The organism is Saccharopolyspora hattusasensis (genome assembly GCF_050972075.1).
In the GTDB taxonomy this organism is placed as follows: domain Bacteria; phylum Actinomycetota; class Actinomycetes; order Mycobacteriales; family Pseudonocardiaceae; genus Saccharopolyspora; species Saccharopolyspora hattusasensis.
Window position 1 is genome coordinate 1,203,960 of record NZ_JBPCDC010000001.1, and the last position, 57,671, is coordinate 1,261,630.

Genomic DNA, 57,671 nt, shown 5'->3' on the forward strand with positions numbered 1-57,671 from the left:
GGTGTGCCGACCCGATCCCGCCGCGGACTCCCCCAAACGCCCCGCCTGCCCCACCGGCCCGGCCCCGGCCCGGATGCTCAGCCCGCTACTGCCCTCCGCCAGGACCGTGCCCAACCGCTCCGCCAACTCCCGGGAAAACGCCTCCACCTGGCCCCGATCACCGCGGAGCGCGCGACGCCTGGCCGCGACCAAGGCCATCACATCGTCCACCGACACATCGCCCCGGCCAGCCAGCTTCCGCGGGTCATGCGTGCGCTGCACAGTCAGCCGCACCGCGTCTTTTTCCTCACTGGACAAGCCCAGCTGCCTCGCCCCCTTGATCTCCTCCCGCACATCCGCATCCGACCACTGCCCCACCGGCACTGCGCCCGGCGCTGCCGGAACACCAGCCGAGTCCTCCTCCAGGACGGCCTCCGGAAACGACTCAACGCCGCCATCCGGCGACGCTTCCCGATCAGCCCCACTCTGCTCCGCCGGACCCGCATCCCCCGACACACCCAAATCCGCATTCGCCCGCGCAAGCCACTCACTGAGATCGCTCTCAACCCCGAAAAATCCGACGGAATCCTCCCCGTACTCATCAAGAAACGCAGCGAAATCATCCTCGTCATCCTGTTCCAGGTACGCAAGCAACTCGGTCGCGACGAACTCGTCAAAAGCATCCTCACCCAGCATCACCCCAGCATCCGCGGCGCCTTGGGGCACCCACACCCCATCCACATCCGCCACCGCCCGATCAAGCCACGTATCCGGATCGAGGTCAGCCCACCACGCGTCCCGGCCGTGCTGATCAGCCACAGACCACCCCGATACTCCCTCAGGCCCCACACCCTGCCCGACCACCGGGGCCCCACTACCCACCCCGGTCTCCGTCACCTCCCGGAGCTTCTTCTTCCGCCCCCGCCCCGCCACCTTCGACCTCAGCGCCGCCAGCTCCTTCGCCTGTGCGTCAGTCAGCTGCTCCCACTTCTCCAACTCCGCAACCCGGGCGAGGTCGGCATGGTACGCCTGGGAATACCTCGCTGTAGCTTCCCTCCATTGCTGTTGCTGCTTCTTCACCTTCGCCTCGCGCTCCGCCAACTCCTTCTCTTCCTCCGAACCCAACTCTTCCCCCCTCTCCCGCTTCCCCTTCAAATCCGCAACCCGGGCGAGGTCGGCATGGTACGCCTGGGCCTTCCTCGCTGTAGCTTCCCTCCATTGCTGTTGCTGCTTCTTCACCTTCGCCTCGCGCTCCGCCAACTCCTTCTCTTCCTCCGAATTCAACTTTTCCCCCCTCTCCCGCTTCCCCTTCAAATCCGCAACCCGGGCGAGGTCGGCCTTGTGCGCCTGGGCCTTTCTCGCGTCAGCTTCCCTCCGTTGCTTCACCTTCGCCTCGCGCTCCGCCAACTCCTTCTCTTCCTCCGAATTCAACTTTTCCCCCCTCTCCCGCTTCCCCTTCAAATCCGCAACCCGGGCGAGGTCGGCCTTGTGCGCCTGGGCCTTTCTCGCGTCAGCTTCCCTCCGTTGCTTCACCTTCGCCTCGCGCTCCGCCAACTCCTTCTCTTCCTCCGAATCCAACTCTTCCCCCCTCTCCCGCTTCCCGGTCAACTCCGCAACCCGGGCGAGGTCGGCATGGTACGCCTGGGAATACCTCGCTGTAGCTTCCCTCCATTGCTGTTGCCGCTTCTTCACCTTCGCCTCGCGCTCCGCCAACTCCTCCTTTTCCTTCGAATCCAACTTTCCCTCCCTCTCCCTCTTCCCGGTCAACTCCGCAACCCGGGCGAGGTCGGCCTTGTGCGCCTGGGCCTTCCTCGCGTCAGCTTCCCTCCGCTTCTTCACCTTCGCCTCGCGCTCCGCCAACTCCTTCTCTTCCTTCGAATCCAACTTTTCCCCCCTCTCCCGCTTCCCTGTCAACTCCGCAACCCGGGCGAGGTCGGCTTGGTACGCCTGGTCCTGCCTCGCTACATATTCCCTCCCTTGCTGTTGCCGCTTCTTCACCTTCGGCTCGCGCTCCGCCAACTCCTTCTCTTCCTCCGAATCCAACTCTTCCCCCCCCTTCTGCTTCCCCTTCAAATCCGCAACCCGGGCGCGGTTTTTACTTCTCTTCTGTTCATATCTCGCGTCAGCTTCCCTCCGTTGCTGTTGCCGCTTCTTCACAATCGGCTCGAGCTTCTCCAACTCCTTCTCTTCCTCCGAATCCAACTTTTCCTTCCTATCGCGCTTCCCTGTCAACAACGCAAACCTGGCAGCTTCGTCCCTTGCCTTCTTTCTGGACGTCGCGGCAGCTTCCCTCCGTCTCACCTTCGCCTCGAGCTCCGCGCCCTCGCCGCCTTGATTCCCGGAATCGATCGCAGCAGCAACGGTTGTTTCCGCGTTCCGCCTCTTGGACGCCCGGGAACTCACGCCGGCCGCCCGCCGCGTCCTCTTCGTGCCCTTCGGCTCCCTCTGCTCCGCGGCACCGCTCGCGGGGTCATCCACCGCCGCCGCAGCACCCGACTGTGAAGGCCCACCGCTGGTGTGCCGACCCGACCCCGCCGCGGTCTCCCCCGAACGCCCCGCCTGACCCGCAGTCCCGGCCCCGGCCCGGATGCTCAGCCCGCTACTGCCCTCCGCCAGGACCGTGCCCAGCCGCTCCGCCAACTCCCGGGAAAACGCCTCCACCTGGCGCCAATCACCGCGGAGCGCGCCACTCCTGGCCGCGACCAAGGTCACCACATCGTCCACCGACACGGGATCGGCCGGCGACACGGCAGCGCTCCAGCCAGCCAGCATCCGCGGGTCATGCATGCGCTGCACAATCAACCGCACCGGGTCTTTTTTCTCACTGGACAAGCCCAGCTTCCTCGCCCGCTTGATCTCCTCCAGCACATCCGCATCCGACCACTGCCCCACCGGCACTGCGCCCAGCGCTGTGCCCGGCGCTGCCGGAACACGAACCGAGGCCTCCGCCAGACTGGCCAGGCCCCCACGCCCCCCGTCCGGCACCGCAGCACCGGACCCGGCCACCGGCCCGGCCGAACCATCCACCGCGAACACCGTCCACTGTGGCGTGCCCCCGACCGGCCCCGGCGTCAACGCGACCACACCACGCCCCAGACCCCGCGCCAGCTCCGAGCCCTGCCCCGGCGACACCACCACACCCACACCCGGATCACCTTGCGACACCAACACCACAGGCCCACCCGTAGAACCCGCCACACCCTCCACGAACCCGACCAGCCCACCCCCGGAAACCACCCCCGCCGGCACCGCCACCGGCACCGAGTTCACCGGCAACCCCACAGGCAAAGGCACCCCCCGTACGGGCCAGTACCGATACACCTCCGCAGGTTCGTCGGGCGTAAGTCTGGTCCTGGAATCCGTCAACGCCTCGCCCAGATCAGCCTTACCGGTAAGCCGGGTGCGCGGTTCTTCATCGGTGTCGTAGCTGTCGGTGAGGTGTGCTGGGATGAGTTCCATCCACCCACCAGAGGGACGGAATCGCACGTGCCCGGTTTCATCCGTTTCGTTAACACCGGTGAGCAGACGTCCGTCTTTCGTCTTGTACAAGTCCTGCACCGTCGCCAATACCGGTCCTTCAACTGCCTCGAGCACCGCTGCCAGCAGCGGAGCGGGGGCGCCAGGAATCGCCAGCAAGGTCCACAGATCGTTTCCCCGTCCGACCATGCGCTTTTTGAGTAATCGGGCGGAACTTTCGAAATCGATAACGTCATTCCCGAGGAGAATCCCGTTACCGTCCGGCGCCAACCGGGCCACGACGAGGCTCGCGTACTTGTACAACTGGTATGAGTACGCCTCGGCGACGACCTGCCCCTTCTTAGCACCCGGGCCCGGGAACAGCACCGACTGTTCGGGCAGGCCCACGACCAGCGCCGCGTAGCTCGCATCGTCACCAGTCAACTTCCACGGCCGTGTCCAGGCGAAAAGCTGCACCACCTGCGCCTGCGCGTCCTCGCTCAGCGGCAACAACTCCAGGAACTCCACCAACTTCTCCAGCCAGGCCCCCTCGTCCCTGGTCTGGTCGTCATAACCCAGCAGATCAAGATCAGCCATCCGCCGATCCAGATCCGGGTAGATCGTCGGATCTGTGGCGGCCAGCATGATCGCCGCGCTCAACTCGGCCCGCACCTGCCACAACGCGGGATTCTCGGTCCGCTCACCCGCGTCCCCGGCCCAAAACCGGAACTCGAACCGATCTTCATTGTCCCCAAAGGCCTCAACACGCACCGCCCGGTACTTGTCGTCCGGGTCGTGAACGGGATAGTACGAGTCGGCATTCCGACCATATTCGTCTACTGTGTACGGATCCGGTGGCAGCGGAACCGGCCCTGCATACCCGCCCTCACGCTGCTTCGACCCATCACCGCCTGCCACGTTGCCCAACCGGAAAAGCAACGCCTCGGAGACCTTCACGAGCTGCAACGCACGCACGATCTGCCGGGGGGTCAACGACCAGTCGAAACTGACATTGATGTGCCCCCCTGACTCCGAGCCATCACCGCCCTGCCGCTGTACCGCGCTCAGCAACTTCTCCATACTGGGCCACACAGTGTCCCTACGCAGGATCGGCGATGTCGCCTCCACCTCAAAAGGCTTCGACTCCTTGAGCAACACCCACTTACCCCCGGCCGCGATCACCTTGGCTTCCTTCTTAAAAACCAGCTTCGAGCCGTGGGCGGTCCGCCAATCCACCAGCCCCTCTCGTTCGAGCTCCGCCCCCAAACTGTCGACCCGCGCATCGAAATCATCCTCCGGGAGCTTGAACTCGACCTCGAATCCCAGACGCACATCCTTGCGGGAGCTCACCCCACCCGGCACACCGTCCGGGAAATACCTGATGGGAACACGCCCGTGCGCAATCGCCCGCCTCGCCTCCGCATACACCTCACGCACCTTCGCCCGGCGATCATTGCGCAACCTCCTCTCCACCCTCTGCAAGTCACCCAAGCGCGACTCAACTGTCCGCAAGTCCTCCTGAGTCCAGGCTCCCCGCTGTACGAACTGCTTCACACCTTCGACGTACCGACGCACACCGTACGGATCGAACTCCGGCGGCATCGTCCCCAAATGCCGCTTCATCCGACCCACCAGCTCAGTCAACCTCGCAATCCCAGCCGGCACGACCCGCTCCCGCACCGCCTCCTGCGCCTCAAGCTGCTTCACCGCAGCGTCCAAAGCCGCAACCAGCGCATCGGTATCAATCTCAGTCGGCGCAGCCTGCTCCTGCGGCCCCCTCTGATCCCCAGAACCACCCACCGTGTCATCCACCGGCACCGCAGCACCCGACTGTGAAGTCCCACCGCTGGTGTGCCGACCCGATCCCCATCCCGCCTCGGACTCCCCCCGCCCCGTCTGCCCATTCTCGTCCGAAACGGACGAGGATGCCGCAGCCCGCCCCTCCCGATCAACGCCGCCATCCGACCACGCTTCCCGCCCAGCCCCAGCCGACTCCGATACCCCGCTCAGCACCATTGCATTCTGCTGGCCCTTCTGCCCACTTGCCCCCACACCCGCAATCGGCCCCAAACCATCGAGCTTCTCCTTCTTTTCCGCCAGCCTTCTCTTCGTCTCCTTCAACGGCTCCGCAACATCAGGCAACCCAAGCACCTGCTCCCGCAACCTTTTCAGCATGTCGTTAATCTCGGCACTCTGCGGCAACGCCTCCAAATCCTTGATCTCCTCAATAGCCCTATTCCTTTCCCGGGCTTGTTTCTGCAGATCATTTTTCTTCTTCGTGTACGCTTTTATTTCCCGCCGCAAATCGAGCTCGTCCTGCTCCTCCGGAGTCAGCTCCCCCAACTTCTCCCGATTCTCCAGGTCCGCAACCCGGGCAGCTTCGCCCCTTGCCTTCTTGTAGGACCTCGCGCTAGCTTCGCTCCTTGACCGCTGCCACTTCGCCAATTCCAGCTCACCCTTCGCCAACTCCTTCTCTTCCTCCGAATCCAACTCTTCCCCCCTCGCCCTCTTCCTCTCCCTCTCCGCCTCCAACTTCGCAACCCGGGCCTTGCGTTCCTTGTGCGCCTGGACCTGCTTCGCGCTCTCGTTCCTCCATTGCTGCTGCCGCCTCTCCACCTTCAGCTTGCGCTCCGCCAACTCCTTCTCTTCCTCCGAATCCAACTCTTCCCCCCTCGCCCTCTTCCTCTCCCTCTCCGCCTCCAACTTCGCAACCCGGGCCTTGCGTTCCTTGTGCGCCTGGACCTGCTTCGCGCTCTCGTTCCTCCATTGCTGCTGCCGCCTCTCCACCTTCAGCTTGCGCTCCGCCAACTCCTTCTCTTCCTCCGAATCCAACTCTTCCCCCCTCGCCCTCTTCCTCTCCCTCTCCGCCTCCAACTTCGCAACCTGGGCCATGTTGTCCTTGTACGCCTGGGCCTGCTTCGCGTTACTTGCCTGCTTTCGCTCCTTCCTCTTCGCAATTTGCGCATCCTGTGCTGCCTGATGGGTCGGCGCGGACCCATCGCCCTCGCCGCCTTGATTCCCGGAACCACTCCCAGCAGGGGGTTCTTGCACCTTCCGCCGCTTGGACGCCCCGGCATTCTCCTCAGGCTCCCCTTCCCGCCTCCTCTTTGCGCTCCGGTCGGCTTCAGACCCGACGCCAGGCTTACGCTTGGGACCTGTCACCTCGGTGGGTAGCCCGGATCCCCCGTCCTCGCGCCGCGACCCGGAACCGTCTGCCGGCAACTCCACCTCCTGAGTCCGCACCACATCCAGCACCGGAATCACCCACATCCCGGTCGCAGCCTCGACATCGGCGTCGTCGGCTTCCTTCCTCTTCTGCGGATCCAGCAGAACGACCCGCTCTCCTACATTCACCGCAGAGATCACATGCGCACTACCGTCCTGTCGCGCGTAAATTACCGGCACAGCAACACCCAGCGGACCGCTCGCCACATACTGCTTAACCAAAGCCACACCATCCATCCGCCGGGACCGCCTATCGAACGCCCGCTCCATCCGAGCCGGATCCCGATCACCAAGAGCAGGCGCCACCTCATACTGCCGGTTGAACTTCAGAGAGTTATAGAACGCCACATTCGCCTCTAAGCAATCCTTCCGAGAATGCTCATCACCAGAAAAGTTCGGGTTCACCCCCTTCAGGAACCGATACACAGCCTCCGACACGACCTCGCCCTTCGCACCCGGCGGCAACTCATCCACAACCGGCTCACCAACATCCTGCCCGTCCCACTCCCTGCCAAACAACCCACCCTCCCCGTCGTTATGTTCATTAATGAACGAAGCGAAATCATCGTCCCCCTCCCGAACTCCCGCCCCCACATCGCTCGCGCCCTCCCCGGCTTTCTTGAACTCGGCCAACTCGCTCGCGAAAGACTCGCCATAGGCCTCATTCCACTCTGCGATCTCATCAACCTCCCCCACCTCACTCCGCACCTCCACCCCCCGCTGCCCAACAGCCTCCAGACCCGGAATCTCCCCAGGACCAGGCTTCCCCTCATACTGCATCGACTCCAACGTCGCCTTATTCTCCCTCAGCCTTTTCCTCACTTCCTTCAAGTCGTCCTTAAGACGATTCAGTTCCGCCACCTTCTCAGCCCCCAGCGCATTCTTCCTGCGATATACGTGGTTCTGCAGCGACGATTCCTCCTTGTGGCCCTCCCACACTTTCCGCCACAAAGCAAGCGCGATCTGCTGATTCGAATCCGGATCGGACAATGCCGACAACTTCGCAATCATCACATCAGGCCGCCGACGCTTAGCTTTAATCCTCTCCTTGTTCCTTTGCCGATAAACCTCATCATGTTTCTTTTTTTTATCCCTATTGGTTCGGTCCCAATCCTTTTTGGCTTTCGCCTTCTTTTCCTTATTATTCCGATTCCACTCCGCACGCTTCTCTCTATTGTTCCGTGCATACTTCGCGTCGGCTTCTTTCCTTCCTTTCTTTGTCTGTTTTGGCGGCGTCGGCTCCAAAGTCGCTTGCTCCGCCCCCACCAACTCCACCGCAGTCAGCTCAGCTGGGTCTACTGTCAGATCGGTCGGCGCGGACCCATATCCCCCGCCACCTAGGCTCCCGGAAGCAACCCCAGCAGAAGAACTCTCGCCAGGCTCACTCCGCGGCGTCTTCGCGCGCGTGCTAGCCACCTGCTGCCCGCCGGGATGCTGACGCTTGGGACCTGTCACCTCGGTGGGTAGCCCGGATCCCCCGTCCTCGCGCCGCGACCGGGAACCGTCTGCCGGCAACTCCACCTCCTGAGTCCGCACCACATCCAGCACCGGAATCACCCACATCCCGGTCGCAGCCTCGACATCGGCGGCGTCGGCTTCCTTCCTCTTCTGCGGATCCAGCAGAACGACCCGCTCTCCTAAATTCACCCCAGAGATCACATGCGCGCTATCGTCCTGTCGCGCGTAAATTATCGGCACAGCAACACCCAGCGGACCGCTCGCCACATACTGCTTAACCCAAGCCACACCATCCATCCGCCGGGCCCGCCGATTGAACGCCCGCTCCATCCGAGCCGGATCCCGATCACCAACAGCAGGCGCCACCTCATACTGCAGGTTGAACTTCAGAGAGTTATAGAACGCCACATTCGCCTCTAGGCAATCCCTCCGAGAATGCTCATCACCAGAAAAGTTCGGGTTCACCCCCTTCAGGAACCGATACACAGCCTCCGACACGACCTCGCTCTTCGCACCCCGCGGCAACCCCTCATCCACAACCAGCTCACCAACATCCTGCCCGTCCCACTCCCTGCCAAACAATCCACCCTCCCCGTCGTTATGTTCATTAATGAACGCAGTGAAATCACCGTCCCCCTCCCGAACTCCCGCCCCCACATCGCTCGCGCCCTCTCCGGCCTTCTTGAACTCGGCCAACTCGCTCGCGAAAGACTCGCCATAAGCCTCATTCCACTCTTCGGTCTCAAAGTCCTTAACCTCCCCCACCTCACTCCGCACCTCCACCCCTTGCTGCCCAACAGCCTCCAGACCCGCAATCTCCCCAGGACCAGGCTTCCCCTCATACTGCATCGACTCCAACGTCGCCCTATTTTCCCTCAGCCTTCTCCTCACTTCCTTCAACTCGCCCTTAAGACGATTCAGTTCCGCCACCTTCTCAGCCCCCAGCGCATTCTTCCTGCGATATACCTTGTCCTGCAGCGACGATTCCTTCTTGTGGCCCTCCCGCACTTTCCACCACAAATCAAGCGCGATCTGCTGATTCGAATCCAGATCGGACAACGCCGACAACTTCGCAATCATCACATCAGGCTGCCGACGCTTAGCTTTAATCCTCTCCCTGTTCCTTTGCCGATAATCCGCATTATCTTGCCTTCTTTTATCCTTATTGTCTCGGTTCCAAACCTTGTTGTATTTCGCCTTCTTTCCCTTATTTTCCCGGCGCCACTTCGCACGCCTCTCCTTATTATTCCGTTCATACTTCGCGTCGGCTTCTTTCCTTCCTTTCTTTGTCTGTTTTGGCGGCGTCGGCTCCTCCTGCGGCTCCGAAGTCGCTTGCTCCGCCCCCACCAACTCCACCGCAGTCAGCTCAGCTGGGTCTACTGTCAGATCGGTCGGCGCGGACCCATATCCCCCGCCACCTAAGCTCCCGGAGGCACCCCCAGCAGAAGAACTCTCGCCAGGCTCGTTCCGCGGCCTCTTCGCGCGCGTGCCAGCCACCTGCTGCCCGCCGGGACGCTGACGCTTGGGACCTGTCACCTCGGTGGGCAGCCCAGCCCCCCAGCCCTCGCGCCGTAGCTCGGAACCCGCTGCCGGCAATACCACCGGCGCCTCCGGTTCCACCTCCGGGTCGTTGAGCGCTTGCTCGGAGACCGGAGTCGACGCGGTGCGTCCCGGATCGCCGTCGGTAGGGGAGTCCGTCGCGGTGGGGGCGATCTGGCTTGCCCGGCTTTCATCGGTCCCGGAAGGGCGGCGTCGGATGCTGTCCGGCTCCGGTTCCTCCTGGATCGGTGCCAGCCCCCGTTCGCCCGGCGCGTGCGACGGCCCCGGCCGGGCAGATCTTGCGGGACCATTGTCCGGCGTCCGAACCGTAGCCGTATCCGGTCTCGGGCTCGGTCGCGTCGACCTCCGCCGAGCGGTTTGGAATTCGTGTGCCAAGTTCCGCGACAGCTCGTCGGCCAGCCGCTGGTCATCCTGTGACAGCGGACGCGCCAGGACCGCCGCCATGTCGTGGTGCAACGCCAGGAGGTCATCCGCACGCTGGCCGTCCAGAGCGTTGAAATCGTGGTCCCTGGCAAGGACCGTCTCCGCCCGCCACCGTAACGACTCCTGTTCGAGCGCACTGAGCTTGCCGAAGACCGGCCGCGACCGTTGTGCCTCGCGCCGCAGGTCCTCCCGAGTCCACCCCTGGCCGTTCGGGCTGACCCCGGATTCCGCGGGATCGCGCAGGACCGGGCCCGGCTCGATCCAGATCTCCACCCGCGTCGGTCCTTCGGCGTGCAGGAACTGCGGCGGTGCGGTCAGTCCGACGTCGTTGGCGTTGAAACGGGCGCCGCTGGGGAGGTCACTCTGCGCAAGGGCAAGCTTGCTGTGCAGGTCACGTGTGACGCGGGAGAAATCGTGCCCGGCCTGTGACACGCCATCGGGTCGTCTGTCGAGATTGCCGCGCACGACATAGCGAGCGCGGGGCCGGCGTCCGTCCCTTGTTGCATCGACGGCCTTTTGCGCCACCCGGAACAAGGCGAGGCGGTTCTGCAACTGCGCCCCGGGGCCCTCGCTGATGATCAGGCTCGCGTCGCTTGGAGCACCCGCCAGCGCGGGGTCGGTACGGGCGTGGGCGAGTTGGGTCTCGTAGTGGCGCTTGGCCTGCCACCACTTGTCTTCGGCGTCCCGTGTGCGCGTGTCCGCCTCGTCCGAAGCCTGCTGCGCTGTCAGCCTGCGATACGCGGCAGCCAGCCGCTGCTTGTCATCGGCGCGTTGTTCGGCTTGCGTGGCCTGGGACAGGTGGAAATCCGCGGCGCGTTTCTGGTCGCTCGCGGAGGCCCATTCCTGGTCCCGATCGGCGAATTCCTTCGTCGCGGCCACCAACCCGGCCGGTAGCTCGCCGCCGCGGTCGCTGCGGCGGATCAGGTAACCGGCCCCGAACTTGGCGCTGACGCCGGCTCGCCGCTTTCCGATGCTGTGCTGCGCGGGGGTGGCGAGCAGGAGGAACTCCGCGCCGTGCAGCCAGGTGCTGGTGATGTCCTTCAACGCAGAGTCCGCACTCACGCTGGGTTTCGATTCGCGGTCCGACCCGGAGCCCGTTCGGTGTTCGGTTTCGGATTCGTGTCCGCCGCGGGAGATCAGCGGAATGACCCAGTCACCGCCCTGGCCGAATTCGTGGCGGCCTTCCTCGTAGGTCTTCGCTCCCTCGGGGTGCGACACGCCCCCGGCGTAAAACGGTGCCGCGAACAGGACATGCCCGCTGCCCGAACCCCTCTCGTGCTCCTCCGTCGAACGGATGTTCGCCGAGCCATCCAGTGTGATTCGCCCGCTCGTCGAGGACAGCGCGCCCCGATCCGGAATCTTGAGGTATAGGTCGAGGTTCACGCCCAGCCCGGGCGGCAGGTCGACCGGCACAGTCTTGGGTTCCGGATCTGTCAAGGGGCTCAGCAGCGCCTCCAAGCGGTGCGGGGTGAACCACGCCCGCAAGCTCCGGCGCGCCTGCGCGGTCACCGAGCCCCCGGCGGAGGTGATCGCTTGCTCGGCGGCGGCGATCAGGTCCTCGGCATTCCCGCGGAACTCCACTGCCCGGAACTTGTTGGCCTCAGGCAGAACCTCGGCGTCGTGGTCGGTCTTCCAGCGCTGGATGGCCTCGTCCGTTGCCTGCGATGCCGGCAGATCGGTGATCTCGGCCGCGCCGGACCGCTGGGCCAGGTCCGCGGGCAGGGTGTCCTCGACCGCCGTGCTCACCCCGACGGTGCGAACATCCGGGGCCGCGGCGATGCGTTCCCCGTGACGCTCGATACGCACATCGAAAAGCACCTCCGCGCGGTGCGACGCCAGCGCACCACGCCGGACCGTCTCGGAGCTCAGGTAACTCGGGGTCGCGCTCTGCGCGCGGCTGCGGACCTGCTTCAGCCATTCGGAGATGTGCACGAATCCCAGGCCCAGCCTGCCGAAAGGGGGCCCGTGGTGCGGGATCGAATCACCGCTCGCCGGCCCGGCTCCACCCGGGGACTCGGACCCGTTCACCACGACACCCGGGATCACCGAGGCCATGACTTCGAGGAAGACCGTGGTGACGCTGCGGATCTTGCTTGCGGCGATGGAGGCCACGCTGGCCGTCGCAAGCCCGCCGTGCTTGATCCCTTCCGCCTCCAGTTCACCCAGAAGTTCGGCCCCCACGTGCAGTTCGTAGGTGTGCCCCTTCCAGCGGCCTTCCCACGCCAGCTGTGTGCTCGCTCCCCCGTTCTCGAGATCGCCGAGCTTGGCCTGCACGTCGGACAGGAACTGCTGGGCCGTGCGGTCGTTGCCACCAGGCGTGCCCAGCGCGGAAACCGGCAGCAGCCAGTCGGCCGCGTCGGGACCGAGATCGGGTCGCTGGGAAATCTGCTCGCGCAGCAACGGAATCAGGTCACTCAAGTCCACCGGTTCGGTAACCCCCCGGCTCCAGGACGGGGTGCCCAGCGTGTGCCCGGCGGGAACCTTCGCCTCAGGTTCGCGGGCTCGCGGCGCCTCGGACTCGGCCTGCCTGGATTTGATCTCCTGCAACTGCCGGTCGTCCACCCATACCGTCATCGACGCAGGCAGCGTGAACCGCTCGGCGGAACGAGCCGGCGGCTTCTCCTTGAACACCCCGGACTTGTCGATCTTGCCCACGGTCTTGACCTCGACGCCAACGGTAGGCACGAGGTCCACCGTCACCAGGTGGAGCTCCCGCGGTCCGCCCGTCTCCGACCGGGTGAGGCTGCTGTCCGCCGCACGTCCCCGTTCGCGCCGGACGTTGCCGGGACCCGGGACCCACTCATTGATACCCAAAGTGGACAAGACGCCGGTGTGGTCATCCACCGCGATGATCCCGGGCTCGATGGAGTTCGACCAGAAGAAGGTGCCGGCCGTGCTGCTACCGGTGGCGCGTCCACCCGTCACCGACCGCGTCGGCTGTTCCCAGATCGTGACCGGATTACCGTCACCATCCAGCACCGGCTCGGGGTTTTTCATGACGAGCGAATACTCGACCACAGCACGCTGAGCCCAGCGGCGCTTCTCCGACGACAAGCCGTCCACCCGGAACTTCTTGCTGCCGGCACGCGGAGTCGCACGTACCTCGTTGAGCGAAATCCCGCGATCGATCAGGTTCGCGTTGCCACCGAGTTCCCAGATCCGGTGCCCGGAAAGTTCCCTGAGCTGCCGGTACGCCGAGTCCCGAAGGTGTTTGAGACCATGCACGGACACGACCTGCATACCGTCGAAAACCCGGGACAGGCCCTGCCGCATCGTCTCCTCGTTATAGGACACCTCGGTGGGCTCGACGGGTTTGACCGCCGCGGCGCGCAGCTCCTCCAACTGGGCCTTGAGCTGGTCGGCCTGCCATGCAGGCAGCTCCACGACGATGTCGGTCTCCACCACACCCGGATCCCGGCCCTCCGCCTGGGCCGACCTATCCACAATCGGCAACGGCTCAACCGCCGGCGTGTGCAGCCCCGACCGGCCGATCGTCACACCCTTGACCAGCTGGTTCCATTCCTGCCAGTGCTCCCCGGACGCCGTATACCGCACCCGGTAAGCCAGCCGCTTGCGCGGTTCCTTGCCCACACCGCCGGTGGCAGCCGGCTCCTTGCCCCGAGGGCCACCGAAGGACAACGAAATGTCCTCCCCCACGTGTGAGGACTTGCTCCGCTCGAAACCGAACTTGTGGTAGCTGGTGACAAGGGAGAACTGGCCGGCCAACGCCCCGTAGACGCGGGCCACAAACCCACCCCCGAGCTTCCACGACACGCCCCGGCTCTGCTTGACCGACTGCGATTCCGACATCGTCAACCGGGCATCGGTCTCCTCGACCACATCCATTTCCCGGACGTCGAGCACCTCCGCCGCCACCTTCAGCGACACGTGATAGTCATGTCCCCGACCGCGCTCGACCATCTCCAGCGACGCGGCCTGATCGGTGAGCATGTCCTCGACCACCCGCGGGGACGACAAATGGCTGCCCGCGAGCGAACTTTCGATCTGATGACCCCGCTCCAGCTGCCTGTTCGCCTTGCCCGAAATTCCCTTGACCAGCTTCGGATCATCAAAATCGACGACGAGATCGGTGTCCCGCCAAGCCCAGCCAAGCCCCGGGACGGTAGCCCACCGGTGATGCCCCGGAATGGTATGCGCCGAATCGCGAAGGATCCTGGCCAGCTTCGCGCCCGCACCACTGGATTCCAGCGCGGCGCGGGTGATGTCAGCCACGCGATTCGGGTGCGGCCGGCCGTCCTCCGCCAGGAGACCGGCTGCTCGCGCGAACTCCGACGGCGTCCAGTGAATGTCATCGATGGCATCGGGGAACGTGATCGGGGACCGACCGGGCAAGCGGACCTGCAGGTCGTACACAGTGCGGTAACGAACGATCTGGACCTTGCGGGAAGAACTGTCGCCGACCTTCGACGAATCGAGGAACTCCTGGTCACGGCTGCGGCCGCCACCGACCGCGGCAAAAGGGCCTGCCGCTGCGGAAACCATCCCGACGTCCACCGCCGGCCCCGCGGCCCCCGAAACCTCACCCGCACGCCCCGAACCGTGAACGTTCACCACTGTGGTGCCGTCCTCGAAGACCGACTCCGACGGTGCGTTGTCCATAGTCTCGAGATAAGCGACTTCCCTGGCCACCGCCCGGATCTGCACACCATGGGTGCGGCTGGACAGCACCCGCTTGAACCAGTTTCCCGAACGCAGCACCACATCCAACGAAACCCAGCCCCGACCCGCGGCCGCCGCTTGCTCGCTCACCCGCATGCGCGGCAGAACCCGCCCGATATTGTCCAGGCTCAAAGACTTCCGGAGGGCTTTCCGCGAATCCTTGTCCAGCGACCCAAACTGGGCGGCCACCTGCTCATGGATCGCCGGCGGCTGTCCCGACTTCGTCTTCGTCCGCAAGGGTTTGCCCTGATACCGACCACGAGTCGACTGCCTGACCGTAGGCGGCGCCTCCAGCACCGAGGGAGGCAGCTCACCCGGCATCGGCACAGCACGTGCACGCGTGATCGGCCGCAACCCCGAAGGCACACTCAACTTGGTGGCGACCGGGCCGGCGTCAGGATGATGACGTCCACCGACGATCGTGACAGGACCAGTGCTGTGGCCGTCCTCATCAACCCGGGAAACCCGGAACGTCAACGGCATATACACCTGCCGTGAGCCGGCGTATTCGCTGTCACTGCCCGGGGTCGCGCGCTCCGGCAACGCGATACGCATCGACTGGCTGTGCGTTTCCGCGCGGTTCGTGACCTGGTTCGACGCCAAACCAGTCGGCACATCGACATGGCCCAGAACGAAAAGACCCGGCACAACCGGTATGAAGAACAACTGCTGGAAACGCGGCCGATGACTGAACCCATTCTTCGCGCCCGACACATGATCAGTGGTAAAGGCGGCCGACTGCTCAGTGGCGTCACCCCCCACGACTTCGCTGCCCCGCCAATCGAACTCCGCCTGCACCCGCACCGTCACACCACCGACCTCGAACTCCCTGCCCTCACCAAGCAAGGTGCCGACCTGCTTCCGCGCGGCATACTCCACCTCTTCAATGCCGACCGGATCGGTGCCCTCGGGCACCAATCCCTTCACCGCCTCGATGACCTGATCGGCTCCGAGCGTCTCGGCGATCTGCTGCGCCGTGCCCAACGATTCGCTACGGCGGAGATAGCCAGGAACCCGCAACCGAGAACTGTCCTGGGGCGCATCGACACCGTCAGCCCGCACCTGAACATCCGCCGGTTGGTTTGGCGGTTTGCCGTCGTTGGAGGAATCGCTTGACCGTTCGACCGGAGCCGTTCCATCGGACAGCTCGGTCAGGTTGGTCAGATTGGTCAGATTGGTATCGGTTCGATCCACCAGGCGGCTGATATCAGAACCCGAATCAGAATCCGAGCTGGACGAACCCCCGATCGACCGGGCATCACCGTCAGTGGCGTAACCCTGGATCGGCTCCACACCAGGCCAGGCCTTACGACGACGCGCACCCTTCTCACCAGTGGAGTCAGCATCACCGTCCACAACAGACCCCGTGGAGCGCATCGAACTCTCGAACGACTCGTCCCTGTAGCCCACGCGCGCAAGCCGCTCCAACAACCCTTTCTTTTCGTCGTTAATGAAGCGATCGAATTCGTCGCTGTCCGCTTCATCCCTCTCCGCTTTATCGTCCGCCGCATCCGCCACATACGCGTCGTCAGCGGACGTGCCAGGACTCGGCTCGGCATCCCGCGCAGGGATCGTCGGGTCGCCGACCCGACGGTCCCGTACCTCGCCACCATCGCGGCCAAACGACCGGGCACCATCACCACTGCCAAAGGTGATATCGGCAAACCAGTCGTGGTCGAGCCCCTGGTCGAACGCCTCCACCGACTCCTTACTCCGCAGCCCGAACGTCCCCGCCTCCGAACTACTACCGCCCAGCGACTGGACACCGTCGTCACTAACGAAGTCGCTATCGGCCGGCCCCGAACCGACCCCGTCCTCGGAATCCCGACTCCGGTGCCCGAACGTCCCCGCACCCCCACCACCATCGCTCTCGGTGGCACTCACCACATCCTCGGTGGACGCCGACCGCGGAGCCTCCACGGTCTCCGACCCCGCCTCACCAGCGGGCTTCGACAGCCCATCCCCACCCGGCTCCGGCCCGGCACCCGAACTCACAGCCGCCATCGCTGTCCAAATACGGGCCAACTTTTCCTTCAACTCGGCAACAGACCGGGAGCCTTCACGCGACAACAACAACTGATGGGCAGCCATCACACTCAAGAAATCCTGCGAGGAATTAAAGGGCGGGCCCAACTCCTCAGACGCGGCCGCCAACAAATCGAACATTTCCTCGCTAGACACTGTCGACAACCGCAAGTCGGCCTCATCGCTCAATACCCGCAGTTCATCCCTAGCAGCAGCCTCGCGATCAACAGCGTCATTCATCGCTGTCCAAATACCGGTCAACTGTTCCTTCATCTCGGCAACAGACCGGGAGCCTTCACGCGACAACAACTGATGGGCTGCCATCACACTCAAGAAATCCGAGTCGGGGGAGGAATTAAGTGGCTCGCCCAACTCCTCAGACGCGGCCGCCAACAAATCTAGCATTTCCTCCATAGACACTGTCGACAACTGCGAAGCGGCCTCATCGCTCAATACCCGCAGTTCATCCCTAGCAGCAGCCTCGCGATCAACAGCGTCATTCATCGCTGTCCAAATACCGGTCAACTGTTCCTTCATCTCGGCAACAGACTGGGAGCCTTCACGCGACAACAACAACTGATGGGCGGCCATCACACTCAAGAAATCCTGCGAGGAATTAAGGGGCGGGCCCAACTCCTCATACGCGGCCGCCGACAAATCGAGCATTTCCTCGCTACTAGGCACTGTCGACAACCGCAAGTTGGCCTCATTGCTCAATGCCTCCAGCTCATCCATAGCAGCCTTGCGATCAACAGCGTCAACAACGGCAGCAGACCCACCATCAGACGAAGGCCCAACCCCACCAGACAATTCCGCAGCACGCACCTGCGCGGCCTGCCCCCCCTTCGTAGGCTCGTAAGGCCTCTTCGCACGCCGCTCCTCCTCCCCCGGCTGATCCGCGTCCGACTCCCTCCGCCTCTTCGACGCCTCCGACTCCGCCTGTTGATCCTGCGCCCCCTTCAGCGACTCATTCTGATGGCCCGAATTCCAACCCGCCGCAGCCATCAACTCATGTAGCCACTGCTCGCGCTCCAAGCTGCCCTGGATATCTCCCGGATTACTCAACATGTAATGAGCCAACACATCGCGGAGACCGTCATCACCCCCAAAAACTCCGCGCGCCTGCAGATCAGCGATCACACGGTCTACGCCTACCACCCCGCCTACGTCAACTGACAGGTTTGTGTCGCGCATCGTCTGTAACCCAGCTGTCGCGTTAGCGATCAACTCACTCAGCTTGGCCGCCGCAGACTCCGCTGATCGTTCCGCTGCCTGACCCTCCGGTCGCGGAACCACACTCGCATCACCGTCCACAACAGACCCCGTGGCGGGCATTGAGCTCTCGGACGGCTCCCCGCCTTCGTGCAAAAGCCGAAGCTGATCCCGCCACCCTTGCAGTTCCTCCTCGAAGAAGTGATCGAAATCGAAGTCCTCGCTCTCTGCGTCAGGGCCGTCGATCTGATCAGCCGGTACCTCGCCACCGTCACCACCCAACGGCACCCCATCCCCACCCAGCTCCGCACTCACAGCCGTCGCCGCAATCCTCAGATCACGCAGTTGCTGTAGGAACTTCTGCGCATCCCGTATCCGAACCTCTACCTGACCTGTAGTCGTCAGTAGCCGATGCGCGACCGCATCCCGCAATTCTTGATCATCATCCTGTATTCCCCCGAAGTGGTCGTTGAATTCGGCGAGCAGCACATCATGATCTGGACCGGGCAGAACGGTCAGCGTCGCGAGCCCGCCCGCTGCTGTATTGAAAATGTCCCGCAATTTCCGGCTCGCGTTATCTCGGCGCACCAACCGAACAGCAGCGGCAGCTTCCAGTCCCCAACTACGGACCGTACGTGCAGTCAAATTCGGCTTTATATCCAACCACTGCGTGATCTTTACTTCATATTTGGCCCGCAGGTCATGGTCTGTCTCCGGCTCCGCCAAAATCTCCTGCAGGGAGTCCGCCGAAGCTTTTAAATCGGAGATCAGTTGGGTCCTGACATTATTAATAATTCCCTTACCCCAGCGCGCACTTCTGTTGTACCGACGCCCCAAAGCGAGGTCGGAGTAATTGTTGCGAAGTGCGTCCTCAAATGCCTCTTTTCCCAGCACCCGTTTGACAGCCTTATCGTCCCGCAACCCACTCAGCGCCTTGCCAACCGCCACACGCCGATTATGCATCCGTGTTGCTTCAGATTTGGTTCCAAGCAACGGCCCCATCCCGGCGGAAAGCAAGTTGTCGTTGTCGGCCGTATCCGGGTCCGCACCGCCGCTCAGGTCACCAGCCAGGTAACGGACCAGTTTAAATCGCAACTCCTGCAACTGCTCATCACTCTGCGGGTCCGTCATAAACTGCTGCAACTGCTGATCATCCCGGGGGTTCGTCAGCAACTCGCGTGCCATCACATCCCGGAAGGGCCGCGACTCCTTAAGAGGCCCCAAGACCTGGTTCGCCTGATCATGCAAACGGTCCACGGTACGTTGATCTTCGTCCCGCAACGCCTGAGCGGCCTCCTCGAATTCGTGCTGTATCAAGCTAATCCGGGAAATAACGTCCAGCGCTCGATCATCATCGACCCCACGCACCATCGGGGCAGCGACCTCCGCCGGGTTCCGAGCAGCCCGCCGACTCTCCTCTTCCCGTCTCACCGCCTCGAGTTCGTCGCGAGTCAAACCACTCACCGCCACGCCAAGGTCACCGAGGTCATCGGCCAGGTAACCGACCAATTCCTCGCGCAGTTTCCGGGCATCGTCCGAGTCACCCGGATGCTCACCCAACCGGTGCGCCAGCACAGTCCGGAACCGCGCCGACTCACTCAGCGGCCCCAACACCGCGTCCGCATCTTCCAACAACTGGTCCTTAGCATCACTTCCCACGATCCCGGCCCACTCATCCAACCGTTTCTTGGCCCGCTCGTATCGCTCATCCCAGTAGTCCAACTTCTGTAGTTTTCGACCAAACTCCTTGACGCCCTCGTCATCCCCCGGATGACGCAGGATGTAATGCGCCATCACATCCAGGAGACCGTCACGCACCCCAAGAGCTCCCATGCCCGACTGCTGCTGCTTAACTGCATCGATCAGTTGGTCTACTTGCACCCCCTGCCCCTGCCCGCGCATATCATTCAGCTCAGCCTTCGCGCTGGCGATCAATGCATTTAGCTCTGCGGATGCCGACCGCTCAGTCTCCGCCGTCGCCGCGCCCCTCAGACGACGCAGTCGCTGTAGGAACTCCTGCGCATCCAGTATCCGATCCTCTTCCTGACCTGCCTTCGTCAGCCACCGATGCGCGAGCGCCGTATGCAATTTCTCATCCTGGATTGGCCCGAAGCGATCGTCTACGTCAGCGAACGCGTCGTTCACCGGATCTGGACCGTGCTGAGTTTTCAGCTCCTCTAACTCGCTGTCTGCTCTCTGGAAAATCTCCTGGAGTTTCGGTTTCGCGATATGTTGGCCTAGGTGCCGAACATCAGCGGTAGCTTCCTCTATCTGACGACGGTAAATTCTACCAATAGCCCTTTTATTAGGTCTCAACCATTCCGTGATCTTGTTTTCATATTCACGCCGCAGGTCACCGCTTGCCTCCACATCTTCCAAAATCTTCCGCAGAGAGTTCGCAGCAGCCTCCAAATCAGATTTCAGCTGACTCCTGGCCTCCTTAAGAATTTCAACAGCCCAGTCGCGGCTTTTGTTGTACCGACGTTGGAAATCGAGGTCGGAGTAATCGTTGTGAAGTGCGTCCTCCAGTGCCTCGTTTCGCAGCACCCGTTTGACAGCCTTATCGGTCCGCAAACCACTCAGCGCCTTGCCCACCGCCACACGCCGAGCATACTTCCGAAACCTTTCCGAATTCTCGTCTTCGCGCTCCGTGGACACGGTAGCGGCAAGCAAGCCGTCGGCAGCACTCGGGTTCTCACCGCCGCTCAGGTCACCATACAGGTAACGGGCCAGTTTATACCGCAACTTCTGCAACTGCTCATCACTCTGCGGGTTCTTCATAAACTGCTGCAACTGCTCATCATTCCGCGGGTTCGTCAGCAACTCGCGTGCCATCACATCCCGGAAGGGCCGCGACTCCTTAAGAGGCCCCAAGACCTGGTTCGCCTGATCATACAAACGGTCCACGGTATGTTGATCTTCGTCCCGCAACGCCTGAGCGGCCTCCTCGAATTCGTGCTGTATCGAGCGAATCCGGGAAGCCTCCACGTTGGTGATCAACGCAGACAGCTCGGCAGACGCCGACCCCGAAGCCTCCACGTTGGTGATCAACGCATCCAGCTCGGCAGACGCCGACCCCGAAGCCTCCACGTTGGTGATCAACGCATCCAGCTCGGCAGACGCCGACCCCGAAGCCTCCTCGTTGGTGTCCATTGCATCCAGCTCGGCAGGCTCCGACCCCGCACCCGCACTCACCGCCGTCGCCGCGCTCCTCAGACGACGCAGTCGGTCTAGGAACTCCTGCGCATCCTCTATCCGATCCTCTACCTGACCTGCATTCGTCAGCAGCCGATGCGCGACCGCATCCCGCAATTCGTGATCATCATCCAGTATTCCTCCGAAGTGCGCGTCGAACTTGCTGCGCACATCATGATCTATACCGGGCAGATCGCGCAGCGTCGCGAACCCTCCCTCTGCTGCCTCGAAAATGTCCCGCAATTTCCGGCTCGCGTTATCTCCGCGCACCAACCGAACAGCAGCGGCAGCTTCCAGTCCCCGACGACGGACCGTACGTCCATACAACCCCGGCCTTATATCCAACCACTGCGTGATCTTTACTTCATATTTGACCCGCAGGTCATGGTCTGTCTCCGGCTCCGCCAAAATCTCCCGCAGAGAGTCCGCCGAAGCTTTTAAATCGGAGATCAGCTGGCGCCTGGCATCCCTAAGAATTCCCTGAACCCACGTCTCACCTCTGTGGTACCGATCTATCAAATCGTCGGCGGAGTAATCGTTGTGAAGTGCGTCCTCAAGTGCCTCGTTTCGCACCACCTTGCTGACAGCCTCATCGTTAAACAACCCACTCAGCGCCTTGCCCACCGCCACACGCCGCACATACTTCTGACGCCCTTCCCAAAGCTTGTCTCTCGGCTCCGTGATGGGCACGGTAGCGGCAAGCAAGCGTTCGGCAACCTTCGGGTTCTCACCTCCACTCAGGTCACCAGCCAGGTAACTGGCCAGTTTAAACCGCAACTTCTGCAACTGCTCATCACTCTGCGGGTTCTTCATAAACTGCTGCAACTGCTCATCATCCCGCGGGTTCGCCAGCAACTCGCGTGCCATCACATCCCGGAAGGGCTCCGACTCTTTAAGAGGCCCCAAGACCTGTTTCGCCTGAGCATACAAATCGTCCACGGCATCTTGACCTTTAGTGTGGGTCAACTGCCACAACGCCTGAGCGGCCTCCTCAAATTCGTGCTGTATCGAACTAATGCGGGAAAAAACGTACAGCGCTGGATCAGCATCGACCCCGCGCACCATCGGGGCAGCGGCCTCCGCCGGGTTCCGAGCTTCCCCCCAACTCTCCTCTTCCAGTCTCACCGTCTCGAGTGCGTCGCGAGACAAACCACTCACCGCCAGGCCAAGGTCACCAAGGTCATCGGCCAGGTAACGGACCATTTCCTCGCGCAGTTTCCGGGCATCGTCCGAGTCACCCGGATGCTCACCCAACCGGTGCGCCAGCACAGTCCGGAACCGTTCCGACTCATTCAGCGGCCCCAAAATCCCGGCCGCATCAACCCGCAACCGGTTCACAGCCGTATGATCCGTGATCCAGGTCCACTCACGCAATTGCGCCTTGGCCCGCTCGTATCGTTCATCCCAGTCGAACGTCTGTAGTTTTCGACCAAACGCCTTGACGCCCTCGTCATCCCCCGGATGCTGCAGTATGTGATACGCCATCACCTCCGGGAGACCGTCACGGACCCCAGGAGCTCCCATACCCGGCTGCTGCTGCTTCACTTCATCGATCAGTTGGTCTACCTGCCTCTGCTCCTGCTCCCCCCGATCGCGCATAATATTCAGCGCAACATTCGCGTTGGTGATCAACGCATCCAGCTCGGCAGACGCCGACCCCGAAGCCTCCTCGATGGTGTCCATTGCATCCACCCCGGCAGACACCGACCCCGAAGCCTCCTCGATGGTGTCCGACCCCGCACCCGCACTCACCGCCGTCGCCGCGCTCCTCAGACGACGCAGTCGCTCTAGGAACTCCTGCGCATCCTCTATCCGATCCTCTACCTGACCTGCATTCGTCAGCAGCCGATGCGCGACCGCATCCCGCAATTCGTGATCATCATCCAGTATTCCTCCGAAGTGCGCGTCGAACTCGCTGCGCACATCATGATCTACGGGCAGATCGCGCAGCGTCGCGGACCCGCCTTCTGCTGCCTCGAAAATGTCCCGCAATTTCCGGCTCGCGTTATCTCCGCGCACCAACTGAACAGCAGCGGCAGCGTCCAGTCCCCGACGACGGATCGTACGTCCATACAACCCCGGCTTTATATCCAACCACTGCGTGATCTTTACTTCATATTTGACCCGCAGGTCATGGTCTGTCTCCGGCTCCGCCAAAATCTCCCGCAGAGAGTCCGCCGAAGCTTTTAAATCGGAGATCAGCTGGCGCCTGGCATCCCTAAGAATTCCCTGAACCCACGTCTCACCTCTGTGGTACCGATCTATCAAATCGTCGGCGGAGTAATCGTTGCGAAGTGCGTCCTCAAGTGCCTCGTTTCGCACCACCTTGCTGACAGCCTCATCGTTAAACAACCCACTCAGCGCCTTGCCCACCGCCACACGCCGCACATACTTCTGACGCCCTTCCCAAAGCTTGTCTCTCGGCTCCGTGATGGGCACGGTAGCGGCAAGCAAGCGTTCGGCAACCTTCGGGTTCTCACCTCCACTCAGGTCACCAGCCAGGTAACTGGCCAGTTTAAACCGCAACTTCTGCAACTGCTCATCACTCTGCGGGTTCTTCATAAACTGCTGCAACTGCTCATCATCCCGCGGGTTCGCCAGCAACTCGCGTGCCATCACATCCCGGAAGGGCTCCGACTCTTTAAGAGGCCCCAAGACCTGTTTCGCCTGAGCATACAAATCGTCCACGGCATCTTGACCTTTAGTGTGGGTCAACTGCCACAACGCCTGAGCGGCCTCCTCAAATTCGTGCTGTATCGAACTAATGCGGGAAAAAACGTACAGCGCTGGATCAGCATCGACCCCGCGCACCATCGGGGCAGCGGCCTCCGCCGGGTTCCGAGCTTCCCCCCAACTCTCCTCTTCCAGTCTCACCGTCTCGAGTGCGTCGCGAGACAAACCACTCACCGCCAGGCCAAGGTCACCAAGGTCATCGGCCAGGTAACGGACCATTTCCTCGCGCAGTTTCCGGGCATCGTCCGAGTCACCCGGATGCTCACCCAACCGGTGCGCCAGCACAGTCCGGAACCGTTCCGACTCATTCAGCGGCCCCAAAATCCCGGCCGCATCAACCCGCAACCGGTTCACAGCCGTATGATCCGTGATCCAGGTCCACTCACGCAATTGCGCCTTGGCCCGCTCGTATCGTTCATCCCAGTCGAACGTCTGTAGTTTTCGACCAAACGCCTTGACGCCCTCGTCATCCCCCGGATGCTGCAGTATGTGATACGCCATCACCTCCGGGAGACCGTCACGGACCCCAGGAGCTCCCATACCCGGCTGCTGCTGCTTCACTTCATCGATCAGTTGGTCTACCTGCCTCTGCTCCTGCTCCCCCCGATCGCGCATAATATTCAGCGCAACATTCGCGTTGGTGATCAACGCATCCAGCTCGGCAGACGCCGACCCCGAAGCCTCCTCGATGGTGTCCGACCCCGCACCCGCACTCACCGCCGTCGCCGCGCTCCTCAGACGACGCAGTCGCTCTAGGAACTCCTGCGCATCCTCTACCTGACCTGCATTCGTCAGCAGCCGATGCGCGACCGCATCCCGCAATTCGTGATCATCATCCAGTATTCCTCCGAAGTGCGCGTCGAACTCGCTGCGCACATCATGATCTACGGGCAGATCGCGCAGCGTCGCGAACCCGCCTTCTGCTGCCTCGAAAATGTCCCGCAATTTCCGGCTCGCGTTATCTCCGCGCACCAACCGAACAGCAGCGGCAGCTTCCAGTCCCCGACTACGGACCGTACGTCCATGCGGCCACGTCGGCTTTATATCCAACCAATGCGTGATCTTTACTTCATATTTGGCCCGCAGGTCATGGTCTGTCTCCGGCTCCGCCAAAATCTCCCGCAGAGAGTCCGCCGAAGCTTTTAAATCGGAGATCAGCTGGCGCCTGGCATCCCTAAGAATTCCCTGAACCCACGTCTCACCTCTGTGGTACCGACGTACCAAATCGTCGGGGGAGTAATCGTTGTGAAGTGCGTCCTTAAGTGCCTCGTTTCGCAGCACCTCGTTGACAGCCTCATCGTTCCACAACCCACTCAGCGCCTTACCCAGCGCCACACGCCGCTGATACTTTTCTATGTGCTCCGCGCGCACAGTAGCGGCGGGCAAGCCGCCGGCAGCACTCGGGTTCTCACCGCCACTCAGGTCACCAGCCAGGTAACTGGCCAGTTTAAACCGCAACTTCTGCAACTGCTCATCATTCTGCGGGTTGGTCATAAACTGCTGCAACTGCTGATCATCCCGCGGGTTCGTCAGCAACTCGCGTGCCATCACATCCCGGAAGGGCTTCGACTCCTTAAGAGGCCCCAAGACCTGTTTCGCCTGAGCATACAACTCGTCCACGGCACCTTGACCTTCGTCGTGGGTCAACTGCCGCAACGCCTGAGCGGCCTCCTCGAATTCTCGCTGTATCGAACTCATCCGGGAAGTAACGTCCAGCGCTGGATCAGCATCGACCCCGCGCACCATCGGGGCAGCGACCTCCGCCGGGTTCCGAACTGCCCGCCAACTCTCCTCTTCCCCTCTCACCGCATCGAGTTCGTCGCGAGACAAACCACTCACCGCCACGCCAAGGTCACCTTGGTCATCGGGCAGGTCACCGAGGTCATCGGCCAGGTAACCGACCATTTCCTCTCGCAGTTTCCGGGCATAGTCCGAGTCACCCGGATGCTCACCCAACCGGTGCGCCAGCACAGTCCGGAACCGCTTCGACCTCCTCAGCGGCCCCAACACCTCGTCCGCATCAGCCAACAACCGGTCCTTAGCACTACCACCCACGATCCCGGCCCACTCACGCAATTGCGCCTCGGCCCGCTCGTATCGTTCATCCCAGTCGAACGTCTGTAGTTTTCGACCAAACTTCTTGACTTCCTCGTCAGTCCTCTCATGAAACAGCATGTAACGCGCCATCACATCCAGGAGACCGTCACGGGCCACAAGAGCTTCCATGCCCGACTGCTGCTTCAATGCATCGATCAGTCGGTCTACTTCCCGCCCCTCGGCGCGCATAATATTCAGTTGAGCCTTGGACCTGGCGATCATTCCATTCAGCCTGGCGGACGCCGACAGCGGAGCCTGCACGGTCTGTGGCCCCGCATTGCCAGCGAACAGCGGCACCCCAGCCCCACCCGGCTCTGGGCCGGCGCCCGCGCTGACGTGCGGCAGCCGGCTCATTTGGTGCGTTAGCTCGTCAAGCAGTTCCTTCGCAGCATCTTGATTATTCGGGGACGTCAGGTAATGATGCGCCATCCGCACCCGAGCAATCGGGTACTCCCGAAGCAGGCCCAAAATGGCGTCCGCGCGCTCAAAAGCCTCGGCCTTCCTGTCCGAGTCAGCCCCCTCCAACTCACTCCGCGCGGCCTCGTAGGACTGCATAAACGGATCAAGGTTCGTCCCACTGCCCACACTGGACGCGGATACTCGCTCCTCAGACCGACTGGTCCCGCCCGGGCTTTCACTACGCTCCCCAGGGCCTGGCTCGGCATCCCGCCCAGGAGCCCTCGGGCCGTCGTCCTGACCAGCCGGTACTTCGCCATCGTCGCCACCCAACGACCTGGCATCATGACGGCTGTCAGAGTCGCTGTCGCTCAGCCTCGAGTCGACCCCGTCCTCGGACTCCGGACTGCGGATCCCGAACGTCTCCTCATCCCAAAAACCACCACCCAACGACTCGACACGCTCACCACTAACAGAGTCGCTCCCACTCAGCCAGGACTCGACCTCACCCCCCGGCTCCAGACTCCCTCTCCCGAACGTCTCCTCATCCCAAAAACCACCACCCAACGACTCGACACGCTCACCACTAACAGAGTCGATACTGCTCAGCCAGGACTCGACCCCGCCCTCGGACTCCGAACTCCGGCTCCCGAACGTCCGCGCGTCCCAACCACCACCACCCAACGACTCGACACCATCACCGCCGACAGAGTCGCCATCGCCCTTCCCCGAACGAACCCCATCCCTAGACTCCGGACTCCGACGCCCGAATGTCCCCACATCTGAACCATTCTCAACGGAACTCAAACGCTCGGAATCCGGTTCCGGCCTGAAACCAGCCGCCTGGACCGATCTGCCAGCGCCATAACCCCAGTCGCCATCCGCCACGAACGGGCCTGCAGTAGCGGTATCGGGTACGTCTGCCTTCGCGTTCAGGAAAAGCTCCCGCAGAGAACGGATCGCTGCGTCCTCCGTCTGAGGGCGATCTGCCAACTCCGCCCCACTGGATACCAGCAGCTTCAGATCCAGTGACTCCGCCAACCGCTGCGCGGCCAACGTGCCATTTTTCTGCGCAGCGTGGAACGCCAACGCGCTCAGCACCGTCTCATGCACCCGTCGCGCCCGGTCGAGCCGGAATTTGGTCATCTCAGGCTGGGGCTGCACCCAACGCAACATCCGCAGCCGCAACTGCTCCGCCTCCGCGTGCGGAAACTCCGCCAACTGGTCCGCGGACAGAGCAAGGTCCCGAACGAGATCCTTCAGCGACTGCTGCTCGACAGGGTCGCCCCTGTCCCCTGCACCATCAGGACCAACATCACTCGCCTGATCAGCAGTCTCACGCGACGGCACGTTCGGCAAAGGCACGCCGGCATCCCGAATCGCATCCGCAACCGCAAGCGCGTTATTCCACGCCGAATCAACAGTGTTCCGGAACTCCGCAATCACACCGTCAACGACCTCGGGGTCCATACCCGCATCGACCAACGCGACGATCTCGTGCTCCGCCCACGCCTCGGCCACCGCCGCCGAAAACTCCGCCGAATCCGGCCGCTGGGCAAAGGCGATCCCCACTGTCCGCAACAACTTGTTGACACGCGGGTCCGGCGCAGTCGGCAACTCACCGACCACCGACGCCGCAAGCTTCTCGTAAGGCTCATAGCTGTGAACCGGCTGATCAGCCGACGACGGCCGATCGGCAAGATCGCTCCGCTGCCCATCACCAGCCGGATCTTCGGTGTACGGTGGCGGCGGATCCACATACGGCGGGGGAGCATCCACTCGAGTCTGCTCCCGCAGCATATCCACCACGTCGGCAAGACCAGCCATGTTCTCTGTGCCGGTCAATAATTCTTCGGCAATACGCTGAGCGTGCCGGGCAGCTATGTTGGTCTCCTCATTGGACACCAGCCCATGAATAAGCCGATCCGTTACCGCAATTTCCACACGCCGATACAGCCCCTCCACCTCCGGCGCCAACTCGCCAACACCGCGCGCGGGGCCGTCAAGCAATTCGCTCAGCGGCTGGTTCTCCAAGATCGCGCGAGCCTTCTGCTGCACATTCCGGTCATCCTGGCGATTCGCGCCCTCTAGCTCGTTGAACGCCGCATAATCCCTGTTCGGGAGTCTGGCGGCCCAGTCTTGCTGGAAACTCTGGATGAGGTTCATCCCGTCGGTGTCGCCGATCCGCTGCAGCATGACCGACCATGGCACCAGATAACCCTCGTCATCCGGCACCCCCACCTCCCCGTAACGGGTGTGAGTGCGTAATTGCTCGGCGAGTGCACGTACCTCCGCCAACTGCTCCCACGCATCACGGCGTGGCGCGCCACCCGCCAACTGATCGGCCAGCATGGCACGAATGCCGTCGTGGAAGACCTGCTGCGTCTCTTCAGCCACCGTGCCCGGAATCGCCGGCGGCAACGGCCCCACCATCGCTTCCGCCAACTCCTTGACAACCGCCACCGATGCCGGGTCAGCGGACGCCCCCCACTGTTCCACTCGAACCGCAGCCGCCCCCATCCGCTCCGTCCACTGATCCAATGCGGCATCGCCCCGCGCAGCTACTTCGTCGAAATCAAGCATCGCGACAAAGTCGTCACCAAGCTCTTTGATCAAACTGTCTAGATCCCGGCCGCGTGCGATTTCCCGCGCCTCCCCGCCACCCGCCAGCAGGTCGGTCACCATCGATCGAAGCCCGTCGTGGAAGAACTGGTACACCTCTTCAGGCATGGTGTCCGGCCTCGTCTGCGGCAACAGAGTCACCATCGACTCCGCAAACTCGTGGACGGTATCCACCGATGCCGCACCGGCGGATTTCTCCCACTGCTCCACTCGATCCGCGGCCTCACCGATCCGCTCCGCCCACGTCACCATCGCGGCATCGATCCGCTCAGCCATCTCCCCGGAATCAAGCCTGGGATCGAGCAACGCACGAAAGTCGTCACGAAGCGCCGTGACCACACCGTGAGCGTCGACCCGACGCGCGATCTCCTGCCGCACCGCATACTGCACCGATTCCCACAGACGCACCTGCTCGTCAACCAACGGGCCCCGTCCCGTAACCCCCTCCGGACGCTCACCCATCTTCTGCTCCGCTGCCGTGCCCGCCAGCCCAACGACCTGATCATCAAACCGATCACCGCTAGCCAAATAGCGGGCCCACCGAACCTCGAACTCATCCGCCGTACGAGACGGCACCGCCCGCTCGACGGCGTCACCGTCGGCCCGCTGCCCGTCCGTCACACCGGCAGCACCATCGTCCTGCGAAACAACGCCGCCCACCGCCGAGACAGCACCACCACCGTCCACAACAGACCCCGCGGCGCGCATTGAGCTCCCGGACGGTTTCTCCTTTTCGCCCAAGCGCTCAAGCCGATCCAGCAACCCTTGCTTTTCGTTGTTCATGAAGGTATCGAATTCGTCGCTCTCCGCGTCCTCGATCGCGGCACCCGCCACATGCGCATCGTCAGTGGGTGTGCCAGCGCTGGGTTCGGCGTCCCGCGCAGGAGCCCCCGGGTCGTCGACCTGACCAGCCGGTACCTCACCACCGTCGCGGGACGACGACCGGGGACCATCAACAGGGAGAAGGGCGATCTCAGCCAGCCACGATTCGACGTCGAACCGCTTCTCGGACTCCTGACTCCCGCGCCCGAACGTCCCCGCACTCCCACCACCATCGCTCTCGGTCGCATCCGCCACATCCTCGGTGGACTCCGGCCGCACATCCCCACCCAGTGCGGGCACCACGCCCGCATCACCGACCGATTCGGGCCCCGCACCCCGGCCTGTCCCCGACTCGGGCCCGGCGCCCGCACGCACAGCCGTCAAGGCCACCAACATACGGGCCAGTCTGTTCCGTACCCGCGCGATCTCACCGTCCCCGTCTCCACGCATCATGTGGTAGGCCAGCACGCTTACAGCCCGCGGCGAGCCGTTAAATGGCCTCCCCAATTTTATGGACGCGCTGTCCAACCAGATTTTCCGTTCCGGGCCAGACAATTCCGCCAACCCCAAATTGGCCTCATCGCTCGACCAAAGCAGTTCCCGCTCCGCAGCAGCACGACTCGACGAGCTCGCCAGGCCACGCCATTTCTTCTCGACCGCCCGCATCCCAGGCAACCTGTCCTTGACCTGCTGCAGATCCTCTGCGGTCCAGGCTCCCTGCCGTACCATGCGTTTCGCAACGTCGACGTTCCGTTTACGCTCACCGTCCGGATCGAATCCCGGCATCGCTTCCAGATGCAGTTCCATCCGGCCCGCCAACTCGGCCACCTCCGCGATCCCGGCGAGGTTACCGAGCCGCTCCAGCCGCACCGACTCCGGCAAATCGAGCACTCGCGGCAACTGGCCATCCAACGCCGCCTGCACCGGTTCGGCATGCCGAGCCCACCAAGCCACAGCATCGCCCGCGGCCGCCATCACACCCAGCGTCAACATCGACCCGGGATGGATCCTTCTGCCATCACCCTGGACCGCGTCCACGAAATAATGCGCCTGCCCGCCTTCAAAGAAATCACCAGAGGGATGCGTATTCGGGTCGTTGCCGTGCACATACGCTGCCCGCAGGGCATCCTGCGAGGTCTCTGCCCACAGGGCATCCCACGGGTTCGCCAGCGGCACCCTCAGCACAAGGAAATGAACGTCGTCCCCCGCCCACTGCCCCATGAACTCCCGCACGGCATCGGGGCCACCGGTCAGCCGGGGCTGCGGGATAACACCCCCGGTCGCGGCCTGGAACAGCCCACTCGCCGCACCTCCCACCACCCGCCGCAACACACCAGAGTGCAGCATGCCTTCCGCGGCACGGACGCTGTCGGCGATCTGCTCCAGCAACCCCGTGGCCGCCTCAGAACCCGGAGCAGGAATCACGATGCCCGAGCCCGCCACCATGGCCTTCGCGACCTCATTGCCGAGCAAAACCTGAACAACGATGTAGTTGACCGAAGCCCTCAGCGACTCCCCGAGTCCATCCATGACCTCTCGCGATTCGGGCCGCAGAGACGGAACTGAGTCCTTCACCTTCTTCCACTGTTCCCAAGCCTCGGACGGGAACTCGCTTCCCTTCTTGGCATCGGACCACGCGAGACGGCGCTCAGCCTCCCGTATCCAGTTCTCGCTCCAACCCAACCGCCTGAACGGCGCTGGCGGGACGAACCCATCCCGGATAGCCCGCAAAACAGCCAGGCGCAGCTTCGCAGGCGCCCCCACGAGGGGCTCGCGGACGCCCGCCAGCCACTCCCATACCTCCGACTCGTGTCCAGGAAACGAGACGGAGTCGGTCACCTCGAGTGCTCGGCCCGGACCGAGGTAACGCACCAGCTCCGAGCTCGGGAGCCGGGCAGCCTCGCGCATCAACCGCAGATGGGTCGGGCCGGGCTGTTGGCTGCCATCCAGCCACCTCTGAGCCGTGGACTCGTTAACTCTGGCCACGAAGGCCGCGCGGGCCGTGCCGAGGTGAGCCACCAATCCCCGATCCGGGACTCCCGCCGGAACAGCACCCCCGGCGACGTAGTCCACCACATCGCCCAGAGTCCACGGCAGCAAACCCTCCATGGCCGGCAAACCGAGAACCCTTTGCGCGGCGGTAAGTTCCTTCCCCTGCGAGGCCCTCTGCACGTCCTCCCCGGGGTCCGGCTGCCGTTGCGAGGTCACCTGCACGCCCCTCCGGGGGTCCAGCTCCCCCTGCAAGGCCATCTCCCAGCCCAGCTGCTTCAGAAGGCCCAGGCTCTGCTCCCGCAACCGGTCAGCCAGCGCGACCGCCCCTTCCGGCCCGCCGAACGCCTCGACAATCGTGTCCAGCAAGATCCCGCGCATCACCGCACGATCGCCGCCGCGGCGCCACTCGTGATCGCCGATCGCCGCGCCGACCTGGGCATCCGTACCGAAGAAGCGCGTGAGGTAGTCAACCTCACGACCGTCCAGGGCATGCACCAACTCCTGCAGCACGTTCAGCTCCCGCTGGCTGGGCTGCCCGTCCCGCTCACCGGCACGCTGCGGTGGCGGACCCTCGAGCACCGGCACCTCCACCTGGATGTCGGGCCCGCTCCCGGCACGCACCACCTGGCCCAGGCCACCGAGCCTGGCCACCTCTTGCCGCAGCTCGTCGCGGTACTCAGCCGCGCTGCGGGGGACACCCGGTTGGGCACGCCGTTCCTCGCCCCACTCCCCCAGACGATGGCGGCGATCGGCCAGGCCCACCATGAAATGCCCCAGAACCTGCAACCGCTCCTCGTACAGCTCACCGGGCGGCACCAGTTCTTCGACCAGTGTCTTGACCTCCTCCCGCCCGCCGTAGGTGCTGACCGTCGACCCGATGATCGCCCGGCGCAACGCCTCGGCATGCCCTTCGGGCAGGTACGACCACATCCGCCACACCCGCGCCGTGGCCTCATCCACCCCCAACGCCTGAGCCAGATACCGGCTCTCACGCACCGCCGGGTTGACCATATCCATCAACTCCGCAGGCCCCTCATCCTGCAAAGTCGCGAACAACCCACCCCATTCGACCTCACGGCCACGACGCCACAGCCCCGGATCCGCCAGCCCGTACTCCACCCTGACACCAGCCGGATCCACCACATGCACGAAGAACTCAAACGACTCCCCGATGTTCTCCAAGCCGGCATCCCGCGGCAATTCCCCGTCCGGATTCAGACGATCCGGCACCATCGCCAACTGATCCGGCGCCCCCTCGGTCAGGGGGCCCCACAAGTCCTCCGGCCGCTTGGCGCCATCCGGCCTCCCTGGCGCGTACTCGCCCATCACATGCCAGGCGTCGATGCCCTCCTCCACTAACTCCCGACCGTCCAGATCCGACCACGTGTGGACTCTCCACGTCGTCTTCCGCTTCCTCACCACCACCGCACGGTCCGCAACGCCCAACAAGTCCAGCCGCATCCGCAGGTGCGCCAAGACGTTGTGACCATCAACGTCGGCCAGCCTCGGCTCCGCAGGCACTCCCGTCGCCGCCTGGAAAGCGTCCAGCGCCGCGCGCCCCTCCTCAGAAAGCCCCGCCAAATCCTCCGCGCCCAGCACCACACGCCGGCCATCCACCACATCCGGCAGCGACCCCCGCGACCCATCCCGCCCGTACTCCGCGTCGCCGCCACGCGGCTCAGACCCCCCCTCCACCGAAGGCGTCAGCGGCGTCAACGGCTTCAGCTCACCGAAGGGCACCGGGACGGGCTCCACACCGGACAGCCGTGCCGACCCGGCCCCGGCCTGGATGACCGGCTCGCTGCGCCGCGTACGCAGCAAGTCCGCCAGCGCCCAGGAAAACTCCACCACCTCGGCCCGGTGCTCCGGGCCGACGTCGTGGTACTTGGCCGCGACCAGCGCAACCACATCCTCCAGCGGCACCACAGCAACCCCACGAGCCAACGCCGCGACGTCATGCGTGCTCCGCACAATCTGCCCGGCCTTCTCCTTTTCGTCGCTGGACAGGTCCAGCTCCAGCTCCTTCGCCTCGGCGATCGCGCGGTCCAGATCCTCCTGCGTCCACTGCCCCACCGGTATCTCACTGGTATCCCGTACCGTGCCCGCCCCGGCACCGGGCGTGGTCGCCGCGGGCTCTACCCCCGCGGCCACCGACCGCGCCTGGGCAGCCGTCCGCTCGACGGCGTCACCGTCGGCCCGCTGCCCGTCCGTAACACCGCCAGCACCATCGTCCTGCGAAACAACGCCGCCCTCCGCCGAGACAGCACCACCACCGTCCACAACAGACTCCGTGGCGCGCATTGAGCTCCCGGACGGTTTCTCCTTTTCGCCCAAGCGCTCAAGCCGATCCAGCAACCCTTGCTTTTCGTTGTTCATGAAGGTATCGAATTCGTCGCTCTCCGCGTCCTCGATCGCGGCACCCGCCACATGCGCATCGTCAGTGGGTGCGCCAGGGCTCGGCTCGGCGTCCCGCGCAGGAGCCCCCGGGCCGTCGACCTGACCAGCCGGTACCTCGCCACCGTCACGGCCGAACGCCCGACGGAGACCATCACCACGGAGAAAGGCGATCTCAGTCAGCCACGATTTGAACCGCTCCTCGGAGTCCAGACTCCCGCGCCCGAACGTCCCCGCACCCCCACCACCATCGCTCCCGGTGGAACCCACCACATCCTCGGTGGACTCCGACCGCGAAGCGGTCGCCGGATCACCCGACGCATCCCCAGTGAACTCCGGCCACGCATCCCCACCCAGTGCGGGCACCACGCCCGCATCACCGACCGATTCGGACCCCGCACCCCGGCCCGTCCCCGACTCGGGCCTGGCCCCCGCACTCACCGCCGTCAAGGCCACCAACATACGGGCCAGTCTGTTCCGTACCCGCGCGATCTCACCGTCCCCGACACCACGCATCATGTGATAGGCCAGCACGCTTACAGCCCGCTGCGAGCCATTAAATGACGCCCCCAATGCTATGGATGCGCGGTCCAACAAGATTTTCCGTGCCGGGCCAGACAATTCCTTCAACGCCACATCGGCCTCATCGCTCGACCAAAGCAGTTCCCGCTGCGCAGCAGCACGACTCGACAAGCTCGCCAGGCCACGCCATTTCTTCTCGACCGCCCGCATCCCAGGCAACCCGTCCTTGACCCACTGCAAATCCTCTGCGGTCCACGCTCCCTGCCGTACCATGCGTTTCGCAACGTCGACGTTCCGTGTACGCTCACCCTCCGGATCGAATCCCGGCATCGCTTCCAGATGCAGTTCCATCCGGCCCGCCAACTCGGCCACCTCCGCGATCCCGGCGAGGTTACCGAGCCGCTCCCGCCGCACCGATTCCGGCAAATCGAGCACTCGCGGCAACCGGCCATCCAACGCCGCCTGCACCGGCCCACCCAGAATGACGTCGCCGGCCGCAGGCTGCGAACCCTCCCCCGGCGACGCGGACGCTGCGAAACCATCGCTATCACTGTCGGCCGCGGGGGAGCGCAGGTCGTCAGGCTGAGCCCACCAAGCCAAGGCATCGCCCGCGGCCGCCATCACACCCAACGACAACGTCGACGCGGGATGGATCCTTCGGCCATCACCCTGGACCGCGTCCACGAAGTAGTGCGCCTGCCCGTCTTCAAAGAAGTCACCAGAGGGGAACGTATTCGGGTCGTTGCCGTTCACATACGCTGCCCGCGGGGCATCCTGCGAGGTCGCTACCCACGGGGTCGCCGACGGCACCCTAAGCACAAGGAAATGAACGTCGTCCCCCGCCCACTGCTCCATGAACTCCCGCACGGCATCGGGGCCACCGGTCAGCCGGGGCTGCGGGACAACACCCCCGGTCGCGGCCTGGAACTCCTCACTCGCCGCACCTCCCACCACCCGCCGCAACACACCAGAGTGCAGCATGCCGTCCGCAGCACGGACGCTGTCGGCGATCTGATCCAGCAACTCCGTGGCCGCCTTCGGACCCGGGGCGGGAATCACGATGCCCGATCCCCGCACCATGGCCTTCGCGATCTCATTGCCCAGCAGAACCTGAACAATGATGTAGTTGACCGAAGCTTTCAGCGAATTCCCGAGCCCATCGATGACCGCTCGCGATTCGGGCCGCAGAGGCGGAACTGGGGCATTCACCTTCTTCCACTGTTCCCAAGCCTCGGACGGGAACTCGCTTCCCTTCTTGGCATCGGACCACGCGAGACGGCGCTCAGCCTCCCGTATCCAGTTCTCGCTCCAACCCAACCGCCTGGACGACGCGGGCGGGACGAGCCCCTCCCGGATAGCCCGCAGAACATCCAGGCGCAGCTTCGCAGGCTCCCCCACGGGGGGCTCGCGCACGCCCGCCAGCCACTCCCATACCTCCGACTCGTGTCTAGCAAGCCAGCCGGTGTCGGTCACCTCGAGTGCTCGGCCCGGACCGAGGTAACGCACCAGCTCCGAGCTCGGGAGCCGGGCAGCCTCACGCATCAACCGCAGATGGGTCGGGCCGGGCTGTTGGCGGCCGTCCAGCCACCACTGAGCCGTGGACTCGTTAACTCTGGCCACGAAGGCCGCGCGGGCCGTGCCGAGGTGAGCCACCAATCCCCGATCCGGGACTCCCGCCGGAACAGCACCCTCGGCGACGTAGTCCACCACATCGCCCAGAGTCCACGGCAGCAAACCCTCCATGGCCGGCAAACCGAGAACCGTTTCCGCGGCGGTAAGTTCCTTCCCCTGCGAGGCCCTCTGCACGTCCTCCCCGGGGTCCGGCTGCCGTTGCGAGGTCACCTGCACGCCCCTCCGGGGGTCCAGCTCCCCCTGCAAGGCCATCTCCCAGCCCAGCTGCTTCAGAAGGCCCAGGCTCTGCTCCCGCAACCGGTCAGCCAGCGCGACCGCCCCTTCCGGCCCGCCGAACGCCTCGACAAACAGGTCGAGCAAGATCCCACGCACCACCGCACGATCACCGCCACGGCCAAGACGCAACGCGCTCACGTCGTCCGGACGAACGCCGATCGCCCGGACGACCTGCCAGTCCTCACCGAAGAAGCGCGTGAGGTAGTCAAACTCACGACCGTCCAGGGCGTGCACCAACTCACGCAGCACGTTCAGCTCCCGCCCGGTGGGCTGCCGGCCTGACACACCGGCACGCTGCGGTGCCGGACCGCGGAACACCGGCACCTCCACCCGGATGCCGGGCTCGCTCCCGGCACGCACCACCTCGTCCAGGCCGCCGAGCCTGACCACCTTCTGCCGCAGTTCGGCACGGTACTGGGCCGCGATGCGGAGGACACCCTGTGGGGCACGCCCTTCCTCGCCCCACCTCCCCAGCCGACGGCGGCGATCGGCCAGGCCCACCATGAGCTCTCCCAGAGCACGCAACCGCTCCTCGGTCCGCTGACCGTCCGGCAGCAGGTCTTTGACCAGACGCTTGACCGCTTCTCGCCCGCCGTAGGTGCTGACCACCGACCCGATGATCACCCGGCGCAACGCCTCGGCATGCCCTTCGGGCAGGTACGACCACATCCGCCACACCCGCGCCGTGGCCTCATCCACCCCCAACACCTGAGCCAGATACCGGCTCTCACGCACCGACGGGTTGACCATATTCATCAACTCCGCAGGCCGCCCCTCATCCTGCAAAGCCGCGAACAACCCACCCCATTCGACCTCACGGCCACGACGCCACAGCCCCGGATCCGCCAGCCCGTACTCCACCCTGACACCAGCCGGATCCACCACATGCACGAAGAACTCAACCGAATCGCCAATGTTCACCAACCGGGTATCCGACGGCCAAACCCTGTCCGGATCCAGATGCCGCGGCACCCCCACCCGGTCACTCACCCGCCCCTGGGGCAGCAGGCCCCACGATTCCTCCGGCCATCTGGCGATATTCGGCCTCACCCCTGGCGCGTACTCGCCCATCACATACCAGACTTGGTCGATACCCTCCTCGACCAACACCGTTGGATCCGACGACTGCCCCGTGCCGCGGGTTTCCCACTTCGTCTTCCACTTCCTCACCACCAGCGCATGGTCCGCATCGCCCGACGGGCCCAGCCGCATCCGCAGGTACGCCACGACATTGTGAACATCAACATCGGCCAGCCTCGGCTGCGCAGGCACTCCCGTCGCCGCCTGGAAAGCCTCCAGCGCCAAGCGCCCCCCCATGGCAGGAGCCCCCGCCACATCCTCCGCGCTCAGCACCGACCGGTCATCCACCACATCCGGCAGCGACCCCCTCGACCCATCCCGCCCGTACTCCGCGTCGCCGGCACGCTGCTCAGACCCCCCATCCACCGGAGGCTTCAGCGGCGTCAGCGGCTTCAGCTCACCGAAGGGCACCGGGGCGGGCTCCACACTGGATAGCCGTGCCGGCCCGGCCCCGGCGTGGATGACCGGCTCGCTGCGCCGCGTACCCAGCCAGTCCGCCAGCGCCCCGGAAAACTCCACCACCTGATCCTGGTGATCATCGCCGAGGTCGTGGTACTTGGCCGCGACCAGCGCCACCACATCCTCCAACGGCACGACAGCATCCCCGCGAGCCAACCCCGCGACGTCATGCGCGCGCCGCACAATCTGCCGCGCCGTCTCCTTTTCCCTGCTGGACAGGTCCAGCTCCTCCGCCTCGGCGATCGCGCGGACGAGTTCCTCCTGCGTCCACTGCCCCACCGGTATCCGACTGGTATCCCGTACCGTGCCCGCCCCGACATCGGGCGTGGTCGACGCGGGCTGTACCCCCCCAGTCACCGACCTCGCCTGGGCAGACCCCGTCCCGGTAGCCGGTGCCTTACCCCGGGCCACCGTCTTGTCACCGGCGGCCGGGACCGTTGCCGAGGCGTCCGCCAGACCGGCCACGTCCCCGCTCCGCCCGCCGGCCAGCACCCCGGCACCAGGCCCGGCCAGCGACTTGGGACGAGAACCATCCGCGGGGAACACCATGAACCGCGGCTCGCGCCCGGCCTGTCCCGGCATCATCGCGACAACGTTGCGGCCCAAATCCCGCGCCAGTGCCAACCCCTGGCCCCGCGTCACCACCACACCCGCGTTCGGATCGCTGGGGGACACCAGCAGCACAGGCCCGCCCGTGGAATCCGCGCCATGGCTCCGCACGAACTCCGCCAACTTCAACCTGCCACCAGCAACCACCTCCGCGGTCACCGGCACCCGCACCGTGTCCGCCGGCAAGCCCGCCAGCAGCACCGCCGCCGGATCCCGATGCAGAGACGGCGCCGCCTGCGACCCCTCCCCCGGCAGTGTCGCCGAGTCCGGGGACACCACCGCCCCGTCCTGGCGATGCGAATCCCCACGCCCCGCAACCGAGTCCGCACCGGGGTCCCCATCGCGGCCGGTCACCCCACTCGGCGACTCCGGATGCCGCCCGGACACACCACTGCCGGAGTCCGCAGCAGACCCGGACCCGACAGTCTCCGATGCCGGATGCCCCGCAGGCACACCACCGTCGGGGCCCACGACAGACCCAGACCCGACAGTCTCCGGGCGCGCGGCATCCGCAGGCACACCACCCTCGGGGCCCACGACAGACCCAGACCTGACAGCCTCCGGGCGCGCGGCATCCGCAGGCACACCACCATTGGGGCCCACGACAGACCCTGGCCTGACAGTCTCCGGGCGCGCGGCATCCGCAGGCACACCACCATTGGGGCCCACGACAGACCCAGGCCTGCCGGTCTCCGGGCGCGGGGCATCCGCGGGTACATCAGAAGCATGTGGGGTCACTGTCGGGGAGTCCGGTGTCTTCGAGGCAGACACCTCCAGCGGCCGCTTCCCGGGCACGGCCTGATCGCCACCGGGATCCGGACTGTACGGCGGCGGCGGTGTGCCCGGCCGGTCCGGGTCAACACCCGGTACCCCACGGGAATATGCCGGTGGTGGTGTGCCCGGCCGGTGCTCCCCGGAACCGGGCAGCACCGGAACACCACCGGCCGCGTCCCTGCCCGGCGCACCGCCATCGGCACCCCGCTTACCGTCCGTGCCGTCCTTACCGTCTGTGCCGCCCACAACAACGGCAGACACCACAGCGGAACCGGGCACCACCAGGCCATCACCAGAAGACACCGACACCGCAGCCGAATCCACCGACCCGGTATCCGAGAACACAGAGTCCACATCAGACACACTCGAGGAATCCGAGCCGGCCCCGGAATCCGAGCCGGCCCAGCCATCCGATCGCGAACCATCCGATTGCGAGCCATCCGATCGCGAACCATCCGATCGCGAACCATCCGATTGCGAGCCATCCGATTGCGAGGCATCGGATGGGAGGAACGTGCTGTCTTTGTCTGGGGAGCCAGGGATGTCCCCTGTCTGCGACCCGGACCCTGCCCCCGGCAGCGGGGTCTTCTCCCCACCGGTCCCGCCACCATCGTCGCTGCCGTCCCCGCCCTCGCCGGTGCCCTCGAGGTACGGGCTCGGGCCTTCCGGGTGCAGCTTGCCCCGCAACGCCAAACCCGCCAGATTGCCCACACCGCTGAACACCGTCTCGAACAAACCCGCCGTCAAACTAAACGGGTTCCAGGTCACCTCCTGGCCCGTGGCCGCCAAATATCCCGCCTCCCCGAAAAACTCCGACAACGCGTTCTCCAACGCCTCCCCCACGCTATGCCCGAACCGCGCCAGCCACATCGCCCCCACCGACATCCCCGCATAGTCATCCAGGCTCTTGCCCACCGCGTCCGCGAACTTCGCCATCGCCGACACCGGATACAACTCCGCGTGCTCGGCCACCGCTTTCTTCGCCGCCGCCTCCAGGATCGCCGCGTCCACGTCATCGCCCAGGCCCTTCACCAGGACCTTCGTCAACGTGTTGCTGACCAGACCGCCCAGCGCCGACATCGGCAGCGCCACCAACGCCGAGAACGCCCCCATCCCGGCCGCCTGCTCGGTCAGCGTCCCATCCCACTTCTGAGCCGATTTCTCACCCAGCATCTGCACCTGGGCCTGCAGATCCGGCACCACGTTGAAGACCACACCACCAGCCGCCATCATCGCCAACCGCATGAACAACTGCCTCCACCAGCTCGTCAACAAAAACCGCATCACCGCCATCCGCGCCGCCAGCCACGCCAGCGTCGCGCCAGCGGTCGCCCCCGCAAAATACATCGCCCACGCCATCTCTACCGCCAGTAACTCCAAACCATAAATCGTCACCAGCTTCAGATACCGCACCTGCTGCGACGTCTTCCGCACGAACGCCGCTAAATCCAGTAACCCCGCCTGGCCCGAGGACAACAACCCATCAAAAATCCCCAACCCGTCCGCGAACCGGTCCGCCGCCTTCCCCGAAAACTCCGTCCGTACCTTCCCCACCAACTCCGCCACCAACGCCCGCACCTCACCCAGCCCCGCCGCACCCGACTCCAACACGTCCGCCACCGCGAACAACACACCCTCATCCGCATCCGTCATATCCTCACCGGTCAACACCTGAAAAAGCCGCCTCACCCCCTCCGGCACCATGATCGACGAAAACATCACACCCACCCAACCTTGAAACGACTGATGATCCGTATCATCCCTTGTGGTCAGACCATCACGCCTTTAGACGTTGCAAGAACGCGCGTTCGGACAGCAAGAAGTAGAAAAAAGGGCAACGTTCGAACCGAACATGCTACCCCGACGCCAACCCGGACCGGGCGGACACGCCTTTGGATGCCGAGGCGGGTCCGCTAGGACCCGCCTCCAGCCCCGCCGATCTTGACGACCGACTCCGGTATCGACCTTGTAGTGCCGACGGCACCGGCTTTGCGACGCAGGCACATCACAGAATGCGCGGCTACTTCCGACCGCCGTGCCCGGCAGCCTTTTCGGCGTCGTCAACCATGCTCTCCAAGAACTGACTTAGTGCTCTCAAGCCATCTCCTTTTTCCCCCAAGACTGTTATGAGGAGGTTGACGATCTTCTGAATCTTGTAGAGCTCCTGCATTTTTTGCGTCACCGGGCGCACGATTCCGTCCGTCGTCCCTGCGGCGTTCTGAGCCAGCACCCCGCTAGCCACGAGGGGACGGAGTACGCCCCCCACGCGCTTTGCGAGATCGTCAACCGTACCTGTGCTGAGCTTAATCGCGCTTATGTCAGCCCAAAAGACTTCGTTTTCACTTGCCATCTGGCTCCGCCTCCTTGTTCTTCTCGCTCTGCTTGGTGTCTTCGGGGAAAATTGGTGTTTGCGCTATGCGGACAGCCTCCTCGAACATTCGGTCAAGGTCGAATTCGGTATTGAGTACCTCGCCGAACTGGGAACCGGATGCTGTCGGCGCCAGCTGGGTGAACACGTCCATGGACTTCTTCGCGGCCTCGTCCTGCGCCGCCTGGACCGCCTCGACGATCCGGCCGGCCAGCTCGGCCGGCGCCAGGTTGCGGTAGCGCGTACCCGACAGCTTGAGTTCTGTGAGCCGCAGCTTGTGATCTACGACGGCCGAGATCATGCGGTCCTTGGTCCGGAAGGACGTGGTCTCCTGCTCGGCCTCCTGCTGAGCTTCGCGAATGCGCTTCTGTTGACTGCGAAGCTCCTCAAGCGCCGCCTCCAGCTCATCGAACATGGGCGAGGACATGACATCTCTCCTTTCCTGGCACGGAGTTTGGTTACCTCCGCACTACGCGTGTCGGGTTGCGGTCTCTGCGTCCTGCTCGTCTTCGGCGGGCTGCTGCGCCGGCTGACGCGGCCCGCGAATCGGCCCGGCGGCCACGATCGACTCGTCGAACTCGTAGTCTTCCTCGTCCGGCCGGCCGATCACGCTAAACCCGGCGGCCTCGTTGGCGCCCCAGACTTCCTCGTCCTCGGACAACCACGTCTGGCGCTCGCGTTCCTTCTGATCGTTACCCGCGCCGCCCGCGCCGCCCGCGCCGCCCATCATCGGGGGCATCATCGGTGGCATCATGCCGGAACCCGGCATGCCGTTAGGGCCGTTCATCCCCGGCCATCCACCGGACAGCGCCGCTGCAGGCGGGGCAGGCGGGCCAGCGGTGCCACCACCCAGACCCGAACCGAACGAGGTCGGCGAAGCAGCATTCACGCCGACAGGCGCCGGAGCGCCAGGGCTGAAACCAGCCCCGGATCCAGCCCCAGATCCAGCCCCGAAACCAGCCCCGGAACCCGGCAACGGCTTCCCGTTGGAATCGAAGCCAGGCAACGGCTTCCCATTCGAATCAAAGCCCGGCAACGGCTGCCCATTTTTGTCGAAGCCAGGCAACGGCTGCCCATTGGAATCGAAGCCAGGCAACGGCTGCCCATTCGAATCGAAACCAGGCAACGGCTGCCCATTGGAATCGAAGCCAGGCAACGGCTGCCCATTCGAATCAAAGCCCGGCAACGGCTGCCCATTTTTGTCGAAGCCAGGCAACGGCTTCCCATTGGAATCGAAGCCAGGCAACGGCTTCCCATTCGAATCAAAGCCCGGCAACGGCTGCCCATTTTTGTCGAAGCCAGGCAACGGCTGCCCATTGGAATCGAAGCCAGGCAACGGCTGCCCATTCGAATCGAAGCCAGGCAACGGCTTCCCATTCGAATCGAAGCCAGGCAACGGCTGCCCGTTGGAATCAAAGCCCGGCAACGGCTTGCCGTTGGAATCGAAACCAGGCAACGGCTGCCCGTTTTTGCCGAAGCCCGGCAACGGCTTCCCATTCGAATCAAAGCCCAGTCGATTCCGGTTCAAGTCAAAGTCGATCGGCTTAGATGTTACAGGCCTTCGCGGATCGTTGAAGCCAGGCAACGGCTTCCCGTTGGAATCGAAGCCCGGCAACGGCTTGCCGTTGGAATCGAAACCAGGCAACGGCTGCCCGTTTTTGCCGAAGCCCGGCAACGGTTTCCCGTTTTTGTCGAACCCGCCGGACCCACCACCGTTGGCACCCGGCTGTTTGGACTTGGTGAACGCGCTGGTTGGGCCAAGCGGAACTGGCGGCGGCGCACCCCCATCCGCCAACGGCTTGCCGTTTTTGCCGAAGCCCGGCAACGGCTTCCCATTTTCGTCGAAGCCCGGCAACGGCTGCCCGTTTTTGTCGAAGCCCGGCAACGGCTGCCCGTTTTTGTCGAAGCCCGGCAACGGCTTCCCGTTTTTGTCGAACCCGCCGGACCCACCACCGTTGGCACCCGGCTGTTTGGACTTGGTGAACACGCCGGTTGGGCCAAGCGGAACTGGCGGCGGCGCACCCCCATCCGGCTTGGGAATATTCGAACTAGCGTTGGGATCCGGCACCGGCGTAGCCTCCACCTTCGGCGGCGGCGGAATCTTCACCTCCGGCGGCGGCGGAATCTTCACCTCCGGCGGCGGCGGAATCTTCACCTCCGGCGGCGGCGGAATCTTCACCTCCGGCGGCGGCGGAATCTTCACCTTCGGCGGCGGCCCCATGGAACCACCAGCACCACCGCCGGAAGAGTTGCTGGGCGTCGGCTCGACCAGTGCGGTCATGGCAGTGGTAGCGGTAACCAAAGCTGGGTACAGGTTCGCCATGGCATCTCGCGCGGCAATGTCCAGCTCGTCGAGCGCCGACGAGATCACCTTGTTGATCTCGTCGTTCATCTTGTTCCAGGGGGCGGCGGTGGCGAGATTCCCGAGCTGGTAATAATCCAGGCATTCGCGGATGTACTCTTCCGCTGCGTCCCGGCCATCGTCCTTGTATATATTGTCCAGTCGGTAAGTATCCCCCGGGACCCCCTCGTCTACGAGGACTATGCCCCAATGCCGAATATGGAAGGTCACATCCTCCGCCCAGTAATACGCCCCTTTCTGGGGCAACCCGACGATTTTATTCCGGATCTGAAACCAGGTGCCAGTGATCGCAGCTATCGCCGCATCCAGCTGCCACCCCACGTCGCCCAACACCTCGGACACCCTGACTCCGTAGTTGTCGGTGACCTGCTTATGCACGTCTTCGAGCGCATCGGCATAGGTGTCCATGCGGCGCTGAATCACCGCCGCCGCCCGCCCCTGGAATTTCGAGTCGTCCCGGTCCAGGTTCTTGGCCCAGGCGCGGAAGTGCTGAGCGGAGGACCGCAGCCAGGCCTCGTACTCCTTGACCTTTTGCTGAGCCTCATAAACGGATAGAACATCCAGCGAGCCGCGCCGTGATGTGCACAGATCGTTGGCGATCGTATCCATCTTTAGACACAGTTCATCCCACGCCTTGAATGCTTCACTGTTGTAACTGGCCGCATAATAGAGCTTATCCCAGGCGTGATAGCTGATCTGCGTCTGGGACGGGTTATCCTTGTCCCACGCCCCACCCGAAAGATTATCGTCGAATTTGAGCCAGCTCTTATCCCCACCTCGAAAGTCGACTTTGTCGCCGGTGAGCGCGAGGAGTACCTCTCCGATGCCCCACTCCGAGAAGTGGGTGTTGTCGGGGACCTTCAGCTCGGACGCCTCGGATGACTCGGGTGTTTTTTCCTCAGCCATGAGCTCTCCTCAATCACGGCGACTATCCGTTCGACTGACTGGTTGGGACTACTGCTGGTTCACCGGAAAAGCCGCGCCGGTTCCAGCTCATCGAACATGGGCGAGGACATGGGCACCTCTCCTTTCCTGGCACGGATTTTGGTTACCTCCGCACTACGCGTTTCGGGTTGCGGTCTCCGCGTCCTGCTCGTCTTCAGCGGGCTGCTGCGCCGGCTGACGCGGCCCGCGAATCGGCCCGGCGGCCACGATCGACTCGTCGAACTCATAGTCTTCCTCGTCCGGCCGGCCGATCACGCTAAACCCGGCGGCCTCGTTGGCGCCCCAGACCTCCTCGTCCTCGGACAACCACGTCTGCCGCTCGCGTTCCTTCTGATCGTTACCCGCGCCGCCCGCGCCGCCCATGCCGCCCATCATCGGGGGCATCATCGGTGGCATCATGCCGGAACCCGGGATGCCGTTATTGCCGTTCGTCCCCGGCCATCCACCGGACAGCACCGCTGCAGGCGGGGCAGGCGGGCCAGCGGTGCCACCGCCCAGACCCGAACCGACCGAGGTCGGCGAAGCAGCATTCACGACAGGCGCCGGAGCGCCAAGGCTGGAACCAGCCCCGAAACCAGCCCCGGAACCCGACGACCCGGAACCCGACCCGGAACCTGGCAGCGGCTTGCCGTCCGAATCGAACCCAGGCAACGGATTTCCGTTCGAATCAAAGCCCGGCAACGGATGCCCAGTCGAATCGAAACCAGGCAACGGATGCCCAGTCGAATCAAAGCCCGGCAACGGATGCCCAGTCGGATCAAAACCAGGCAACGGCATGCCGTTGTCGTCAAAGCCCGGCAACGGCTTCCCAGTCGAATCAAAACCAGGCAACGGCATGCCGTTGTCGTCAAAGCCCGGCAACGGCTTCCCAGTCGAATCAAAACCAGGCAACGGCATGCCGTTGTCGTCAAAGCCCGGCAACGGCTTCCCAGTCGAATCAAAACCAGGCAACGGCATGCCGTTGTCGTCAAAGCCCGGCAACGGCTTCCCAGTCGAATCAAAACCAGGCAACGGCATGCCGTTGTCGTCAAAGCCCGGCAACGGCTTCCCAGTCGAATCAAAACCAGGCAACGGCATGCCGTTGTCGTCAAAGCCCGGCAACGGCTTCCCATTTTCGTCGAAACCGCCGGACCCACCACCGTTGGCACCCGGCTGTTTTGACTTGGTGAACACCCCGGTTGGGCCGGGCGGAACTGGCAGCGGCGCACCACCATCCGCCAACGGCTTCCCGTTGCCGTCGAAGCCCGGCAGCGGCTTCCCGTTGCCGTCAAAGCCCGGCAGCGGCTTCCCGTTGCCGTCAAAGCCCGGCAGCGGCTTCCCGTTGCCGTCAAAGCCCGGCAACGGCTTCCCATTTTCGTCGAAACCGCCGGACCCACCACCGTTGGCACCCGGCTGTTTTGACTTGGTGAACACCCCGGTTGGGCCGGGCGGAACTGGCGGCGGCGCACCCCCATCCGCCGACGACTTCCCGTTGGGATCCGGCAACGGCGCGAATTTCTCCTGCTCGGCGACCTTCGCGGCGCCGGTTCCGCCGGAGCCGCCGGCCCCACCACCGTTGGGATCCGGCAACGGCTTCCCGTCCCCGTCGAAGCCGCCGGACCCACCACCGTTGGGATCCGGCAACGGCTTCCCGTCTCCGTCGAAGCCGCCGGCCCCACCACCGTTGGGATCCGGCAACGGCTTCCCGTCCCCGTCGAAGCCGCCGGACCCACCACCGTTGGGATCCGGCAACGGCGGAGCCTCCGCCTTAGGCGGCGGCGGAATCTTCACCTCCGGCGGCGGTGGAATCTTCACCTCCGGCGGCGGCGGAATCTTCACCTTCGGCGGCGGTCCCATGGAACCACCACCACCGCCGGACGAGTTGCCGGGCGTCGGCTCGACCAGTGCGGTCAGGGCGGTCGTAGCGGTAACCATAGCTGGGTGCAGGTTCGCCATGGCTTCTCGCGCGGCAGTGTCCAGCTCGTCGAGCGCCGACGAGATCTTCTTGTTGACCTCGTCGTTCATCTTGTTCCAGGCGTCCGCGGTCATGACATTCCCGTAGTCGGTACTAGCCAGCCAGCTGCGAATGACCTTCTCCGCTTCATCCCGGTCTTTAATTTCGTCCAATTTATACTGGGGATGAGCCGACTTGGGCGCCACTAAGCCATTATCGATAATATACTTGGTCACATTCGACACACTGGAATACGCCGATTTCTGGGGAATCCCAACGAGTTTACTCCGGGAGACCTGCCACCAGGTGTTAGTGATCGCAGCTATGACCGCAGACAGCTCGTACCTCAGGTCGCCCAACGCCGAGGAAACCCTGATTCCGTAGTTGTCGGTGACCTGCTTATGCACGTCTTCTTGCGCATCGGCATAGGTGTCCATGCGGCGCTGAATCACCGACGCCGCCTGCCCCTGGAATTTCGAGCCGTCCTGGTCCAGGTTCTTGGCCCAGGCGCGAAAATCCGAGGCCGAATATTTCAAAAATTGCTCGTACAGCTTGACTCGTTCTTCAGCATCGAAAACAGATTGCACATCCAGCGAGCCGCGCTGTCCCGTGGCCAAGTCGTTGGCGATGGCATCCATCTTGAGGCACAGGTCATCCCACGCCTTGAATGCTTCGTCATTGTAACTAGCCGCATAATAGAGCTTGTCCCAGGCGTGATACTGGATCAGCGCCGAATTCGGTTTACCTTTGTCCCAGGCCCCGCCCGAAGCATCTGTGTCGAACTTGATCCAGGTCTGGTTCGCGGCCGATCGAAAGTCGACTTGGTCGCCGGTGAGCGCGAGGAGTACCTCTCCGATGCCCCATTCCGAGAAGTGGGTGTTGTCGGGGACCTTCAGCTCGGATGATTTTTCTTCAGCCATGAGCTCTCCTCAATCACCGGCGACAAGCCGTTCGACTGACTGGTTGGGGCAACTGCTTCGTCAGGAAAAGCCGCGCCGGCTTAACCAAATTGAATCCTCCAGCGGCCAGGTGCGTTTGGAGGCTTCAATATGCACTCAGAGCAATACTGACGGATCACGATGCGGGCGAAGCTACCGGCTACTTGCCGCCATCCTTGCCGCCATCCTTGCCGCCATCCTTGCCCCCATCGCTGCCGCCATCCTTGCCGCCATCTTTGCCGCCGTCGCTGCCGCCATCGGCCCCGTACGACGACGAGCCGCTCGGTTCTCCGACGTCCGGGTACTTGTTCAAGAACTTTTCGGAACTGTATTTCGCGAGGTCGTCGGTTTTTTCGAAGATGTCCTTGGCCTCATTGAGGGCATCGATGAAATCCTGCCAGCTCTTACTGGACTTCCGGTTGATACCGTCAACCGAGGTGCCGAAGCTGTTGGCGTTTGTGGTGAAATCCTTCACCGCGGCCCAGCTCGAGTTACCGATTTTGAGCCTGTTGCCCAACGTGGCGTCAAGCCGAATATCCGCGCCAGGCTTAAGAAACATCTTGACCAGCCCGTGATCGACCTCATCGATTGCCCTGATCAATCGTTCGTACTGACTCCGGTCGAACGCCGTAATCGGTTTACCTGGAACATTGGAACCCGACATGGCTTTCCTCCTTTGCTACGCGGGTGATGTGTGGCGGCTCGGCCCGAGGCGCGTTGCGCGGCAACCCCGGGCCGAGCCTTCGCATTCACTGCCGAATGCGTCCGTCAGAAGATGGACGCGCTGCGGCGGTCTCCGTCATGGAAGGTGTTAGCAACCTCGTACGAAGCCGTCACTACGCGTCCCAGCTTCTGCTGCATTTCCGCGTAGTTCCCGCGCCACTGCACCTGCTGTTCGTGCCACAGCGGCGCCGCCTGGCCCTGGACCGCATCGTTCGTCCGCGCGAGGAAGCTCTCGAGGTCGTCGATGATTTTACCCATTTGTTTTACGGCCACCGCGAGTTGGTTATTCGTGTCGCCGTAGTTGGTGTGGTTGACTAGAAAGTCAGACAAGACATTCCCCTTTCATGGGAGTGGACTTAGAACTGTTTTCAGTAGCTCGCTTGGCTTTCGGACTCATCAGCAGCACGCAGCAACAGCTGCCGCAGGCCCTTTACCTTTTCGTTCAGGGTGCTCAGGTTGCCCTCGATCTGCCCGAATTCCGACGCCCAATCGTTGAACCGAGCCTCGAGGATCTTCCCGGAACGCGACTGGTTCGACCTATACACCGCACCAGACGTCTCAACCACGGTGTATCGCAGTGTCCGAATCTTGGAAAGGGCATCGTCGGTGGCCTGGATGATACCGGCCAACTGAGGGTCCTGGAGCCCGAACGAGCCGCCGGGAGTGTATTGCACCCTTCCGGGGAGTTCACTCATTTTTTTTCTCCTTGTTGACTGAAATGAAACCGCGATATTTCGGCATTGCCCGACACCGGGCCGTCGTTGTCACGATGTAGCGGCGTCACCCCCCACCCTTGCCGGACAACACTGGACCAGTGGGAAGCAGGTCCAGCAAACTCGCGGGCACCCCCACCGCCCCCGCTCCCGAGTAGCCCAGCGCAGCGGCCGAACCCTCGTTCGCCACCGGGAATTTCGCCCCGGGCTCCGCGACCAGGTACAGGCCGGCACCGGTCACCCCGGGAGCCGGAAGGGTTCGCACCAACATTCCGCTACCCGGCTGCATCGCGATCCGGTCCGCGGTCAGCTTGTTGCGGACGAAGCCAGGGCCGTCGACGACTTCGGCGTTCCACACGCTGGGCCGTGACACCAGGCGCTGGGAGATGTCGCCGCCGATGGTGACGGCCTGAACGCACGGGCTCCGACCGTCCATCAAAGTCGGCGGAGAAGGCGGCCATGCCGCCATCGCCTCGGGTGCGGGCAACACCGTGGCAGACGCCAGGGCCGCCGAACTGAGCTTCCGCGCCGCCACCTGCGTGCCGCCATATGCGGCCGCGGTGGCCGGGTTGCCGAGCGCCAGCGCGGCTCCAGTCTTGGTCACCGGAAGCAGCCCGTGCCGGGCCAGGATGAAGTACCGTTCCGACATCCCGACGCCGTTGACCACGAAAACCTGGCCGATCATGGTCTGCTGACCGTCCAGCACGGGGCCGGGCTCGCCTTGGCCCGACACCGACGGCGCCCCGAGATCGGCAGCGGCGGGTAGCGCGTTCACCCAGGCGTCGCGAACTCGGATGGCCGAATTGTCGTTGTACCCGAGCGCCCGGCTTACCCACGGCGCTGTCAGCTTCATCCGCCGGTCCCGCCACGCCAGGTATTCCGTCCCGTCAGCGGAGCTCACCAGGACGGCCCGATCGTCCGGCACGGGCAGCGCATCGGGTGCCGAACCGACGCCCAGCGAGAGCACCGGACGCGGCGAGCCCGTGGCATCCACCGCCGATTCGGCACAGACCAGCCAGGTGCCGTCGACCGGTCCGCCGGGGTCCGGCAACGAATCCGGCGCTCCGATGACGCCGACCGGTGTCCCGCGCGGCACGTCGGCCAGCGAGGACTTCGGAGTGCTGGCCACCTGCATGTTCGGTCCGAGCAGCAGTCGGGCGGAGGCGAGGTTCAGCACCGGACGCAGCACGCCGTCGGCCAGCACATACCGGGTGCCGGTTTCCTTTTCCACGATCAGCGTGCCCGGCTGCGTCCACTTCGTCGCGCCACCCGGCGATAACATCGAAGCCACGGCGAACCCGGCCACGATCAGCACGGCCAGCATGAAGCCGATCACCATGCCGAGCGGGGTGCGCCGCAGCGGCGGGGTGGCCATGTCCGGCTCCGCGCGCACCAGCGCGGCAACCAGCCGCGCGGTCATGAACGAGTGCGCTTGGACCTGGTCACTACGCGAATGCATGGCACACCTCCTTCGACTGATCTGCGCTGTTCTGTTTCAGAGCCTGTTGGTGAATGGTCTGAGTGGGTGGTCGCTTAGCGGAGCCTGGGAGCTTCCCCGGACCGCGGGTGCGCCTCCTCGTGTATGTCCAATACGCGGCGGAGGGGCCGTCGTCGCCAGGAAACCTCTCGGAACCCGCCGATGGTCGTCTTGGCAAGGTGGCTGCAAGCGGCTGCGCCGCTTCCAAAAGCGTGGACGGCATTCGCCGACAGGTTCTCAGGACCATCCGGCACGCACCCGGGCGTAGAGATCCATCGCGGCCAGCGCGAGGGGAATGATCGAGATGGCCAGAATGGTCTGGCCCCAGTCGGCAGCACGGCCCCAGTGCGGCAGCAGCTTGCGGCCCGGCAGCTTGCGGGCACCCGCGTACAGCAGGCCGGCCACCACGATCAGTGCCCCAACCAGGGAAAGTCGCAGCGCCAGCGGGCCGAAGGCACACAGGGCAGTCAGCACCATCCCGGCACCGACGAGTCCGGGGATCAGCACGGCCAGCCGTTGCCGGGCGCTGAGCAACTCGCGGCAGTGCAGCATGAGCAGCGTCGATGCCACCGATGCCAGTGTCATCGGCGCCCAGCCGGGGCTCCACGCGAGTACCGTCAGACAGCAGGCTCCCACGATGCCGAGTCCGACGTAGAGGGCGGTGACGAACTCGTCGGCGCGGGCCGTGTTGGCCAGTAGTTCCCGGCTCGGTTCGGGGTCGACGTCCTGCTGGAACTCCTCGGCCGTGTCGGGCAGCGGCGCTATGCGCAGGCCAGCCATGCGGGCGCCGAGCACCGGAACACGCATGCCGAGCGTCAATGTCAGGGCGAGCACGATCGCCGCAGAGCCCTTCGCGCCGATCACATCCCACATGGACAGCCCGCCGGCGATCGCCGTGAGTATCCCGGCCACCCCGGCGGAGATGAAGCCGGAGTCCGAACCGCCGCCTACCGCGATCCTTCCGAGCACCGCGACGACAGCCACGCAGCACCCGGCCGAGAGAATTGAGGGAGCGGTCAGCACGCCCGGGGCCTCGAACAGAGACCGCCGCAGTACGGGCAACGCCAGTCCCGCCACGAGAGCGAAGCCGATCGCGCTGGCCGACAGCAACACACTTCCGCCCTTGTCGCCAGCCGCACGGGAGGCGGCAGCGGCACCGACCAACAGGAGCACTGCCACACCGGCGGCCACGACGGCGACGCCGACGCCGACGCCGACGGTCGGCACCAGCAGCAGCCCGAAAGCCAGCACCACACCGACCAATCCGAGGAACAGCCGCCGGGTCAGCTCCGGTCGCCAGGCGTCCCTGCGGTCGGAGATTCCGGTGGCCACCCCGTCGGCCAGGTCGTCGAAGTCCGCCGGCGGCAACTGGTCGTTGCGGGGCCGAAGGTAGAGCATGTCGCCGTCGTAGAGACCGAGCGCGGCAGTGCCGAGGTCCTCGTCCAACGGCGCCTCGCCCAGCTTCTGCAGCACCCAGCCCCCGTGCTGCAGGCCGACGTTGCCCAACTCCTGGCCGAGATGACCCAGGAAAGTCGGCAGCAGGTCGGCCACCGGCACGTGCGCCGGCACCGCCAGCTCGATGCGCGACTTGGGGCCGTAGATCGTCAGCCGGCACACCTCACCGGCGCCGACCGTGGGCTGGGTTGTTCCCGTCATGCCCACAACACGCAGCCGTCTCAGCGGGAAGTTCACCCCAACGGCCCGATCCCATCGAAGTTGGGTAATAACGGGCAGATCCGCAGAGACGTCCGCATCCGCGTCTCAACCAAAGCAGACGAATCCGGGCCGGGTTGCCCCCGTGCGGCCCACTCCAGCAGCAGCGTCAAGAAGGGACAGAATGTGGTGAGCGTGACGTTGTTCCGCCGGCGCCCACGGCAGAAGCCGCCGGAGATGCCCAGCGGGGAACTTTCCTGCGGGAACCGCCCGTACTGTCCAAACCCCTCGTGAGTGACTAATCCGGTAAGAACCGGCATCATCACTCACGACCCCACCCACACCCACCCACACCCGTGTTCGTGAGTGAGCACGCACAGACGGCCGCATTCCCGTGGGAGATCGCCGCAATTTATCCAACGCGCGGCTAACCTTCGATCGATATCACCTGGCGGCCAAGCCGTCCGAGGCCGACCAGGACCCCAGCTATGCCGCTGAGTACCCGCACGGCTGGTGCGCCGGCGCCAAATGCTCCCGCCTGCAACCCATCACGGGCTTCGTCGACCTCGTCCGGCGGCACTGGAACGGCATCATCGCCTGGCCCGCCTCCAGCGCCCCAACGGACTGCCCGAAGGCACCAACTCGCTCATCCAGGCCGCCAAGGCCGCGCCAAGGCCCGCGCCCGTGGATACAGCAACAAGAACAAGGTGATCACCATCGCCTACCGCATCGCCGGCAAACTCCCTCTACCACAGTCACCGACCCAGCAGTTGCATGAACTGGTAACCACACCATCACGCAAAGCTACTCACACAAAACAGCGACGAGCCATGACGAGCCATGAGAAAATGGTAACGGATGGCCTTCTTCTGGAGTTTGGTTATTCGCAATCTCCACGATCCCAGAAGGAGGCCATCCTCCATTTCCCGGCCGAGCACTCCAACCCGGCCGGCTACCCTACAAGCCGGGTTGAGCACTCCGCGCGATCATGCCTCAACCCTGAACCTTCCCCTTTCATAGGAGTGGATTTAGAACTGTTTTCAGTGGCTCGCTTGGCTTTCGGATTCATCAGCAGCACGCAGCATGACCTGCCGCAGGGCCTTTACCTTCTCGTTCAGATTGGTCAGATTGGCCTCGATCTGCCCGAATTCCGACGCCCAATCGTTGAACCGCGCCTCGAAGATCTTCCCGGAACGCGACTGGTTCGCCCTATACACGGCACCAGACGTCTCATTCACGGTGTATCTCAGCGTCCGAATCTGGGCCAGGGCATCGTCGGTGGCCTGGATGATACCGGCCAACTGAGCGTCCTGGAGCCCGTACGCCGTGGAAGCATCGACGTGAGGATTCTTGGACGTAACGAATGTGGGCATTATGATCTCTACGGGAGTCAGGGGCGTTATGGGCGTTTCGCCTGGCTCTCGAACGGGAGCAAAATTGTCTTGTATTCTCATTCCCGCTGAATATTCACTCATTTTTTCTCCCTGTTGACTGAAATGAAACCGCGATATTTCGGCGTTGCCCGACCCCGCAGTCGCATGAACTGGTAACCACACCATCACGCAAAGCTACCCACACTGATTTCAGTGGCCCGCTTGGCTTTCGGATTCATCAGCAGCACGCAGCATAATCTGCCGCATGGCCTTTACCGTCTCGTTCAGATTGGTCAGATTGCCCTCGATCTGCCCGAATTCCGAAGCCCAATCGTTGAACCGCGCCTCGAGGATCTTCCCGGAACGCGACTGGTTCGCCCTATACACCGCACCAGACGTCTCAACCACGGTGTATCGCAGCGTCCGAATCTGGGCCAGGGCATCGTCGGTGGCCTGGATGATACCGGCCAACTGAGCGTCCTGGAGACCGTACGCCGTGGGAGCATCGACTTGAGGACTCTTGTACGTAACGAATGAGGGTACGCGCTCTGTAAAGGGCGTGATTGGCGTTTCGCCTGGCTCCTGAATGGGAGCTAAATTCTTTTGTATTACCATTCCTGCTTTTAGTTCACTCATTTTTTCTCCCTGTTGACTGAAATGAAACCGCGATATTTCGGCGTTGCCCGACACCGGGCACCGACACTGGGCCGTCGTTGTCTCGATGTAGCGGCGTCACCTCCTACCCTTGCCGGACAGCTGGACCAGTGGGAAGCAGGTCCAGCAAACTCGCTGCATCGCGATCCGGTCCCCGGTCAGCTTGCTGCGGACTGCGGACGAAGCCAGGACCACCGACGACTGCAGCACCCACACCCCATGCTGCGAGCCGGCGCTGCCCAACTCCTGGCCGAGACGCCAGGAAGGTCGGCAGCAGGCCGGCCACCGGCACGTGCGCCGGCACCGCCAGCTCGATGCGCGACTTGGAGCCTTAGGTCGTCAGCGGGCACATCTCACCGGCGCCGACCGTGGGCTGCGTTGTTCCCGTCATGCCCACAACACGCAGCCGTCTCAGCGGGAAGTTCCCCCCAACGGCCCGATGCGATCGAAGTTGGGTAACAACGGGCAGATCCGCAGAGACGTCCGCATCCGTGTCTCAACCAACAGCAGACGAATCCGAACCGGGTTGCCCCGCACGGCGGCCCACTCCAGCAGCAGCTTCAAGAAGGGACAGAGCGCGGTGAGCGTGACGTTGTTCCGCCGGCCCCCACGGCAGAAGCCGCCGGAGATGCCCAGCGGAGAACTTTCCCTGCAGGAACCTCCCGTACTGTCCGAATCGGTCAGCGGGGGCTTCGGCGGCATGCTCATGTACCTGCCGATGGCGCTCGGTTCCGGCGCGATGATGCTGATGTTCATGGGCAACAGGGGCGGCATAGCGCTGATCGGCGTCGCACTGATGTCGGTCGGGATGCTGGCCATGGGATTCGGGCAGATGGCACGGGGCGCGGGCGAACGCAAGCGCCGCATGCGCGGCGAACGCCGCGACTACCTGCGCTATCTCGGACAGATCCGCAAACAGGTGCGCGACGCCGCCGCAGAGCAGCGCACTGCGCTGGTGTGGCGGCACCCGGATCCTGACGCCCTTTGGTCGATGGCGATGAGCGCGCGGCTGTGGGAGCGGCGCATCTCGCACCCCGACTTCGCCGAGATCCGGATCGGCTTGATCCCGCAGAAACTGGCCATGACCATCACGCCGCCGCAGAGCAAGCCGGTGGAGGACCTCGAGCCACTGTCGGCACGGGCGTTGCGCCGCTTCATCCGCGCGTACAACACCATCAACGATCTGCCGACCGCGATCTTCCTGCGCGGCTTCGCCCAAATTCAAATGCGCGGGGACGCCGAAGCCGGCCGGCAGCTGATGCGGGCGATGCTGTCGCAACTGGTCACCTTCCACTCCCCCGATGATCTGAAGGTCGCGGTATGCACCAGCGAAACCCGAGCGGCGGAATGGGATTGGGTGAAGTGGCTGCCGCACTCACAGCACGGCACGGAACAGGACGGCGCGGGCAACGTGCGGCTCATCGCAGACTCGGCCGCCGGCCTGGATGCGCTGCTCGCCGACGAGTTGGGCGAACGTGGCCGGTTCGAGGCGGGAACCTCGCCGTCCCGGGACGAGCCCTATGTGGTGGTGGTCGTCGACGGTGTGGAGTTGCCCACCGAGTCCAGGTTAATGGGCACCGGATTCCGCAATGCCATCCTGCTCAACCTGGTCGACAGCTGGCCGAGCCCCGCCAACCGGACCGTGCTGCGGTTGGATGTCGCCCCGGACTCGCTGGAGATGGTCCGCAACGACCGCTCCGGTGACGAAGTCCGCACCAAGCTGGCCACCCCCGACGCCCTCAGCAAACGCAAGGCCGCGTCCCTTGCGCGCAACATCTCGCCGTTCCGGCTGGGCGCGACCACCGACATCGTCGAGCCGATGGTCACCGACTTCGACCTCGGCGCGCTGCTGGGCGTCGGCGAGATGGACCAGTTGGACCCGGCGAAGGTCTGGCCCCGGACCAGTGCTCCGGACCGGCTGCGGGTGCCGATCGGCATCGCCGAGAACGGCACCCACATCGAGCTGGACATCAAGGAGTCCGCCCAAGGCGGGATGGGGCCGCACGGTCTGCTGATCGGTGCGACCGGCTCGGGTAAGAGCGAACTGCTGCGCACGCTCGTTCTCGCCATGGCCATCAAGCACTCGTCGGAGTTCCTGAACTTCGTCCTGGTGGACTTCAAGGGTGGCGCGACGTTCCTCGGCCTCGACAAGCTGCCGCACACCTCCGCGGTGATCACCAACCTGGCCGACGAGGCCGATCTGGTCACGCGTATGCAGGACGCGCTGCAGGGCGAGATGGTGCGGCGGCAGGAACTGCTGCGCAGCGCGGGCAATTACAGTTCCCTGCTGGACTACGAGAAAGCCCGGGCCGGCGGTGCGCCGCTGGATCCGATGCCCAGTCTGTTCGTGGTGGTCGACGAGTTCAGCGAGCTGCTCGCTTCGCACCCGGACTTCTCCGAGCTGTTCGTCATGATCGGCCGGCTGGGCCGCTCACTCGGTGTGCATCTGCTGCTGGCCAGTCAGCGCATCGACGACAGCCGCATGCACAAGCTGGAAAGCCACCTGTCGTACCGGATCGGCCTGCGCACGTTCTCCGCGATGGAGAGCCGTTCGGTGATCGGTGTCCCGGACGCCTACCAGCTGCCCAGCGCGCCGGGCAACGGCTACCTGCGTTCCGACGTCGCCACGCTGATCCGGTTCAAGGCCGCCTACGTATCCGCGCCGTTCAAGCGGCGCACCGTCGAACAGCGTCAGGAGGAAGTGCGGCGACAGGTCGTGCCGTTCGGGGCAGCGCGGCTGCCCGACCGGGAAGCGGAGCCGGTGCAGCCGGAGCCGGTCGAGACGCAGGCCGACGACGCCGACGAGCCGACCGAGACGCTGCTGCAGGTGGCGGTCAGTCGGCTGCGCGGTCAAGGACCGCCGGCGCACCAGGTTTGGTTGCCGCCGCTGGCCGACCCGCCAACGCTGGAC

13 protein-coding genes (2 of these 13 cut by a window edge) are annotated in these 57,671 nt (G+C 64.1%); 1 reads left to right on the plus strand and 12 read right to left on the minus strand.

The window, feature by feature from the left end; translation table 11 throughout:
• The 12 genes from ACRXBZ_RS05425 to ACRXBZ_RS05480 all read right to left on the minus strand — a co-directional run.
• Nucleotides 1–41,340 carry the 5' portion of a WXG100-like domain-containing protein gene (locus tag ACRXBZ_RS05425; RefSeq protein ID WP_433878079.1) on the minus strand. 4,113 nt of this gene lie to the left of the window's left edge, so only the first 41,340 of its 45,453 coding nucleotides appear in the window; it begins with the start codon at nt 41,338–41,340; its stop codon lies off the left edge, out of view.
• Nucleotides 41,341–41,641: 301 nt separating this feature from the next.
• Nucleotides 41,642–41,971 carry a hypothetical protein gene (locus ACRXBZ_RS05430; RefSeq protein ID WP_433878080.1) on the minus strand — a complete coding sequence of 110 codons (330 nt, stop codon included), beginning with the start codon at nt 41,969–41,971 and terminating at the stop codon, nt 41,642–41,644.
• Nucleotides 41,961–42,416 (minus strand): YbaB/EbfC family nucleoid-associated protein, encoded by a 456-nt coding sequence (locus ACRXBZ_RS05435; RefSeq protein WP_433878081.1) that lies wholly within the window; start codon nt 42,414–42,416, stop codon nt 41,961–41,963. The genes ACRXBZ_RS05430 and ACRXBZ_RS05435 overlap by 11 nt, the downstream gene beginning before the upstream one ends.
• A gap of 42 nt (nt 42,417–42,458) precedes the next feature.
• Nucleotides 42,459–45,257: a hypothetical protein gene (locus ACRXBZ_RS05440; protein WP_433878082.1), complete on the minus strand. Its 2,799-nt coding sequence runs from the start codon at nt 45,255–45,257 to the stop codon at nt 42,459–42,461.
• Between the two features lie 153 nt (nt 45,258–45,410).
• Nucleotides 45,411–48,149, minus strand: a complete 2,739-nt coding sequence (locus ACRXBZ_RS05445; protein WP_433878083.1) for a hypothetical protein — start codon at nt 48,147–48,149, stop codon at nt 45,411–45,413.
• Nucleotides 48,150–48,327: 178 nt separating this feature from the next.
• On the minus strand, nt 48,328–48,831 hold the full coding sequence (locus ACRXBZ_RS05450) for a hypothetical protein (protein ID WP_433878084.1): 504 nt from the start codon (nt 48,829–48,831) through the stop codon (nt 48,328–48,330).
• Nucleotides 48,832–48,935: 104 nt separating this feature from the next.
• A complete protein-coding gene (locus ACRXBZ_RS05455; protein ID WP_433878085.1) occupies nt 48,936–49,220 on the minus strand; it encodes a WXG100 family type VII secretion target in 285 nt (94 codons plus the stop codon).
• 38 nt (nt 49,221–49,258) lie between these two features.
• On the minus strand, nt 49,259–49,585 hold the full coding sequence (locus ACRXBZ_RS05460; RefSeq protein ID WP_433878086.1) for a hypothetical protein: 327 nt from the start codon (nt 49,583–49,585) through the stop codon (nt 49,259–49,261).
• Nucleotides 49,586–49,670: 85 nt separating this feature from the next.
• A complete protein-coding gene (gene eccB / locus ACRXBZ_RS05465) occupies nt 49,671–51,062 on the minus strand; it encodes a type VII secretion protein EccB (protein WP_433878087.1) in 1,392 nt (463 codons plus the stop codon).
• A gap of 255 nt (nt 51,063–51,317) precedes the next feature.
• Nucleotides 51,318–52,736 (minus strand): type VII secretion integral membrane protein EccD, encoded by a 1,419-nt coding sequence (gene eccD / locus ACRXBZ_RS05470; RefSeq protein ID WP_433878088.1) that lies wholly within the window; start codon nt 52,734–52,736, stop codon nt 51,318–51,320.
• Between the two features lie 1,037 nt (nt 52,737–53,773).
• Nucleotides 53,774–54,034 (minus strand): hypothetical protein, encoded by a 261-nt coding sequence (locus tag ACRXBZ_RS05475; protein ID WP_433878089.1) that lies wholly within the window; start codon nt 54,032–54,034, stop codon nt 53,774–53,776.
• A 282-nt stretch (nt 54,035–54,316) separates the two neighbouring features.
• Nucleotides 54,317–54,796 (minus strand): hypothetical protein, encoded by a 480-nt coding sequence (locus tag ACRXBZ_RS05480; RefSeq protein ID WP_433878090.1) that lies wholly within the window; start codon nt 54,794–54,796, stop codon nt 54,317–54,319.
• Nucleotides 54,797–55,340: 544 nt separating this feature from the next.
• Here ACRXBZ_RS05480 and eccCa point away from each other — a divergent pair.
• Nucleotides 55,341–57,671, plus strand: partial view of a type VII secretion protein EccCa gene (gene eccCa / locus ACRXBZ_RS05485; RefSeq protein ID WP_433878091.1) — the 5' portion only. It continues 1,650 nt past the right edge of the window; only the first 2,331 of its 3,981 coding nucleotides appear in the window; the start codon lies at nt 55,341–55,343; the stop codon falls past the right edge of the window.

Coding starts and splice junctions, on each gene's coding strand:
- eccD (WP_433878088.1), bottom strand. CDS start 52,736: ATGACGGGAACAACCCAGCCCACGGTCGGCGCCGGTGAGGTGTGCCGG.
- ACRXBZ_RS05460 (WP_433878086.1), bottom strand. CDS start 49,585: ATGAGTGAACTCCCCGGAAGGGTGCAATACACTCCCGGCGGCTCGTTC.
- ACRXBZ_RS05445 (WP_433878083.1), bottom strand. CDS start 48,149: ATGGCTGAAGAAAAATCATCCGAGCTGAAGGTCCCCGACAACACCCAC.
- ACRXBZ_RS05450 (WP_433878084.1), bottom strand. CDS start 48,831: ATGTCGGGTTCCAATGTTCCAGGTAAACCGATTACGGCGTTCGACCGG.
- ACRXBZ_RS05440 (WP_433878082.1), bottom strand. CDS start 45,257: ATGGCTGAGGAAAAAACACCCGAGTCATCCGAGGCGTCCGAGCTGAAG.
- ACRXBZ_RS05435 (WP_433878081.1), bottom strand. CDS start 42,416: ATGTCCTCGCCCATGTTCGATGAGCTGGAGGCGGCGCTTGAGGAGCTT.
- eccB (WP_433878087.1), bottom strand. CDS start 51,062: ATGCATTCGCGTAGTGACCAGGTCCAAGCGCACTCGTTCATGACCGCG.
- ACRXBZ_RS05430 (WP_433878080.1), bottom strand. CDS start 41,971: ATGGCAAGTGAAAACGAAGTCTTTTGGGCTGACATAAGCGCGATTAAG.